Below are 56,920 nucleotides of genomic sequence, written 5' to 3' on the forward strand. Positions count from 1 at the left end.
CGCCGCGAAAAGCGATATCCATTTTGGTGGTCGCCAGAAAGGTATCGCTACCGCACACCAGCTCTCCGGCCGGCACGCCGGTGCCGATATGAATGGCGGTAAAAAAATCCACGTCATCCAGCACGCCCGCTTCCACCATCGATTTTGCGCCGCGCGTGCCTTCTTCGGCCGGCTGGAAAACCAGTTTGACGGTGCCGCACAGCCGCGAGGAAAACTGCTTCAGCACCTGCGCCACGCCCAGCCCAATCGCGGTATGACCGTCATGGCCGCAGGCGTGCATCATGCCTTCGTTGCAGGAAGCGAATCCTTCAGCGAAAGGGCGATGCGCCTGCGCCTGCATTTCCACCACGTCCAGCGCGTCCATATCAACGCGAAAGGCCATCACCGGGCCGGGACGCCCGGTCGCCAGCGTCGCGACGATGCCGCAAAAGCCGCCGGAAAAGTGCGGCAGCCACTGCGGCAGCGCGCCCTGGGCCAATGCCCGCTGCTCCTGCTGCGCCAGCACCTCCGCAGCAGGCACTCCCATGCGCGCCTCCGCTTTAATCACCTCTTTGCCCAGCTGTAGCGACCAGCCCAGGCGGTGCAGCTCTTCGGCCACCAGCGTGGCGGTGCGGAATTCAAGCCAGCCGGACTCGGCGAACTTATGCAAATCGCGACGCCAGTGTTGCAGGCGGGGAGAGATCTCTTTTACAAAATCGGTTACGGCTTGCTCCATTTCTGGTTCCTTTAATAGCAGTACAAAAAATGCTGGTTTATCGACTCTACACAGTGGTTTCGGCGCGCAGAAGATGACAATATCTTTTGACTGATAAACAACGGTTATCACCCACAAGGAGGTTTTATGCCCGCATCGATCAAGCTGCACCAGCTTCGTGCATTTGTGGAAGTGACGCGTCAGGGCAGTATCCGGGCGGCAAGCCGGGTGGCGAAGCTTTCGCAGCCCGCGCTCTCTAAATCGGTGCAGGAACTGGAAGAAGCGCTGGGTGCGCCGCTGTTTATCCGGCAGCGGCAGGGCGTTCAGCTTACGGCGACAGGCAAAGATTTTTTTCGTCACGCCAGCCTGATCCTGGAGGAGCTGCGGGTCGCGCAGGAAGAGGTCCAGCAGCGGCTGGGCCAGGCGGGCGGCTCGGTCAATATCGGCGTGGGCGGCAGCATCGCCCGCACGCTGATGCCAAAGGTGATAACTCAGTTTCATCACCTCTTTCCCGAAGTCAGCGTGCGCATCCTGGAGGGCCAGCTGGTGACCTTGCTGCCGGAGCTGCGTCAGGGCGAACTGGATTTCACCATCAATACCTGGTCTCCCGGCCATCAGGACAACGAGCTGAGCTACGAAACGCTGATGGAGCGCGACTACTGCGTGGTGGTACGCAAAGGCCATCCGCTGGCGAACGCCACCTCGTTGGAAGCGCTGCGCCACTGTAGCTGGACCATGCCTTCGCCCAACGGCAGCTACTATCAGCTGTTGCAGGATCTCTTCGCCGACAGCGGCCCGTTACCCGCTATCACCATCACCTGCGAAACTTTTATGGCCTGCGCCAGCCTGCTGGCCCAGAGCGATTTCGTCAGCATCCTGTCGCAGGATTTTTTTACCGATCCGCTGGTCGGCCATCGGCTGGTGGCGCTAAAGCTGCGGGAAAAAATGCCCAGGGCGACCTTCTGCCTGATCCGACGTAAAGATACCGCGCTGACGCCGATGGGCGCGCAGCTGGCCAGGCTGTTTCGCCAGCAGAGCCAGGCGCTGGTGCTGGCTTAGCTCTGACGGTCAACGGGAAAGAGCAGCAACATGCTAAAGTTAAATTTTTACGCTAAGAGGTTTCTACTATGTCGCACTCGTCCTATACCAGCCGCATCATTACCGCCACGCCAGAACAAATCTGGCCGCTGATTGCCGATTTTAACGGCCTGCCGAAAATCCATCCGGCTATCTCCTCCAGCGAGCTGGAAGATGGCGCTACCGAAAGCAAGGTCGGCGTGGTCAGAAAGCTGACGCTGCCCGATGGCATAGTGCGCGAGCGCCTTGTAAAGCTGGATAAAGCCAATTGGGAGCTGCACTACGCGATTCTGGACGGCATCATGCCGGTCACGGATTACGTGGCGGTGGTGAAGCTGACGCCGAAAAACGACGGCACCACGCTGGCGGAATGGTGGGCGGATTTCAAGGTTGAGGCGGGCCATGATGAACAGGAAGTGGCGCAGAGCATCAGTGAAGGCGTCTTCGCCACCTGTCTGCAAAACGTCGCGCAACAGGCTGGCTGAGTAAGGATCTTCGCCATGACGACGCGATTTATCGTGCAGCGCTACCATCCTCGCTACCAGGCGGGGGTAAAAGATCTGATCCTGCCGATCCAGAATCACGAGTTCGGTATTGCGATTTCGGCAGAGCAGCAGCCGGATCTCAGCGATATCCCGACCTTTTATCAGCAGGGTGCGGGCGATTTCTGGCTGGCGACGGTCGACGATCGGGTTGTTGGCTGTATCGGCCTGAAGGATATCGGCGAGCAGCAGGCCGCGCTGCGGAAAATGTTTGTGGCGGAAGACTGGCGAGGCAGGGAGCACGGCGTGGCCAATAGCCTGCTGCAAACGCTGCTCGCGCACGCTCGCGAGCGGCAGCTCCGTGACGTCTGGCTGGGCACCACCGCGAAATTTCTGGCGGCGCATCGTTTTTACGAGAAGCACGGCTTTAGCGAAGTGGCGCAAGCCGCGCTACCGGCCGCTTTCCCCGTGATGAAGGTGGACACAAAGTTCTACCGGCTGGCGCTGTAGCAGAAAAGCAGCCGGTTTTTGCCGCCAGTCACCAGCTTGACTGCGCCCTGCTGACCGGGCACGGTTTTGTCAACATCCTCAGGGGCGAACGCTTCGCCCCTTTTACTCAGGCCTGCTCGCCTGAGGTGCTCATCTGCATCAGATCTTTATCAACAAAGAACAGCCCTTTACCGCTGGTGCCGACCAGTGCCAGCTTATCCAGCACGGATTTGAACAGCTTCTCTTCTTCATGCTGTTCGGCCACGTACCACTGCAGGAAGTTAAAGGTAGAGTAATCCTGCGACGTCATTGCCGCATGCGCCAGCTCGTTGATTTTTGCGGTAATCAGCTGCTCGTGCTCGTAGGCCTGTTCCAGCACGTTGTTCAGCGAGTCAAAGGTCACCGGCGGCGCGGCGATGCTGCCCAGCACCGGCATGGCGCCGGTATCGCTCAGGTAGTTGAACAGGCGCTGCATATGCTGCATCTCTTCGCGGGAGTGCTCGCGCAGAAAGGCGGCGGCCCCCTCAAACCCTTTGTCGGCGCACCAGGCGCTCATCTGCAAATAGAGGTTGGCGGAAAAGAATTCCAGGTTTAACTGATCGTTCAGGCGAGCGGTCATTTCGGCAGTCAGCATAGCGGCTCCAGATATTAACAGGCAAAATAATTATTTGCCGCATTATGCACGGGAAGCAGAGAAATAAAAACCGCAGAAAAATATATTTTATATTTATCTGCGGCGAAAAATAAGGAGTGATAATTATTATCATCCTTTCTCATGTTGGGGCCTGCTGTAATGGTTTTGATAATTATTCTTGTTAGCTATTCGTTTTAAAAAAGGCGTCCTTTTAAGAGTATGCATAAGCTATACGAATTACTTGTTTACTTAATGATTTGAAAGGGTTTTCTATTGGTTAAATTCGTTTTTTTGGCGGAATAAATATTTAAAAACGCGCTTTTTAGCTGTATAACAGGGAAAGAATAAACGCCGCTTTTTGCAAAAATATAATAGTGGCGGTTGCGTGCGTTATCGCTGCTGTCTGGCGCCCTGCCGACGTGGCTGGACATCGTCAACGGCCGATAACGACGTGAAGCAGATAAATGATATGACGGGCGGCTCAGCCGCGGACAACGGTTTAACTCATAAAAGGGATGCATAATGGAGCTAAAGGACTGGCATACCGCAGACATTATCGCTGCGTTAAAAAAAAGAGGCACAAACTTATCCGCGCTTTCACGGCAGGCGGGACTGGCGTCCTCGACGCTGGCTAACGCGCTGCGCCGTCCGTGGCCGAAAGGCGAGCGGCTGATTGCTGAAGCGCTGGACATCGCTCCCGAGAAAATATGGCCGACACGCTATCAGCATCCGGTGCGGCCACATAAGTAACACAATCAGAACGGCCGGTAAGCCGTCGGCGACGCTCGCTTAAAACGTTTCCCAGTTTCCTTCACCGGCTGCCGGCTGCGTTTTTTTCAGGGCTTTTTCGGCAGGTTTTGCGGCTGGCGCGCGCGCGTGGCCGGTCTGAAACACGGCAACGGCCTGAGCCAGACGGGTCGCCTGGTCCTCCAGCGACGCGGCGGCGGCGGCCGATTGCTGTACCAGCGAAGCGTTCTGCTGCGTGACCCGATCCATCTCCGTGACCGCCTGGCCAATTTGATCGATGCCGCGACTCTGTTCGTCAGAGGCGGAAGCGATCTCTGCCATAATGGCGGTGACGCGTCCCACGGCATCGACGATATCGTGCATGGTTTCTCCGGCGGTGGTGACCTGAAGCGAACCGGCGTCGACGCGGCTGACGGATGCTTCAATCAGCGTCTTGATCTCTTTCGCCGCCTGGGCGCTGCGCTGGGCCAGATTGCGCACTTCGCCCGCGACCACGGCAAAGCCACGGCCCTGTTCGCCCGCGCGGGCAGCTTCCACGGCGGCGTTAAGCGCCAGGATATTGGTCTGGAAAGCGATGCCGTCAATCACGCTGATGATATCGGCGATTTTCTTCGAGCTGCCGGCGATATCGCTCATGGTTTGCACCACGCCGTCCACCACCTTGCCGCCTTTGATTGCGGTTTGCGACGCGCTCGACGCCAGCTGTGAGGCCTGACGCGCGTTTTCTGCGTTCAGCTTCACCGTGGCGGTCAGCTCTTCCATGCTGGCTGCGGTCTGCTCCAGCGAGGCGGCCTGCTGCTCGGTACGGGCGGAGAGATCGTTGTTGCCCATCGAAATTTCGCTCGCGCCGGTGTAGATGGCGTCAGAGCTTTCCCGCACGTGGCTGACGGTAACGGTCAGCGCCTGCTGCATGGCGGAAAGATGGGCGGCCAGCCTGGCTATTTCGCTGCGGCCTTCCACCGTCAGCGTGCGGGTCAGCTCGCCTTCGGCAATGTGCTGAATATGCTCCTCAACCTGCTTCAGCGGCCGCAGCAGCACTTCCTTAATCACTTTCCAGATGACCAGCACCAGCACCAGCAGCAGCAGGATCACTGCCGCCAGCGTCCACATCATATTCGTAAAGCCCTGCTGATTGACCTCAATGCCCGTCGCCAGCAGCTTCGCGTTCTGTTCGCGCCACTGGTTATAGCTGGCTTTCAGGCCGTCCTGCGCCTGCTGCGCATCCAGATTGCCGTAAGCCTCGTAGTTATTCGCGCCGAGAAACTGGACAGACTGCTTCATGGTGTCATGCAGCTGCTGATAGCTGCTGGCCACGCTGGCCGTTATCTCGCTGCTTTGTCCGGGTTGCGCAGGCGCACGCTGATAACGTTCAAAGTGCGCCTGCGCCTCGTTAAGCAGGGCAGTGGCGTTGGTCAGCAGCTTGTCGATGGCCGCCAGCGTGGCCGGATCGGTTTGCTTTTTCAGAATACGGATAGCGGCACGGTTAATGGTGACGCGCGTTTCAAGCAGCGTCTGCCAGGTGTCGCTGAGCTGGTTCTGCTGCTGCGTCAGCACGCTGGCGTGGTTGAAATTCTCTTTGTCCTGGCTAATAGCGTTAAATGAGAGCGCGCTGGAAACCAGCAGCAGCCCGCTGAAAATAACCAACATGATAACGATGCTGGTCACAACTTTAATATTTTTTAGCATACTGCGTACTCGGAAAGGGGAGTCGATAAAGGCTTATCGGTAGTCACGCAGGGAAACTTTATGGCGCGCGGGCGTCAGACGGTGAATAAAATATAAGCTGAATCGATTAGCGTGAGCGCCTGGCAAAAAATTTGCTTTAGGCGCTGTTGCTCAGCCGCCACCAGCGGGCGCAACTGGCGGTCAGCTGTCGATAAGCCTGACGTAGCCGATCGGGCGAGGGCCGGACAAAGCTGAACGGCAGGTTAAGCTGCTGATAGAGCCAGTGAGCGGTAACGTGCTCGCGGTTTTTCGGCACGCTTTCGGGCAGGGCAGGCAGCAATGACAGCCAGCTGGCGGCAAGCGTTTCGGTGGTCTGGCTATCTACCGTTGCCGCCATATCGGCGATAAACCGATCGATATGCCCGAACAGTTCTGCCGTGCTTAAAGCGGGTGATTGCAGCGCAAACAGCAGGCCGGCCTGTCCGGCGGTCTGATGAAAACGGCAGCTGACCACGTAGCCGACGTTGGCCTCGACCCGCAGCCGTTGAAAAAAGCGCGGCTCAAACAGCGTGGCGAGCAGCTGCCAGCTGGCAAAGCAGACCGCGCTGGCCTCGGCGAGCGGGCAGAACACCAGCACCGCCGCATCACGGCTTGCCGTCGGGCAGGAATAGTGCGGCTGCGTGGGGAAAACGTGCGGCGGTGACTGCGCCGGTTCGACCGCGCCCGGCAGCCTGGTCAGCAGCCGCGCCAGGTCTGCTGCGCTGTTGGCCGCGCCGCCGTAAAGCGTGGCCTGCCAGCGTAGCGCCGACAGCGCATCCGCTGACGTGCTGTTCAGCAAATCGGGCAGGTGCGCCAGCAGACAGCGGATGGCGATATCGTCAGCCTGCTGCGCCTGATAAAAAAGCCGTTCGCCAAAAGCCTGGGTGGCGGCTGGCGGATCCGTCAGCGCCTGTATTGCCCGATCCAGCGTAGCGGCCAGTAATGCATCTTGACCGCTGAGCCGCAGCTGCCACAGACCGTGCTGGCGGGAAAAGGCCAGCTCGCCGCCGCCGTGCAGCGCATCGCCCATCGCGGGCTGAAGCGCGGCCTCGATCAGCGCGGCGCTACGTCGATCTGGCAGAAGGCCAGGCTGGACGCTAAGCAGCAGCGTTGGTTCGACCGGCGCGGCAACCAACGCCAGCGTGCTTTTCGCTACCGGTAACGCGGGCGTGACGGGCGTGGAGGCTGGCGAATAGAAATGCAGGGCGGGCGGCGTTTCCGGCTCCGGCTCCGCCTGCGGCCAGTCGATAGCCGCCAGCCGTAGCGTAAAGCCCTGCGCGCGGACGGACGGCGCGCTGACCGCAGGCGATACCCACAGTCGGCTGAGGCTTTGCGGCAGGGGTAGCGGCGTGGTCGACTGCGCAGGCGGAAAACCCAGCGCCAGATCGCGTAGCTGGTCGAGAGGAGAAAGCTGGCTGAAACGCCGCTGCGTGAGGCTGGCATAGTGAGCCCGCTGCTGCTGCGTCAGGCCGGAAAGCTGCGCCAGCCAGCGGCGGAACAGCGTTTCTATACGGGCGCACTGCGCCAGCTGAAGGCCGCTCAGCTGAAAGCGCACGCTGGCTACCGACTGCCGCGCGCTGCGGTAAGGCTCCAGCAGCGAAATATCGTCGCACAGCCCCTGTTCGCGCAGCGTCGCCAGCAAACTACCTGACGCTTTGTCGGTCAGCAGCTCGCGCAGCAGCGTCAGGCTGGCGGGCTGCGGGTCGTTGAGGAGAAAACTCAGCTGGAGATGCTGCGCTGCGGCGCTTTGCAGCGCAAAAGCCCGCTGTGGGGCCAGCCGTAACAGCGGCGGCGCGGCAGGCAAGGTTTCTGCGCGAGCAAAAGCCCTTGGTGCGGTCGGCCGTAACAGCGGCGGCGTGGCAGGCACGGTTTCTGCGCGAGCAAAAGCCCTTGGTGCGGTCGGCCGTAACAGCGGCGGCGCGGCAGGCGCGGTTTCTGCGCGAGCAAAAGCTGCCGCAGCCTCTTCGGCCATGGCTTCCAGCTCCTGCAGCGGCTGCGGGCCGCTCAACCAGAGTTCCAGATTGCCGGTATGGAACCAGCATTGATGCCAGTCCCGCAGCGCCTGCTGGAGCGCGACCGCGTCGTCGCCGAAATGGCGCTGGCTGCCGACGTGAAAATCGTGCAGGGGATGGGGCGCGGCGAAGGCCTGGCTCAGCGCCGCCTCGCACAGCGTCGGGCCATGGCTTTGCAGCATCCGATACTCCGCCTCGATCGCGGCCGCTTCTGTGGTAATCGCCTCGGTAGCCAGCAGCGGGCGCGCCAGCATATCAGACAGCCTGCACAGCGCCTGCCCCAGCCGCTCGGGAGCGATCTCCACAAACCAGGCGGTGAAATGTGCCTGAGTGGTGGCGTTAAGCCGCGCGCCGTGGGCGGGCGCCCAGGCCATCAGCCGCTGCTCCTGCTGATAACCGGCGCTGCCGGCGAACAGCACATGCTCCAGCAGATGCGCCAGGCCCGGCCAGCGTGCGGGTTCGTCAAGGCTACCGGCGGAAAGCCGGAACAGCGCCGCCGCCCGCGCGGCTTCCGGCTCGTGGATCAGCGTGATCCGCAGGCCGTTTGCTACGCGGGAAGAGGAATGACCGTTCACGCTTCGGTTTTAAAGATCAGCTGTGAATTGGTGCGGTTGCGGAACTGCAGCTGGCTGATTTGAATATTGCTGCAGTTGGCCTGCTCACGCGCTTCAAGGATCTGGCCATGATGCGGCGATTTGGCGCAGACGGGATCGGCATTGTCCGCGTTTCCGGTCAGCATAAAGGCCTGGCAGCGGCAGCCGCCGAAATCCTTCTCTTTTTCAGAGCACGAGCGGCAGGGTTCCGGCATCCAGTCGAAGCCGCGATATTTGTTAAAGCCGAACGAGTCGTACCAGATTTCCTGGAGCGTATGCTCCAGCACCGACGGGAAGGCGATCGGCAGCTGGCGCGCGCTGTGGCACGGCAGCGCCATGCCTTCCGGCGTCACGCTCAGGAAAATCGCGCCCCAGCCGCCCATACAGCCTTTCGGCCGCTCTTCATAGTAGTCGGGCGTCACGAACAGCAGGTTAGCGAAGTTGCTGTTGTCCTTCATTTTTTCGCGGTAGCGCTGCACCACGGCTTCGGCGCTGGCGATCTGCTCGCGGGTAGGCAGCAGGCCCTCGCGGTTCAGCTGCGCCCAGCCGTAAAACTGGCAGGTCGCCAGCTCGACGTCGTCGGCCTCCAGCTCGATCGCCAGTTCAATAATGCGATCGATCTGGTCGATGTTATGGCGATGCAGCACAAAGTTCAGCACCATCGGGTAGCCGTGCGCCTTGACCGCTTTCGCCATCGCCAGCTTTTGCTGGAAGGCTTTTTGCGATCCCGCCAGCGCCGCGTTCAGCGTCTCGTCGCTTGCCTGGAAGCTGATCTGGATATGATCGAGACCCGCTTCGGCAAAGGCGTCGATCTTTTTCTCGGTCAGGCCAATGCCGGAGGTGATCAGGTTGGTGTAAAAACCCAGATCCCGCGCGGCACGGATCAGCTCGGGCAGATCTTTACGCACCAGCGGCTCGCCGCCGGAAAAGCCCAGCTGGACGGCGCCCATCTGGCGGGCCTGTTTAAAAACTTCTATCCATTGCGCCGTGGTCAGCTCCTGCTCCTGCCGGGCGAAATCCAGCGGGTTTGAGCAGTAGGGGCACTGCAACGGACAGCGATAGGTCAGCTCCGCCAGCAGCCAGAGCGGCGGATTAGGCTTAAGCGAGTTCACGGAAAATTATCCACTTCTGTTCGACGGCCTGCATAAAGAACGCTTTGACGTCCTCATCCACGCCGCCCGCATCGGGAAAACGAGCGTTCAGTCCGGCAATCAGCGCGGCAAGCGGGCGTTTACCGTCCACCAGCTGCAAAATCGCGGTGGCGCTCTCGTTCAGCTTCGCCATGCCTTCCGGGTACAGGATCACGTGGCAATCCTGCGTCGGCTCCCACTGCAGGCGGTAGCCACGGCGAAACGCAGGTATCTGCTGGTCGTTAAGGGTCATTACAGCAATCTCTCTTTATGCCAGACGGGCTGGTCGGTCACGGTATGGTAAGGCGGACGATGCAGCGCGTAGGCCAGGGTCATAGCGTCCAGCATACTCCACAGAATATCCAGCTTGAACTGCAAAATAGACAGCATACGCTGCTGCTGTTCGGCCGTGGTGAAGTAGTCCAGCGCCAGCGCCAGCCCGTGCTCGACGTCGCGGTTAGCCTGGCTCAGGCGGCCGCGAAAATAGCCGTAGCCTTCGGCTTCGATCCACTTATAGTGCTGTGGCCAGCTGTCCAGGCGCGACTGGTGGATTTCCGGCGCAAACAGCTCGGTCAGCGAGCTACAGGCCGCTTCCTGCCATACCGCGCGGCGGGCGAAGTTAACGTAAGCATCCACGGCGAAACGCACGCCGGGCAGCACCATCTCTTCCGACAGCAGCGTCTCGCGCTTGAGGCCGACCGCTTCGCCCAGGCGCAGCCAGGCTTCAATCCCGCCTTCGCTGCCCTGATGACCGTCGTGATCCAGAATACGCTGTACCCACTTGCGGCGCGTCTGCGGATCCGGGCAGTTCGCCATAATGGCGGCGTCCTTCAGCGGAATACTGGTCTGGTAGTAAAAACGGTTCGCCACCCAACCCTGGATCTGCTCACGCGTCGCCTGGCCGTTGTGCATGGCGATATGGTAAGGATGATGGATATGGTAATAAGCGCCTTTGGCGCGTAGCGCCTGCTCGAACGCTTCGCGCGTCATGGGAGTCTGTTGCATGATTTTCTCACAGGTCGATACGCATACCGTCCCAGCTGACTTCGATGCCGTGCTGCGTCAGCGCCTGACGTTCAGCCGACTCTTCATCCAGGATCGGGTTGGTATTGTTGATATGAATAAGGATTTTGCGCTCGGCGGGCAGCGAAGCCAGCAGCGCTATCAGGCCCTGCTCTTCGGCCAGCGCCAGATGACCCATATCCTTACCGGTATTGCGGCCCACGCCGGTTGTCGCCAGCTCGTTATCCTGCCACAGCGTGCCGTCGATCAGCAGGCAGTCGGCTTTTTGCAACCAGCCCAATAGCTCGCTGTCCGGCTCGCCCAGACCGGGCGCATACATCAGCGTTTTTCCGCTGCGGGTATCTTCAATAAACAGCGCGACATTGTGGCCGGGCAGCGGTCTGCCGCGATACTGCGAATAGGGCGGCGCGTTGCTGAGCAGCGGGATGGCGGTAAACCGCAGCGCCGGACAGACCGCCACGGAGAAAGGTTCGCCGGGCTGAATCGCGTGATGCACCAGGCCGCCGTTCCAGTGCGAAAGCATGGTAAAAATGGGGAAACCGGTGGTGAGATCGTCGTGTACTTCCGGCGTGCACCAGACCTGATGCGGACAGCCCTCGCGCAGGCTCAGCAGGCCGGTGGTGTGATCGATCTGACTGTCGGTCAGGATAATCGAGCCGATAGCGGTGCCGCGCAGGACGTCTTTCTTATTCAGCGCGGGCGTGGCGGCGATCTGATGAGCGATATCCGGCGAGGCGTTGCACAGCACAAAATCGACGCCGTCGTCGCTGATGGCGATGGAAGATTGCGTACGCGCCGAGGTTTTCAGCGTGCCGTTACGCACGCCCTGACAGTTTCGGCAGTTGCAGTTCCACTGGGGAAAACCGCCGCCGGCCGCAGAGCCAAGAACGTTAATTTGCATGTGTAGACCAGAAAAAAAGAGAGGAAATGCCCACCTGAGTGGGCATAAGGGCTTAGCGGTTGGAGATGTACAGCGTCACTTCCAGGCCTAAGCGTAAATCAACAAACGTTGGTTTAGTCCACATAGCGGAGCTCCTCATGGTGTTAAGGGAAAAATCTGCCCGTTAAGTTCGGCAGGTAAACAGCTTATTGTCAAATATCGCCCTGCGGCGGCGCAAATGTTGCACCTGTGTCACAGTGATATCAACCCTGTAAGCCGCAGGGATTAACGGGGGAGCGTTATTCTCCCCAGGTTTTCTTCAGCACGCGTAACCAGTTACGCCAGCAAATCTTATCGATCAGTTCGGGCGAATAGCCCGCCTGCTGCATTAAATCGACCAGTTTCGGCAGTCCGGCCGCATCGCCCAGTTCGTCCGGCACGCTGATGCCGTCAAAGTCAGAACCGAAGCCGACGCGATCTTCGCCCAGCTTTTCCAACAGCGCATCAAGATGCTGCACAATCTGCGCCAGCGGCGTATCGCTGTCGCGCTTGCCGTCGGCGCGCAGAAACGCATTGCCAAAGTTGACGCCGACAAAGCCGTCGCTCTGCGCAATTGCGGCCAGCTGAGCGTCGGTTAAATTACGCGGCTGCGGGCAAAGCGCATGAACGTTGGAATGGGTGGCGACCAGTGGCGCATCGCTGACCTCCGCCACCTGCCAGAAAGATTTCTCATTCATATGCGACAAATCGATCAGCAGCTTTTTCTGATTAAGCACGCGCAGCAGATTGATCCCGACAGGCGTCAGCCCGTCGCCGCTGTCCGGCGAGCCGGGAAAACCGCCGGTCACGCCGGTGCCGAAGCGATTTTGCAGATTCCACAGCGGGCCGACGCTGCGCAACCCGGCGGCAACCCAGCGGTCAAGCTGGCTGCACTCGTCATCCAGCGCCTCTGCGCCCTCGATATGCAGCACCATCGCCAGCACGCCCTGCGCGATACAGCGCTCAATATCCTCCGCGCTGCGGCAGATACGGGCCTGACCGGCGGAGCGATCGGCAATCTGATGCAGCAGGGCGATCTGCGCTTCGGTAATCGCCAGCGGATCGTGATCCTCTTCCTGCCAGCCCGTCTTGCTTTGCTTCACGTACTGCGCCGGCGGCACAAACACCGCAAACAGGCCGCCGGCAAAGCTGCCCCGGCGCATTCGCGGCATATCCAGGTGACCGTGCATCGTGCCGTGCAGAAACTCCGCCACGGCATCGCCTGTTTCCTGCATCCACAGGCGCAGCAGAAGATCGTTATGGCCGTCAAAAACGGGTTGAGCAGAGGTCGATAGCGTCATTGTTATGAATCAGAAGGTACATTGTTAAATAAATGATACCTCAAAGCGCCGTGCCGGGCCTGCTGAAAAGTGCGGTTATGGCGCTAAAACGCATTAAACGGCAGGGAAAAGTGTAAAGAATTGCGGTAAGGGTAAAGAGGATGTTGGAGAGGACAGGGAAGAACAAAGCTGCCGACGAACGCCGCCTACGGTGTTAAAGCTCTTGACGTATAAAGCTCAGCAGTTATTTATTCACTCCCTTCGGGCTTCCGGCGCGCTGATATGCCGCACGATAAGGCGGTGGCGGTTGAGCAAATCCGCCCTTCGCTGACCGGACGCGGCCTGACCCGCTCGCCAAAAGACAGTATGCAGCCGTCGGTTAAAAACCTGGGCGACAGCGTGATGGATAGGGTACGCCTCCTGTTTTTTGTAGTATGCAGGAAGGAGCCGCTTACAGGCCGTCAGGCCTGCTGCTCCGCTCTTCGGCTCTCTTCCGCCCGCAGGGCGCCCGGCGTGGTGCCGGTGGTGCGCTTAAACGCCCGGCTGAAAGCGGCCAGCGAGCCGTAGCCCAGCCGCCAGGCAACGCTCTCTATCGCTTCGCCGTCGCGGCCAATCCACTGCGCCGCCAGCTGCATACGCAAATTGGTCAGATAGCGTACCGGCGTCATGCCGGTGACCGCCAGAAAGCGCTCGGCAAAGACCGAGCGCGAGCTGCCCATCTCCGCCGCCAGCTGCGCCACCGTCCAGTTTTTGCCGGGATCGCGGTGTAGCGCCACCAGCGCTTTGCCTAACTTAGGATCGCGCAGCGCCTCCAGCCAGCCGCCCGCCGCGCCACAGCCCGATTCCACCCAGCCGCGTACGATAAACGCCGCGACCACATCCGCCAGCCGCGCCAGAATGCCCGCATAGCCCGCTCTTTTGCCCAGCGATTCCCGCTCCATCGCTTCCAGCATCGGCTGCACTTCCGGATATTTATGGATCAGCGTATCCGCCAGCAGCACTTCCGGCATCGAGCCGATCAGCATCTGCATACCGCCCAGGTCGAACTCCATACAGCCGCTGAATATCAGCGTGGTTTCTTCGGTGGACGCGCAGTCTTTAATACAGCAGACGTTGCCGCAAACCGGCGTGGTATTGAAGGCGCGAATGTCCTTGCAGGCCACATCGGGCGAGGAGAGCAGCACATGATCGCTGCCGTGCGGCAGCAGCAGCGCATCGCCCGTATTCAGGGTGCGCAGCTGGCCGTTCTGCGTCCGCAGCAGCACCGGGCCGCGGCTGACGAAGTGGAACTGCGCGCGGCCCGGCGCTTTAACAAAGCCAACGCCAAACGGCGCGGCGAGTTCGATACGCCGATACTGTAGCCCCAGCAGGCGCATCCCGTAGAGCAGCTCGCTGGTGAGATCGTGGCCTTCTGTGGTCATGGCAGCGCTTCCCGGACGATTAATCAATAATGACGGATTTTACATCATAGACCATCCGACACCAGCGCTTTAATCTTGCTGCCATCGAACGATTAAAGAGATTTTCTATGACAACACCAATAAAGCCTCAGTGGGGAGCCGTGTTCTCTATGGCGCTGGGCGTATTTGGCCTGGTAACCGCCGAGTTCCTGCCCGCCAGCCTGTTAACGCCGATGGCGGCCAGCCTGGGCGTGACGGAAGGCATGACCGGCCAGGCGGTGACCGTGACGGCCATTTTCGCGTTGGTAACCAGTTTCTTCAGCGCTTCCCTGACCAGCAAGCTGGATCGCCGTGGCGTGATGCTGCTGTTTTCCGTAATGCTGATCGTTTCTAACCTGCTGGTCGCCTTCGCGCCGAACCTGACCTTTATTCTGGCGGGACGAGTGATTTTAGGTATTGCCATCGGCGGCTTCTGGACGCTGGCGGCGGCAACCGCTATGCGGCTGGTGCCGGAAGCGATGATCCCGCGCGCGCTCTCCATTGTTTTTAGCGGCGTGTCGGTTGCTACCATCGTTGCGGCGCCGATGGGCAGCTATTTCGGTCATCTGATCGGCTGGCGTAACGTGTTTGTCGCTGCGGCGGCCATCGGCGTGCTGGCGCTGGGCTGGCAGCTGGCGGCATTGCCAAAAATGCCGCCTAATCCGCTGGCTAAAAACAGCTCGATCCTGTCGTTGATTAAGCGTCCGGGCATGCAGACCGCGCTGCTGGCGATTATTCTGGTTTTCTCCGGCCATTTCGCCTTCTTTACCTATCTGCGACCTTTCCTGGAGAGCGTAACCGGCGTGGACGTCAACGGGCTTTCCGCTATTCTGCTGGGCTTTGGCGTGGCGAACTTCGCCGGTACGCTGCTGGCGGGCCTGCTGCTGGAGCGTAATCTGCATCTGACGCTGATCGGCATGCCGCTGGCGATGGGGCTGATGGGCGTGGCGCTGGTGGGATTAGGTTCCGCGCCGGTGATGGACGCGCTGCTGGTCGCGCTGTGGGGCATGGCGTTTGGCGCCGTGCCGGTTGCCTGGTCAACGTGGATCACCCGCACCATGCCGGAAGAGGCGGAAAGCGGCGGCGGTCTGCTGGTGGCGGCTATTCAGCTGGCTATCACTATCGGCGCAGCGGCCGGCGGTATGATCTTTAACGTTACCGGCGCTAAAGGCGTGTTTATGGGTAGCGCGCTGCTGTTATTGCTGGCGACCATGACCATCTTTATGGCGCTGCGCGTGAAAGCACCCGTGCAGGACAGCGTATAAAACAAGCTGGTGCGGTAGCTGATGCCGATCGGTTAATGATGCTGTAGTGGTGCAGAAATCCGGAAACGTCCTGTTTCCGGATTTTTTTACGTCGTGCTCAGGATTGTTGCCGCTAATCAGGCGGTGGTATTGATGTTGCGACCGACTGCGGGGTTGGCAGGTAACTGAGGGATGGAATCAATGATCCCGGCCGCCACAGACTGCTGATTATCCAGGGCTTTCTTTAGTACGAGCGTGCTTACTTTGTTACCGAGTTCCATGTTATCAAGGCCGGTAGCCAGTGATGCAATTTGTGATACATCCATCTTGCTCTCCTGATTAATATGACTGCCCAAAGGGTAAAAAAGGCTTTCAGAAGCCTGAAAAAGCTATCGGCATTTGAGCGCAAATCTTTAGCGATACCCTGGCGGAGCAGGCATGGCGGCGTGGTGCGGGCGCGTCTTGTTTATAGCGGCCTGAAAGCGTTGCATGGTGAGGTTTTGCTGGTTGTTAAGCCGCAGGCAGCCAGCCGGGTAAATGCCTGGTCGTGCTGTCGAAGCTGGCGTTTGAGGCGTATTGCCGTTCGGCGGCCCCAACCGCCGGGTGCTCAAATGCTGGTATCAGAGCTGAACCAATCGTCCTGGCCACGCAACGGAAAGCCTTTTTTGAAAAGCTGGTGGCGAAATGTGAGATCAAAGAAAGCTATGCTGACACACAGTTCAGAAATGTGACGCGTTAATGGTAAAAAGCCCCTGCGCCAATACACAGGGGCAATAATCAAAACTCGCGCTTGACAATAATATAACCATTAAAATTGACAGAGCACTCGTCATCATTAATTAATAGCGAAGCTAAAGTGACAATGTGTTTATTTTTGTGGTTAATATAATCATACTTTACAATTATATTTTTAGCATTACTTTCCATAAACATTTGTTTTCCTTTATCGAGCGAAAAAAAATGTGTTGATTCTGTACTATAGTTCTTTCTTGCCAGAGTTTCAGCAAGCTCAGGCGTTACATTGTTAGTACTCAGGAGTGACAACTTTGTTTTATCAACTAAAATGTCACTTTCTTTGATATCTAAATCTGCAACAAGAGCATCGGTCATACTTACCCCGACGCTTCTGTTAATATCAAGGCATGATTCAGGTGTTACGCCCGCAGATGCATTAGCACAGATAATAAAGGTAAAAAGAGCGGAGTTTTTTATCATTTCACAATTAACTCCTGATCATGACTTTCAGCAATCTTTTTCCTGTCATATAACCTGGTAACAATACAACCGTTAGATGCTGTCCCTTTACCATTATCACCATGAATAAGGAAACCATCCCGGTCACACATGCTATTCCCTGGATGAGGAGTTAAACGTATGACATGTTTCCCCGCTTTTGGATGCGTGGCTTGCATTCGCCCAATATGGTATTTTCCTCGAGGCAGAGGGCCTTTAAATTTAACGCATTCAAATGCTACATCATCTTTATACCCCCACGCACCAGCGTACATAGCCTTAAACTGGAACTTACCATTCAGGTAAAAAGATTTAGTCATCACTTCATAAACCCATGCCATTGTTACTCTCCTTGTTTACACCAACTGTTGATTTACTCCTGCAACATGCATTTTAAACAGAATTCATTTACTGTTTTCCATAGCAGATAAAGGAAATTGAAGGATCTTATAACAATAATCAAAAGAGGGATTGATTTTGTCCGAAATTGGCATAGTATCTCTCCAAAGTAGGATTTCTGTGCATACGCCACTTATGAATTGCAAACCTCGCCACGGCGGGGTTTTTTGCTGTTAGCCCTGTGGCAAACGCGGCATACAATTATCACTGTGATGCTTCAGCCCACTTTTAATATTACTCTTTTAATTTGTGATGGTGTTCAACCTTTTTTGTTTTTTTATTTAATTGCCGCTCCAAAAAGTTCTTAATTTATTTTTATTAAATATATAACTGCCTGTATATATTGTTTTTTATTGTAGTTTTAGGCAAATGGTTACATAGATTGACGAATCCCTGACAAAAGAGTAAACCTGTTTATGCCTTATCAAAAAGCAAATGGTGGGGCATATATTTAGGTTGATAATTGGAGGAATGATAGCCGGATCATTGGGCGGTTTGGCTGGTATAGCCGTAGGGCTGGCTGGTGGCGTTATCTCTGGTGGATGTTTCAAGAATAGCGGCAACAGCGGAGGCGGTGGTTCCGGTTCAAACAATTCAAATTGTTCTGGCGACTCTTGTTCCTTTTAAGGACGCTTAAAGTGAAAGAGAAATTGATTTACTGCCTCGCTATTTTTTTTGGGGTGCTTCTGGCATCATCGCTATTGAGTGGTGCAAAGGTAATGTTTACTAATTGGTATGCATTCCCTGAAGAAATATCACGCTTCAGTATAATGATGATTTGCTATATTGGTGTGGTTAAATTTATTCATTTTATTTTTTCGATCTTGATTAAGAAATAAACGTAATTTATATAAAAAATTTCACTTTAAATATTATATTATATGGCCGCCAGGTTCGGCCTTTTTAATGCTTGTTAGAATGGCTATTTTTTTATAAAAGGAAAGCTTTCCACGTATATATTGCAGGCTTACTTCGGTGGGCCTTTTTTATTTAAGGTTTTTATATGACAGAACAGTTAAGCACCGGTGCAACCTCCGGATCAGTCGCTGGCTGGGGGCTCATTACTTCCGCGCTGGCAGGTTTTATAACGTCAGTAGATTATTCAATCACATTCGGAGCACTTGCGGACGCGATCTGTTTTGTCGTCACCGGGCTAATCCTTTTTTATGGCAATTTTGCGCTGCTTTGGCTTTTCGGGCATTACAAGGTGTCGGCATGGCAGGCCACAGTCGTGAACCTAAGGAAATGGCGACGCAGTAAATATAAATACTCAATAGATTTACAGCGGCTTTTGCATATTTTGCCCATGAAAGGCCGGGCGCAAAATACGTTGGTAGCGTCAAATATGAAAAACCACACGCTTGCCTGAAAGCAGCTCTACGTCCAGGGCGGTTTTGTGATAAAAGAGGGCGCCTTTTGTAACCGCTTATACGGGGTTATGGTGACAGGCAGTAATATGAGCCGATCCCGGCTGTATTTACTGCTTCCAGGCTAGTCGGGGGAAGCTGCGCCAGGATAAGAATTGCTGTCCTGAGCGCATATTTTAGTGATGTCCGTTGGGAGCCAGAAGCGTTCCTTCGCCATGATTCCGTATATCCTGTCGAACAGCTGTCTGGTATTAACACATGCAGTGAACGTCTGTTTGCGACCACGCAGGTGCGAGCATTGAACGGCACGCTTAGAGTAAAGATGCCGCCCGTTCTGCGGCACCACCAACAATGACGCCTCCGTGCCTTTCAGCGATATGTTGAACAAGGCCCGTGCCTGGTCGAAGGACAGTCGCCCACTGAACAACCTGTTTACTTACCTGCCGACATCGACATCTGTTGGGCGGACTTCAGGTGCTGCTCAACGACCGGCGTATGCGCGTCGGCCAGGGCCTTCACATCCGCATCCTTAATCTGCATGGCGTCACTTTTCAGCTTCGCCAGCACCATCTTGTGGTCTTTAGTGCCGGCGTTTTCCATATACATCTTGTCAAATGCGTTGCCGCTCTGCTTTTCCAGTTTAGCGGCTATGGCCTTGTGGCTGGCGTCCGGCTCAGTCGGCAGCGTCACGCCCTTTTGCTGGGCGACGGCCTGTACTTTGGTCAAGGCGGCGCCGTGATCTTCGACCATCTGCTGAGCGAATGCTTTGACATCGCTGCTTTGGGCCTTGCTCAGCGCGAGCTTGGCAGCGGCGATTTCATTGATATTGGCCTGCGCCATGTCTTTCACCGCTTTTTCGTCGCCGGCACTGAGTTTGGCGCTCGATCCTGCCTGGCCCGCGGCGACATTCTGCGCGGCGCTCGTTGGCGTCTGGGCCTGCACGCCGACAGTGTTGAACATAGCGGCCGCTGCCGATACGGCCAGCAGCATTTTCAGGGTTTTACTCTTTTGCATGTTGTTCTCCTGATGGTCGTGGGTAGGGTGGGTATTTGGGAACTAACCGTGCTCAGATTCGTAGGTAAATTACACCAGCAATGGTCAGTATAGTGGATCATCGGGGCGAGTCAGGGTCTGCAACGAGAACGGCAGCAAATGATGGACGCAAAAAAGCGGGAATGGCACCTGTGTCACGCGCCAGAAGTTGATAGGGGCGTAGGCGGCAGGCCGGAAAATTCTGTGCTGTAAACGTGTACAGAGATAAACGTTTCTGTGGCCCTGCGCCTGTTCATCATTGTTTGACTCATTCTGTTATATAGATCACTTTTTAATAACAGCGTTCGGGCACGGCGCCGTTTTCCGGCAGCGGTAAACCCTTTGTATGCTGCTGCCGGGTACCGGCAGGGCCAGAGGCCGAGAGCATAATAAATTTTTGATAAAAATCAGGGTCGTTTTTCGGAAGAGAAGAGCTGTATCGCCCGATTTTTTGCAGAAAAGCTGTCGGCTTTTGGCCTGAATGATGCGTCCGGGACGAGGAAAAGACGATCCGCTCAATTTTCTGCCTGGGCCTGCTGCGCCCGAAAAACGCAGCTACATTTTGTTATCTGAAACCAAGCGGAGAACTGTATGAATAACAAGCACGTATTGCTGGTCGGTGCAAGCGGCGTAGTTGGCTTTGCCGCTCATGATTCCTTCCATAAAGCGGGCTGGCAAATCACGACTCTTGGGCGTTCGCCGCACAGCCCTCATTCTTCTCCTCATATCAGCGCCGACCTGACCTCTTCAGAGGATCTTAAACAACACCGCGAAGCGTTTGAAACGGTGACGCATATCTTTTACGCGGCGTTGCGCCAGGATCCTAATCCGGGCGTGGAAGCGGATATTAATGCGCTGATGTTTGAAAACCTGATCGGCGCAGTGCGCTCGTCAGGCAATGCGTTGCAGCATATTATCTTTATTCAGGGCGGCAAGGTTTATGGCGCTCATCTGGGCGTTTACCGCACCCCGGCACGGGAAGAGGACAGCCGGCATTTTCCGCCTAACCTCTATTTCCGGCATGAAGACTATGCGAAGAAGATTGGCGAGGAAGGTATCGGCTGGACTGCGCTGCGCCCGGATATTGTTATCGGCCACTCATTCGGATCGCCCATGAACCTGGGAAATCTGATCGGCGTGTACGGGACGATTTGCCGCGAAACGGGAACCGCTCTGCATTTCCCCGGCCCGGATGACGCCTATCGCAATACGCTGGTGAATATCACCGACAGCCGCATTCTGGGGCAAAGCGCTATCTGGGCTGCCGAAAACGCCAAATTCGGCGCGTTCAATATCACCAATGGCGACGTGTTTCGCTGGTGTCATGTCTGGCCAAAACTGGCTGACTGGTTCGGTGTGCCGGTCGGCGAGGCGCAGCCTGTCTCGCTTAGCGAACGTCTCAGCGGGCTTAAGCCTCTCTGGTCATCCATCGCCGATAAGGCGCAGCTGAAGGAGAAGAATATCGATAAGCTGGCGCTGGGCGGATTTGGTGATTTCATCTTCCATGTGCAGAAAGATGCCATATTTGACGTCACCAAAGCGCGCCGGGAAGGATTTGACGCCATGATCAGGCGCTCCGATGACGTGTTGATCGAGCATCTGGAAGCCATGCGCAGCAGTAAACTTATTCCCTGATATGCAAGGCAGCCCGCCGTCTGGCAGGCTGCCGATCCACTCTTGCGGCTGGCTTTGCAACGGCTGAGTTAATGCCCTGATAATCGCTCAGGAAACGATGCTTACAGAAATGCTGAGGTGTCTGAAAAAGTTGTCAGGTATCGCTTTCTCCAGAATCTGCGCCCAATCCATCAACCAGATAATATCAGCCATATCGCGCCACTTTATCGTGACATCTTCCTGCGCCAGACCGCGCATAACACTGAGCACCTTTCCGACTATCTCCGGAGCAAGCGCTGTGGTCTGGTCATCAAACCGCCTTACCGGTAGCTGCATCGCCACGCATTACTGCTGTCCGGCTGCTATCTGCGCCAGATAAGCGTCTAATCTCTGCCAGAAGCAGGCATTGCTTACAAATATATAGCAACCGGCAAAGTACAAATAACTGATGAGCCAAATGGCTAACTAAGTGCGCAGAATTTTTTTGAAAAAGATAAGTACAGGTTGGAATAGAGCGCATAAAAAAGCCCCTTTCGGGGCTCTTTTATGCGCTATACATCCCCTGCTTCTTTGGGCGACCCCCGCCAAAGACTGAGGAACGTTTAACTCGAAGGCTACTATCACTGGATGCCACATAGCGACCATTGACAATTTTAATCTCGCCGGAAGCAAGCTTCTCTCTCACATCTCGACCTGCTGCTGCCTGCAGACGTTTGCCCATTTCAAGAGTAAGGCGTTCCACTGCGGCGTTGTTAAGGCTGGTAACTTTGAGTTGTGACGACATAACTTCTTCGTCCTGCGTCTATATCGGTATATGCGTTCCAACCGATAAACGGGCTGAACAGCCTGCTTGTACGGTGCCCCTGAAGACCGAGTGCTCGCGAATAAATTACTGAAAGATCAGTGCCTCGCTCATGCTCTCTATCTTCCGCGGCGCTGAAAACATATGCACCTGCATCGCAAATATTATAATGGTCATAAATTATACTTGCAACGTTTTGGAGCACACGCCCACCCGCTAATCCGTCAAACTTAACATGCTTAAAGCCTAAAGGTGAGTCTGTTACCGGGTCAATAGTGTCAAATAGTACTGCCCAGACACTATTGTTCTGTGGGAAACGAAACTGTGGGAACGCATGATTCAACTTTATATGTTTTGCTTCTAAATCTGCCAGCGTCGGCAATTCTTGAAAGCCGATCCCGTAGAGTTGCCCGCAATATAAAAACTTGCGATAGACCATCCCTCCCGCCAGAGAGTCATCGAAGGGATCTGGCCACTATATCCGATTGTTCACCTGGCTTCTCCTTGCCGCAAACTGATAACTATTCAACCAAATGGCAGTAAATTAAACAAAATAAAAGTTACCTAACCCCAATTATTCAGATCCAAAGAAATTTGCTCTTTATAATCCTATGTTAACTATGTATGGAATCACAAATCTTCATTAAATGCTTCTAAATGTGCGCTTTTCGCTCGTAGCATACGGGGAGCGCCTGGCGCCTGTCCATTTAGAGCCAGGGCGTTGCTAACCGCGTAGTATAGTAATCTGTAGGAAGCTGGTGCCTGGAGGTTTAAATGCTTTATAGCTGCATGAATGATACAAAATGGAATGAAATCCGTCTGGCAATGGTGAACATGACATCGCCTCCTTTATGGAAAACAACCTCTCTCGATGGCTATGGATCCGCAGTGGATGGCGAATGGTTTTACCATTTCAACGTGGGCGGCTATTCGGATATCCACTATCTTGATATTTTGACAAATTCAGTTGAGCAGCACGCAGAAGTTGGCGTTATTCTTCGCGCTATTCATCTTCCCGGTATTGAAACTTCAACCGGCTACAGGATTTTTGGATACGCGGATCCGGCCAGCTATATAGGGTATCTTTAGTTGGGCAGCATCAATAAGCGGCCAGCGGGATTATTAATGATAAGGTAAAATTTGTGTCCGTTTCTCGCTCAAAACAGTAGCCACACGGTATGTGATTTTCTTATGACGTCCGCTCCCACAAAGCGGACGTCACTTAAACATTCAGGGAACCCGATTACGCCATCTTTTAAATCAAATCGGTGGCGCCAATCGCGCTTTTTTTACGGTCGGCCACTTCCTTCAGCAGGGCGAAAGCAAAGATCACCATCCCCATCAGCGGCAGAACGGCGCCATAGCTGGCGGTCTGCGTCATCGGATAGCCCTGCTGCACCACCCAGGCACCCAGAAACGCACCCAGCGCGTTGGCGATATTAAAGGCGGAGTGATTCAGCGTCGCGGCGAGCGTTTGCGCTTTTCCGGCCACCTGCATCAGACGCACCTGTAGCGGCGCGCACAGCGCCAGATTGGTGCCGATCAGGAAAGCCCCCAGCAGCAGGCCGCTGACGGAAGAGACCATCAGCGGGAACAGGGTCAGCACCAGCACGCTCCAGGCCAGAATACAAAAAATAGAGAGCATGATTTTGCGGTCGGCCAGCTTGCCGCCAGCCAGATTGCCCAACACCATGCCCAGACCAAAAGCGAACAGCACCACCGGCAGCCAGAGCGTAGAGAGGTGCGCGGCCAGCGTCAGGATCGGCGTGATATAGCTGATCACGGCAAACATGCCGCCAAAGCCGATAGCCGCGATGCCCAGCGTCAGCCAGATGCGGCTGTTCGCCAGCCCGCGGATCTCTTTCAGCGGCGAGCTTTGCGCTTCCTCATGCTGCTGTGGGAAAAGTTTAAAAATCAGCAGCGCATCGGCCAGCGACAGCAGCGACACGCAGGCAAAGGCCCAGCGCCAGTCCAGGTGTTCGCCCAGCAGCGTCGCCGCGGGATTCCCCAGCAATGAGGCCAGCGTCAGGCCGAGCATGACTTTGCCCACCGCCTGACCGCGCCGGTTTTCTTCCACCAGCGAAGCGGCCGCCAGCGCCGCCACGCCAAGAAAAGCGCCGTGCGGCAGGCCGCTGAGAAAACGGGAAATCACCAGCGCGTGGGCGCTGTCCGCCAGCATGCTGCTGACGTTGCCGCCTAAAAATAGCGTGATAAAAATCATCAGCTGATGCTTGCGGCTAAGGCGCGCGGTGCTCAGGGAAAACAGCGGCGCGCCGATCACCACGCCCAGCGCGTAGTAGCTGATAAAACGGCTGCCTTCGGCCAGGCTGACGTGCATCGCTGCGCTGACCTGCGGCAGCAGGCCCATGATCACAAATTCGCTCAGGCCGATGGCGAAGGCGCCCAGCGCCAGGGCAAACAGCAGCGGGCCGACGGCGCGCGCCGCAGGGGAAGTTGGGTTTTCAATAGTCATAAAAAGTCTTAATAAGAGAGGCTAAAACCTGTGCACAACGCGTGACGGGGACGATGAGGGCAGGGCAGGCAAGAGTAGTTATTATTGCCGGCTGGCAGCGTGCCGCCGGAAGGCGCTGAGTTTACCGTGTAGCGGCAGGGATAAACAAGCCGGGCCGCGTGGATGGCCCGTCAAAACGTTAGCGCAGGGCGCTTTATTCGGCTGGCTATCTGTCTATATGACCCAAATCCCGCTCGGGAAAACAGTAGTTCCGCACGCGCTGCTTCAGCTCTTTCACTTCCGGAAAGCCGCCATCCACTTTGCGATCCCACAGCAGATGACCGTCAACGGCAATTTGATAGATGCCGCCCGTGCCCGGCACCAGCGTGACCGAAGCTAAATCGGTGCCAAAAGTATGCAGCAGCTCCTGCGCCATCCAGCCCGCGCGCAGCAGCCAGTTGCATTGGGAGCAGTAGTGAATAGTGATGGCAGGCGTTGTCATTAGCGTAGTCCGGCAAAAAAGGGGAGCACCATCTTCTGGTCGGTGAGAGGCGCTGTCAAGCCCGCGACTGCTTGCCTTTTCCCGGATTGTGAATTCTTTATGGAGATTGTTGATAACATAAATCAATATGATTATCATTCGCATTTATTGAGGTCAGGGATCGACTATAACCAGGCGCGGCGGGCGTCAGTACCGCTTTTGGCAGTGATGTGAGTCGATACTAATAAAGAAAAAGGCTTACCAGCATGTACAAGAATCAGTGTTCTCAGGGAATTTTCCATCGATCCGTGCTGTTTACGGCACTGGCGGCGGCCGGTTTATCATCAGGTGCGCAGGCGGCGGACGCGCGTGCCGCAAATGAGCAGCTGACCGTTGCCGACACGCACAGCGAACCACAGATGGTGGTCACCGCGCCCCGACAGGTAAAAGAGGCGGGCAGCCAGACCACCCTCACCGCAGCGGAAATGCAAAAAAAAGGGGCTAACGACTTCGGCTCGGTAATGCGTTATGAACCGTTGATCGGCGCGACCGGTGCCAGCGGTGGATCGGGCGCGGGCAAAAGCGGTTTCGATCGCGGCGGCTATACCGGCTACAACATTCGCGGCCTGGAAAGCAACCGCGTGGGGCTGGAGGTGGACGGCATTCCGCAGCCGGAAGCGGCCGGGCGCAGCTACGCCAGCCGCGCAGGTCTGAACACCTTCGGCATTGGCCGCGATTATATCGATCCTTATCTCTACGGCCTGGTAGAGATCGAATCCGGCGCGACCTCTACGGAAAAAGCCAACAACGCCATTGGCGGCGCGGTCTCCTTCCTGCCGAAATCGGCAGATGACTACCTGTCGCCCTATAAATCGACTTATTTCGGCTATCGGTCCGACTACGACTCCGCCAACCGCAGCTGGCACAACGGCATAACCGCTGCGGCAGGCGATGCCACGCTGCGCGGCGTGTTCGTTTACAGCCGTCGCGACGGCCAGCAAACGCGCAATAACAGCGATACGCTGGCGGCTTATCCGGCCAACTGGCATTCAAACGCGCTGCTGGCTTCCGGCATCTGGCAGCCCAACGACGAGCACAAGCTGACCGGCACCGTCGATTATTATGACAAAACCAACCACACCCATTACGACTCGTGGGACAGCAGCGGCAACACCATCTGGGGAACCGCGCAGCAGCAAAGCAATACCCGCCGCTGGGGCATCAGCCTGAAGGATGAGTGGACGCCGACCAGCGATTTGCTCGACAGCCTGACCTCCCGACTTTATTACCAGCAGACGCAGGCGCACGACAATACCCTGATGCCTGCCAGCGCGACGGCGATGGAGCGGGTTTATTCCGATTACAATGTGGAGATCTGGGGCGTGGAAACCCGGCTGATAAAAACCTTGGGACGCCACGAGCTGAGCGGCGGCCTGAACGCGACCGTCACCGACACGCAGCGGCCGTTCCGCCAGACGCCTGCGCCCAGCCAGTACAGCGTCATCATGCAGCCGCAGGCCGACAGCCGCGGCTATCTGGCGGGCGGTTACCTTCAGGATAAAATCCACTTCGATCTGAACGGTCACGACTTCAGCGCGGTGCCGGGCGTGCGTATCGCTTACCAAAGCATCAGGCCGCAAAACCTGAGCAGCCTGGCCACCGGCAGCACGGCTATTACCGAAGCGGATCTGCAAAAGCTTTACGGGCAGAAAAATAGCGATACGCAGGTGCTGCCATCGCTGAGCCTGAACTACGATCTGACGCCGGATCTGATGACGTATGTGCTCTACAAGCGCGGCGCGCAGTTCCCCAACGCCAGCCAGCTGTACGGCTCCTGGAACCTCGGCTCCAGCTATGCGGGATCCGCGCAGTACGCGCTGATCGGCAACAGCGCGTTAAAAACGGAAACCAGCAATAACCTGGAGTGGGGGCTGAAAGGCGAGGCGGCGAAAGGCGTATCGCTGAATGCCGCCATGTTCTACAACACCTACGACAACTTTATTGCCTATACCCGCTACACGCGCGCCGGCAGTCCGGCGAAGTTCAGCCGGGTGCCGTCGAATATTTACACTATCTATCAGGCAGAAAACCGTGATAAAGCTTTTATCTGGGGCGGCCAGCTTAGCACCAGGCTTGATGTCGGCAGCTGGTTTAGCGAGGTTAACGGCCTGAGCGCCACCTTTGCGCTGGGTTACAGCGAAGGCAAATCAAAATCCAGCTACGCTGGCGACAGCTATGTCGATTTAGACAGCGTGGCGCCGGTCAAAGCGATAGTGGGCGTAGCCTGGGACGATCCGGCAAAAGTCTACGGCGCTGCGGTAACGGCGACCTTTGTTAAGGGCAAGCGGGCGACCGAAACCAGTCGCGAAAGCTACAGCAACAGCGGCGCGGCGCTGGCCGGGTCGGACGAGGAATACAGCCGCGTGCCGGGTTACGGCATGGTGGATATGACCGCCTGGTGGCAGGTGGCGAAAAACGTGCGCGTCAGCGGCGGTATCTATAACCTGACCGATCGTAAATATTGGGACTACCTGAGCAGCCGCAACCTGACGGAAAGCACGCGACAGGATGCCTTTGATAAAGCGCTGGCGGTGATGCCGGGCCGCACCTTCCAGCTGGGCGTCAATGTGGATTTCTGACCGCCTTAACTTTGCCCCGCGCTCGAGGCTTAATGGCGTAGCGGTAATGCCGGTTTCACAGTTAAGGCAACTTTGCCCCGCGCGCGGGGCTTAATGGAGAACAAGCGATGAACCTTTTACAACGTTACAGGCAGCTTAAAGCCGATCACCCGAAAAAATACGCCCGCGACCTGGCCGCGCTGCTGGATGTCAGCGAAGCCGAGCTGACCCATGCCCGCACCGCTTTCGACGCGGCGGCGCTGCGGCCGGATTTCAGTGCGCTGCTGGCCGCGCTGGAAGCGGTGGGCGAAACCAAATCGATTACCCGCAACGCCTTTGCCGTGCATGAACAAATTGGCCGCTACGAGAATTTGCATCTGGGCGGCCACGCCGGGCTGGTTCTGAACCCGCGCGCGCTGGACCAGCGGATCTTTCCGCAGCGCTGGAAAAGCGCCTATGCGTTGCGTGAGGAGACGGCGCGCGGCCAACGTCACAGCATTCAGATTTTTGACGCGCACGGCGACGCGGTACTGAAAATTTACGCCACGCCCAACACCGATATGGTGGCCTGGCAGTCGTTGATCGCCGACTATCGCCTGACGGAAACGCCGGAGCTGGAGGTGATCCCGGTGATGCCCACCAGCATTAGTCCGCAGCCTGACAGCGCGGCTATTGAACAGGAATGGCGGGCGATGACTAACGTGCACCAGTTTTTCGGCCTGCTGAACCGCCACGGCGTTTCGCGCCAGCAGGCTTTCCACGCCGTTCCCGACGATCTGGCGCAGCGGGTGGACAACAGCGCGCCCGGCGAGCTGCTACGGCAGGCCAGCCAGGACGGCAACGAGATCATGATTTTCGTCGGCAATCGCGGCTGCGTGCAGATCTTTACCGGCGTGGTGGAGAAGCCGGTGTGGAGGGAAAACTGGCTGAACATTTTCAATCCCACCTTTACGCTGCATCTGATGGCGGATCGCATAGCGGAAAGCTGGATCACCCGTAAGCCCACGGCTGACGGCTTTGTCACCAGCCTGGAGCTGTTTGCCGCCGACGGCACGCAGATCGCCCAGCTGTTTGGTCAGCGCACCGAGGGCCAGCCGGAACAGGCGCGCTGGCGTGAGCAGATCGCCGGGCTGACGAAGCAAGGAGCGACGGTATGAGGCTGTGGCTGATAGCGCTGCTGGCGCTGCCTTTTGCGCTGATGGCGGAAGAGCGAGTGGTAACGATCGGCGGCGACGTCACTGAGATTGTCTACGCGCTGGACGCCCAGCAAACTTTGGTAGCACGGGACTCCACCAGCCTGCGGCCCGCGCTGGCGACCAAACTGCCGGACATGGGCTATATGCGTCAGCTGAATGCGGAAGGCATCCTGGCGATGCGGCCCACGCTGGTTATCGCCAGCGAGCTGGCTAAACCCTCGCTGGCCTTACAGCAGGTTGAGCAGGCCGGGGTCAGGGTGATCACGGTAACGGGCGAGCCGACGCTACAGGCGATCCATAAAAAAATCGCTACCGTTGCAGGCGCGCTGCATAAAGAAGAGGAGGGCAAAGCGCTGGACGCCAGGCTGGACAGCCAGCTGGCCGCAATGGCGAAAAAACCGCTGCCGGTCAAAGTGCTGTTTATCCTTAATCATAGCGGCATGAAGGCGATGGCGGCGGGAACGGGGACGGCGGCGGACAGCGCCATTCGCAGCGCCGGGCTGATTAACGCCATGGGGCAGGTGCCGCGCTACCAGCCGTTGACCCAGGAAGGTATCGTGGCCAGCGCGCCGCAGCTGGTGGTGATTGGCAAAGACGGCCTGAAGGCGATGGGCGATGAAGAGCGTATCTGGCAGCTGCCGGGACTGGCGCTGACGCCTGCGGGCAAGCAGCGCAACCTGCTGGTGGTGGACGATATGGCGCTGCTGGGCTTTGGTCTGCAAACGCCGGGCGCTATCGGCAAACTGCGTAAAGCGGCGGAAGCGACGCTGCCATGAGGAAAATGACGTCGCGCGGGCTGGGGATCATGCTTGCGCTGACGGTGGCGACGGCGCTTTTTGCCGCCAGCATGGGCGCGATGCGGCTGTCGCTGCCGATGGTCTGGCAGGCGTCCGCCGACAGCCTGGTCTGGCAGATCTGGTGGACTATCCGCCTGCCGCGCGTGCTGCTGGCGGTGCTGGTCGGCAGCGCCCTGGCGGTTTCCGGCGCGACCCTACAGGGGTTGTTTCGCAATCCGCTGGCCGATCCCGGCCTGTTGGGGATCAGCAGCGGCGCGTCGCTGGCGCTGGCGCTGGCCGTAGTGATGCCGCTGACGCTGCCTGCCGTGCTGGCTTTATGGTGGCCGATGCTGGCCGCCTTTGTCGGCAGCCTGGCCGTGACCCTGATGATTTTTTTGCTCAGCCGTCACGGCCGCACCACGCTCTCTCGCCTGCTGCTGGCGGGCATCGCTATCAACGCGCTCTGCTCTGCTGCGGTCGGCTTGCTCTCCTGGATCGGCAACGATCAGCAGCTGCGTCAGCTTTCGCTGTGGGGTATGGGATCGCTGGGACAGGCGCAGTGGTCAACGGTGCTGGCCAGCGCCGCGTTGATCCTGCCGGCGCTGCTGGCGACGCAGTGGCAGGCAAAGCGGCTCAATCTGCTGCAGCTGGGTGATGAAGAGGCGCACTATCTGGGCGTCGATGTGCAACGCACGCAGCGCATCGTACTGGTGCTCAGCGCGCTGATGGTGGCCGCAGCGGTGGCGGTCAGCGGCGTGATCGGTTTTATCGGCCTGGTGGTGCCGCACCTGATCCGGCTGGGCACCGGCGGCGATCATCGCTGGCTGCTGCCCGCTTCGGCGCTGCTCGGCGCCATACTGCTGCTGATAGCCGATACGCTGGCGCGCACGCTGGTGGCGCCTGCCGAAATGCCGGTTGGCCTGCTGACCAGCCTGCTGGGCGCGCCGTGGTTCTTATGGCTGATTTTGCGTCGGCGGGAGGGCGAATATGACTGATGCTTTACAGGCGCTCGATCTTTCCTGCCGCTCAGGGGCGCGGCTGCTGATCGATCGGGTTTCGCTGACGCTGACGCCGGGCGAAATGGTCGCTCTGATTGGCCCGAACGGGGCGGGGAAATCCACGCTGCTGCGGCTGCTGACGGGCTATCTCTCGCCGGATTCAGGTCAGTGCCTGCTGAACGGCCAGGCGCTGGATAGCTGGCCGCGCGATCGGCTGGCGCGCGTCAGGGCGGTGATGAGGCAGCAAAGCCACGTCGAGTTTCCGCTCAGCGTGCGCGAGGTGGTGGCGATGGGACGTGCGCCCTGGCCTGGCCGAGCCAGTGCGTCGATGCTGGACGAAGTGATGCAGCTGACCGGCTGCGACGAGCTGGCCACGCGCGACTATCGACGGCTTTCCGGCGGCGAACAGCAGCGTGTGCAGCTGGCGAGGGCGCTGGCGCAGCTCTGGCACGACGATGGCCCGCGCGGCTGGTTATTTTTAGACGAGCCGACCTCGGCGCTGGATCTCTACCATCAGCAGCATGCGCTGCGTTTGCTGCATCGACTCAGCCGCAAAGGGCAGCTGGCGGTTTGCTGCGTGCTGCACGATCTGAACCTGGCGGCGCTGTGGTCCGACAGCATGCTGCTGCTGCACGAGGGCAGGCGAGTCGCCAGCGGCACGCCAGCGGAAGTGATGACCGAACCGACGCTGACGCGCTGGTATCGGGCCGAGCTACAGGTTTATCATCACGGCCCCACGCCGCAGCTTATGCTGCGGCGCTAGCGGCCGGGCTATTGCGCGGTCAGGTTGCTCTGTGGATCGGCGGTAGGGGCCATCGGTTTAACATCCGGCGGCAGGAAGATGTGGTCGAGAATATTTCTTACCAGCGGCGCGGCCGTGACGCCGTTGATGCCGCCGTTTTCCAGGATCAGCGCTATCGCCACTTTGGGCTTATCGAAAGGCGCAAAGGCGGTATAGAAAATATGGTCGCGCAGGCGGATCGGGATCGTTTTGGCGTTGTAGATCTGATTCTGCTTCAGGCCGAACACCTGCGAGGTGCCGCTTTTCGCCGCAATGCCGTAAGGCGCGGTATGGAAATATTTATAGCCGGTGCCGTTTGGCGCGTTGGCCATGCCGAACATGGCGCGGCGTACGATCCCCCAGTACGGCGAGTCAGGATCGCCGACCTGCTGAGCGGGCAGCGTCGGCTGCCAAAGGCTGACGTTTTTACCCTGTTTTTCCTCATACATCAGGTGAGGCTGGATAACGCGCCCGTTATTAATAAGCGTGGCCATCGCTTTCACCATCTGGATTGGCGTGGCAATCCAGTAGCCCTGGCCGATGCCGACGGAAACGGTATCGCCCTGATACCAGCTCTTTTTATGCACCTTTTGCTTCCATTCGCGGCCTGGCAGCAGGCCGTTGTACTCCTCGTTGAGATCGATGCCGGTGGATTTACCGTAGCCGAACTGGCTGAGCATGGTATGAATGCGATCGATACCCATCATAAAGGCCACCTGATAAAAGAAGGTGTCCGCCGACTCTTCTATCGCGCGGGTTACGTCCAGCATCCCGTGTCCGGTTTTTTTCCAGTCGCGGTATTTGCGCTCGGTGCCCGGCAGCGTCCAGGTCGGCGCGCCGTAGAAGCTGGTTTGCGGCGTAATGACGTGATTCAGCAGTGCCGACATCGCCATATAAGGCTTAACGGTGGAGGCTGGCGGATAAAGCCCCTGGGTTACGCGGTTGATAAGCGGCAGATCTTTATTAGCCAACAGCGACTTGTAGGCTTTATAGCTGATGCCCTTCACAAAAGGGTTGGGATCGTAGCTGGGACTGGACACCATCGCCAGCACCTCGCCGGTTTTGGGATTTTCAATCAGGACGGCGGCCCGCTGGCCTGGCAGCTGCGTCTCCACGTACTGCTGTAAAGGAAGATCCAGCGTCAAATAAATATTTTTACCGGCAACGGGCGGCACCTCTTTCAGCACGCGGATCACCCGGCCGTGGTTATCCACTTCCACTTCCTGATAGCCGGTTTTGCCATGCAGTACCGATTCGTAATAACCTTCAATCCCCTGTTTGCCAATATTATGGTCGGCGGCGTAGTTCTCGCTAATCCCTTCTTTATCCAGCCTTTTATAATCGCTGTCGTTTATTTTAGAGACGTACCCCACCACGTGTGCCAGATCCGGGCCGTAGGGGTACTGGCGATCTTCATAACTGTTGATATCGACGCCGGTATACTTGAATTGATTAACAGAGAAACGGGCCACTTCTTCCGCCGACAGCTCGGTTTTCAACACCACCGGCTTATAGCGGCTGGCGTTGTGCAGATTATGGGTAAACGTCTCGATATCGTCGGCGGAAAGATCGACTATTGGCGTCAGTTCAGCCAGTAACGCCTTCATATCATGCACTTTATAAGGCACAACTTCGATGTCATACCAGGTAACATTTTTTACCAGCGGCGTACCGTTACGGTCGAAAATAATCCCACGCGTGGGCGCGATGGGGATCATCTTGATATCGTTTTGATTGGAGCGCGTTTGATAGTACTGATTTTGCTCAATCTGCAGATGCCAGAGATTGATGCCAAGCGTGACAAAACCCGCCAGCACAACGCCAAAGGCCACCAGTGCCCTGCGAACAAACAGCTTTTCTTCTTCTGCAAAATCTCTGAATTTCATTCACTGCCAATCAGGTAGCCTTTTATTTACCCGCTACATGATAGAGATTACGCAACAAATCACGACCTGAAAGATGCGTCCTGGCCAGGTAAAGTGTGACATTTGTTGAAGTTGTAACAGAATGGCTGCCTTTTTTAAAAGAGTGATGATTATTACCGCTGCCGCTGCTCATAAATAATATTTATTTTTTCCGCCTTCTGGCGAAAATTTATGACCATTAAACGAGAATGCTGTTTCTGCTGATAACGCGCCGTGACTATAAAATTCAAATTATTTTTCCGCTCTGTTTATTATTTTTGGCTATCAGCCATACGCGGCTAATTCGACGTGGGCGTTTTATATTTTTTACGAACAGGCCTCTTTGGAGCAGTCTGAGTCCGTTACCCAAATTTATTGCTGATTTTGCCTGGCCTGCGGAAAGCCGCCTGCGTTAAGCGGAAAAGATCGGCCTGTGACCACGGCTGACGCTGATACCCACCCTGCGTACAGCATCAGCATTAACCGCTTAGTGAAGTTGCCAGCATTGGCGTAATAATCGACCGACATGACGTTGTCATCAGGCAACCTGTTTTACCGCCATCCATTAAGAGGTTTTTATGTCAGGGTTATTTTCCCCTTTTACCTTAAAAGACGTGACGTTACGCAACCGTATCGCCGTACCGCCAATGTGTCAGTACAGCGCTGAAGATGGGCTGAGCAACGAGTGGCACCGCGTTCATTATGCCAGCCTGGCCCGTGGCGGCGCAGGTCTGGTGATTGTCGAGGCGACGGCGGTTGCGCCGGAAGGGCGTATCACGCCCGGCTGCCTCGGTATCTGGAACGACGAGCAGGCTGAGAAACTGGCGATCATCGCCCGTGATATCAAGGCGGCAGGCGCGGTGCCGGGTATTCAGATTGCCCATGCGGGCCGCAAAGCCAGCGCTAACCGTCCGTGGGAAGGCGACGATCATATCGCGAAAACCGACCCGCGCGGCTGGGAAACGCTGTCGCCGTCCGCTACCGCTTTCGGTGCTAACCTGCCGCAGGTGCCGCACGAAATGACGCTGGAAGAGATTGCCCGCGTTCGCGATGATTTTGCCGTGGCGGCACAGCGCGCGCGTGATGCCGGCTTCGAGTGGCTGGAGCTGCATTTCGCACATGGCTATCTGGCACAGAGCTTCTTCTCCGTGCACGCTAACCAGCGTCAGGATCAATATGGCGGCGATTTCGAAGGGCGCAGCCGCTTCCTGCTGGAAACGCTGGCTGCCGTACGTACACAGTGGCCGGATAACCTGCCGCTGACGGCGCGTTTCGGCGTGATTGAATACGACGGTCGTGACGAAGAGACGCTGACAGAGGCGATTACGCTGACGAAAAAATTCCGCGAAGGCGGCCTGGATCTGCTCAGCGTCAGCATCGGCTTCTCCACGCCGGACGCTAATATTCCGTGGGGCCCCGCTTTCCTGGCGCCAGTTGCCGAGCGCGTGCGCCGTGAAGCGGATATTCCGGTGGCTTCCGCGTGGGGTATTGATGCGCCGTTAATTGCTAACGAAGCCGTTGAGAAAGGTCAGCTGGATCTGGTCATGGTTGGTAAAGCACACCTGGCCAACCCTAACTGGTCCTATCAGGCCGCGCGGGCGCTGAAAAAAGAGCAGCCTTCATGGGTGCTGCCAGCGCCTTATGCACACTGGCTGGAGCGCTATCGCGTTAGCGAGTAAAACCCTGGCAGAAGGTCTGGCGACCTTCTGCCGCTTTCTACTGTAGCCGGGAAAGCGACGATGCTGCGCGCCACGATGGCGGATCCCGCAACCCCAGATAGCTCTTGTTGAAGCCGGAATAAAGATTAAGAATTTCTTTATAGCAGACCAGTGCCATATCGTTGATTTTCATCATCCCCAGTTTGCGTACCGCATTCTGCTTATGCGAGCTAATCGTTTTAACCGAAATATTAAGTTTTCGGGAAATAAAGATAGCCGAGTGGCCGGAAGCCAGCTCTTTCAGGATCAGCGTTTCCTTTCGGGAGAGCTGATTGTAGTGTGAAGCTTCATAGTTCGGGATAGCTTTTAATAAAGGAATGTATTTTTTAAAGGTGCTTTTCTTGGAGATAAGCCAGTAAGGATGAAAGCCTTTATGCTCATCCTGTAAAGGAAGGTCGACAATAAAAACAATATTGATACCGAAATAATCAATATTTTTCGCCATGCCCAGTTTGGTATGGCAATTAGTAAAGTTGATATCAATGATTACGGTATCTTCTTTTGTTAACTTACCGGGGCGGAATTGAGTTAGCCAGCCTTCATAGCTAAATCCTTGCATCGCTATGCCATTTGCCGCCAGAAAGTATTTTAGCCCGGCCACAAAGTACATATCGTCGGAAATAACATATATGCACATAAATCCCTCTTTATCCTGTCCCTGTTACGGCTGAAAAAAAACCTCGCTTTTTTCAGTAGTAGTTAATGGTAAATGTAACGGTCGCATCTGCTCTTCCTGCACTTACGGTCGATTCGGTCTGAATATAACGAGCGACAAGCGGCATAGACTGCGTGGTCGCCGCACTGTTTTGCATGCTGTAATCCTTGCTGCTGGAAAAATCTACCAGCAAGGGAGAAGCATCAGATTTATTGCCATAAGCCATCTGAATGCCGACGCCCGTGGCGCTGCTGCTGCCCGTTTTTATGCCAAAAATACCGTTAGCGCTATCGATAATGGCGGTATTAGGTGACAGCGTCAGATTTAAAATGTTGTTGGTGATAGCACCCATGCCGCTGGCGCCGTTGTCGGAAGTCCAGGTATTTCTGCCGTCGTTCAGCGTCCCGTAAAAGCGAGGGCAGTTAACTAAGTTAATGGTGGCATCTTTCCATTCGGTGGTTTTTCCTGTTCCCGTAAAATATTCAGCGATGTCATATTTTCCCATCTCGACGGTGACGTCCGGCGTTTGACAGGTCTGCGAAACGATATTTATCGCCCCGGAAAAGTTCAGGCTCCCTAAATTTATCGCCGAAATACCCGGCGCCTCAAAATCATATTTCACCGTAGGCAGCTGCGATCCGATAAGCGTGCCGGGTGTGATCGCGCCGGTTTTAATCAGCACCACGTCAAATTCAAAGCCGCCCTCCGCGTTCCAAACGTTACTGTCGTGTTGAGTTTCTCGCCGCCATGGCTGATAGCTGAAAGGAACGGTGTAGTAGGTCAGATTATAGGTATAAATAGCTATGCCTATACCCGCTACGCCGGTTTCATACACTTTGCCGGCGCGAAACGAGCTGTCTGACCAGTCAGACTCTTTGTTAGGCGTCGTGTTGCTGTAATACCAGTTAATAGTGGGTTGATAGCTCTGTGTATTATCGCAATAAATATTCGTAGGCCGGGAGGGCTTAAAATACTGGCGATAAATGACGGTGCCGTTACTGACCCCTGGCCCGATGGTCAGATTGCTGCTTTGTAAGGGCAGCGTAAAATTCATAACGCCATAGCCTTCCAGCAGGCGACAACTCAGGGCAAAAGCCTGCTGGCTCCAGACCATGGCGATAGCCAGCAGAGCGAATAACGGGGCGGACCGGCAATATTTTTGTATTAAACGACTCTTCATGTCTTCAATCCGTATTAACTGTGACTTTGACGGGATGACGGCGGCGCCTCTGCCATGGTTCCCTCTGGCTGCGCGGTTTTTTCAATGGCCTCGCAAACGCTTTCAAAACGCGGTATTTCACGCTGGCGGTCGGTTTCCGCCTGCGGCATCAGGATATAGCTCAGGCTGCATTGCATATCCGGCGCGTCTCCCCATTTAACACGCAGCTTGTCCCGCTGCGCCTGGACGCGTGCATAGACTTCGCCGCCCTGGCCGACGGTACCAACATGGTTGCCTTTGCTGTCCAGCACCTCGGCACCGAAGGCCACAGGCTCACCCTGGAAGGTGGCCGCAATCAGCATCGCTGTGCCGCTGCGCGTGCCGTATTTCAGCTTCACTACGGCGCCTGATAACGGCGCTACTTTCAGCGAGGTGGTATCCAGCTCCACATCGCTGGCGGCCCCGCCAGGATCCAGCGTGACTTCGTTCAGCTGATAGGGATCCAGATAAGGCACGGCAGCGTAGCCGTTCCAGTCAACGTGAACGCCAGGATAGGACGAAACGCTGGCGCCCTGGGCGCCTTTGGCCTCGACCAGCGCGAAGGTATCGGAGGTATAAGGCGTTAGCGTCACGCCGCCGGAATGGCCAATAACGGTACCGCTCATCCCGGCAGACGCGCTGTAATAGTTGCTGCCTTTGCCGTACGAAGCGCTCAAAGAAGAAACGGCGCTGCGCCATGAACCGTTAACCGTGCCGCTGCTGCCCGTGCCCTGATTGGCGTTGGCGGCGCTGACGCCGTAAGAAAACTGGCCAAGCTTACCGCCCGTGCCGGATATGGCTGCCTGTTCTGAGGTTCGCCCGTTGCTGTTATGCGCTAAATCAACACGCAGCTGGGGCGTGTAGCTGCTGCTGTTGCCCAGCGGCAGGCTGAAGTTCAGCAGATAGTTGTTCTCGGCCTCGCCGTACAGCGTCCAGGTGCGGTTAACGCTAAGACCCCATGAGAGATTTTTATAGCGATTGTTGTAGCCCAGCTGGTACTGCTTGCTGTTGCCGTCGCGGTTCCAGTAATCCTGTAGCGAGCTGCTGGCGTAAAGGGTTCCCCAGCGTTCCGGCAGCCCTTGACTGACCGTAGCGATAAAACGGTTTTTGGCGCGCCAGATTGCGCTGGTTGACAGCCCGTCGGCAACCGCTTCCCGCGTCTGCATCGCCGTCATAAATCCCATATAGCCGCTGGTGGAAAAACGGTAGGCCGCCAGCGACACTTTGCTGCTGGTAGCGCTGACGGTTTTGCTGTAGCTGAGCTGAAAGCTCTGCCCGCTCATGGATGTCGGCGTATCTTCGGCAGTCCCGCCCAGATGGGTGCGGGCCTGAGTGGCATCCAGCGCAAAAGCGCCGATTTCGGTACCAAGCGCCAGGCCCGATTGCAGCGAATAGTAGTTCTGGCTCGCCTGGAAACCGCCATAGGCGGTAAGCATATTGGTCAGGCCATATTGCAGCGTAGCCTGATAAAGGGCGGGCTTTTCCGACAGCGAGCTGCTGCGCAGCCTGCCGGCGGTAACGGAGTAGCGGCTGTTGCCGGGCCTGAGCAGCTGGGCGACAGAGGAGTAGGGCACTTCAAAATATTGTTCGCTGCCGTCAGACTCGCGTACGGTGACCGCTAAATTACCACCGTAGCCGGTGGGATAGAGGTCGTTAATTAAAAACTCGCCCGGCGGCACGGTGGTTTCGTAAATAACCTGGCTGCCCTGACGTACGGTCACCCTGGCGTTAGTGCGCGCCACGCCGTGGATCTCTGGCGCATAGCCGCGCAGCGAGTTCGGCAGCATTCTTTCATCACTTGCCAGCTGTACGCCGGAAAAAGGCAGCGTTTCAAACAGCAAGCCTGAGGTATTCGCCTGGCCAGCCAGCAGACGGCTTTCCAGGGCGGGAATATCCCGCTGCACATAGGTATTAAGGGCGCTATATTTTTTCTGGCCGTGCTCAACCCAGTTCCAGCTGCCGTTATGGCGCAGATACCAGCTGGCGATATTTAATCCCGCCCGGATGCTGGCATAGACGGATTGATAGCGGGTTCCCCCGCTTTCGCTGGTGTAGGCGCTGGCATTATAAGCCAGTAGCGCTGCCGGAATGCCGCTGTCCCAGCGGTCCTTGCTTATCGCTCCTCGCGCGTTTCGCGCCATATAAATTTGCGGAACGATAATATCAAGCCGCTGTTCGTTACTGTCGTAATTGACGGCGATCTCGGGAATTTTTTTCTTCAGATCGTAACAGCCCCGGCCGCGCTCATCCTGCTCAAAAAAATTTGCGGGTATCCGGCCTGCATCGAAGGCGATTCTTTTTATCAGCTCTTCTTTTAAGCAGGGCAGAACGTTTTTGTTCTTATCGGCGCTGAATTCAATATCGTAATTTCCCAGCAGGTCATTATTAACGTAAACCGCCGTTCGATAGATGCCGGGCAACGCCGCCGCACCGTTAGCGAAGCGGCCGAGATCGATAGCGCTGCCGTCGCTGACGTTAAGAAATGTAGGATCGAACTCAACATTTTTGGCAACTTCCTGCGGTGCAGAAGGGGAAGGTTCGATCGCATAGGCTGAAGAAATAATAGGAAGGAGCAACACCAGCTGCGCTTGCTTCCATCTTTTTCCTTGTGGCGAGGCGTTTTCCATAAAAATCCTTTTTATAAAAAACCTGATTAAGCGTCATTAATCTGTCCCGATGACGTAGAGTAGAATATCTATTAATTGACTTGCGCATCGACGCTGATAGAGGCGCCATAATCATTGATATAATTTACCTTTATTTTGTCCCCAAGGTTTGCTGCAGCAGTAAAGCTGGCTTCAGAAAAAGGCGCGATCGTATCTGCCTCGGTATTTTTATCGTTAATAACTATATTGGTCAGCGAGATATAATAAGGCGTAGGATTATTGGCTATCAGCTGCTGCCCGTTTTTTTTCCAGACAATTTTTTGTGCGGCATCGTTAGCGTTTCCTTTCAAACCGACGGGACGGAAAAAGAATTTAATGCGCGAGCGAAAGGCCATTTGCAGCAGGTTGCTGTCTTTAAGCAACGGGTTTTTAGCCGGAATTTCCAAAACGTTCAGCCAGTAGATGCTTTCCCGATCGGCCGGCAGCGGCTTCCCGGTATAGCTGATACGCAGCGTCTGGCCTTTCTCCGGCTCCACGCGGTTGATGGGCGGCGTCAGGACAAAAGGCACATGGATAGTTTCCGGTTTGGCTTTTACATCGCCGTCATCGATCCAGCTCTGGATCAGCACCGGCTTTTTTCCTTTATTGGCTAATTTTACGCTGACTTCTCTGGCGTCCGAGGGATAAATAACCCGGGTGCCGGTAATCACTACGCTGGCAGAAGCCGTGTAGCTAAACGCCAGCAATAAAGAAGCGTTTAAACCGGACAAAAATAAGCGAGAAAATTTATTCATACTAACCTTCTGTAAAAAGCAGAGAGACGGCGTCTCTCTGCGGGGAGGTTTTATTTATACTGAAGAGCGTAAACCACGCTGCTGCTAACCATACCAGGGGCGGCCTTTGCTCCTGTTATTTCTTGTGCATTGTAGCGAACGGCGTATTCTAATGTTGCGGTTCCATCTGTAGTCACGGGTTTATAAATCGCACTTTCTTTTTGATTATCACTACCAATAAAAATAGATTTATAATTATTGTTATTAGCATCTAACAGCTCCAGCGTGACGTCTGATGTTTCCGTGGCATCGCTCTTGTTTATCAGATGTCCCTTATCATTAACGGTAGTGCCATGCTGGAAGAAAGCCGATACCGTTGTCTTATTATCTGCCAGCGTACAATCCGTCAGTTGCATAATGAAATGCGTATCACCTGCGGTGGCACCCTTCGGCAGAGCAGAAGTTTGAAGCACTGGCAGGTCAACATTACCGTCTGAATTACCTGAACCGTTGACATTTACCTTACAGGTGGAGGAGGTGAGTTGGCCGTTAAAGGTAATGGTGCCCGAAGAGGCCGTAGAAACAGATTCCGCCTGGGCAGTCACGCCGGTAAAGGCGGTTGCCAGCGCAGCAGCAATCAGCAATTTTTTCATTGAACATCCTTATTTTCATCATGTTAAAATAAATCCCATCTTGTCGTTGGGATTGTTATTTTTCCCTGAGGGGAAGTATTTGCAGTGGTTTTATCTACAAATTCTTAGTATCGAAGTAGTAAATAGGCGTGACGCGCTCTTTATTAATGCAGAATCCCCTGACGTGATCCTCTTCTGTCCGGGTGATAAAATCTTCAGCAATACCAAGCGTTGAAAGTTTGTTTCTCAGGCAGTGCATGACCTGCCAGAGCCGCTGTGATGAGGAGCTCAGGCCATACTTGTCCCACACATTGGTTAATATTTCTTCATTGCCGATAACTTTACTGTCGGCATTTTCCAGCAGGTAAATAAAAAGGCGCATCATGGTTTTTCTTAATTTTATTGCGCTGGTGCCCTTTTCGTTTGCCAGTAGTTTGATATTAATGATCCGGCTCTGGTTAATATTGACCTGGATGTCGGGCTCAATCATGTAACCGTAGACTTTTGCGCTTTCCCAATCCATTACCTTTCCTCCATGAAAACCAGACAGACTTTTACAAGGCGTGTCAAACGGGAACTCTTTCCTGAGTGCGGCTATAGTAACTGTTGAGATAAATCTATCTCAACAGTTACTTTATTCTTTTATAAAGAGGGTGTTATTTGTTAATTAAAGGGTAGAATGGCTACTTAAGGTTTTTTTTGTGGTTTTTTATATCAATGCATGCAGGTGTTTAAGGTTTTTGTTTCGTCAAAAGGGGTAAGTCGATCATCAAACGGAAAATCTATTTTATCCTGATATTTTAGAATAAAATATTAGATGATTTCTGCCATTGCTGCTAATGATTCACAATCATAACGTCTTTTTTTAACACTTGTCGATTCCGGTAACTAAAAAAAATTAAATTTTTCCTTAGTTATTGTCATACGTTAGTGTCAGGCTATGGTTAAAAATTAAAAATAACGTTTTTACTAATGGTTCAGGTAAGTGAAGTAATCTGGCCTGCCAGCCAGGATTATTCTCAGGCCTGAATTAATGGTTGATATTTTATAGCTCATAGTTGGTTGGTGTTTTTAATGGGAATAGTCTCATATTTTTTTATTTTTACAATAGGCGAAAAGAATAATTTTCTACCTTCAGTAAAATAGCAAAAAGGAGAAAGGCCGCCTTTCTCCTCCCTTATTTACAGCGCGGCGGCGATAGCGGCGCCCAGATCCGCCGTTTTCCCCGTACCGCCAATGTCCGGGGTTAACCGTATTTTATCTTCACTGCTCAGCACGCGTTCTATGGCTGCTACCACCGCTTCCGCCGCCTTGCTATGGCCCAGATGCTCAAGCATCATCGCGCCGCACCAGATTTGACCTATCGGATTGGCGATGCCTTGACCAGCGATGTCCGGTGCAGAGCCATGTACGGGTTCGAATAAGCTGGGAAAGGTACGTTCAGGATTAATGTTAGCGGAAGGCGCAATACCGATGGTTCCGGTGCAGGCCGGCCCCAAATCGGAAAGAATATCGCCGAACAGATTGCTGGCGACAACCACATCGAACCTGTCCGGATGCAGGACAAAGTGCGCCGTCAGAATATCAATATGGTATTTATCCACCGCCAGGTCGGGATAATGCTCGTGCATCGCCGCTACGCGACTGTCCCACCACGGCATGGTGATGGCAATGCCGTTGGATTTGGTGGCGGAAGTCAGATGGCGGGCCGGACGCTTTTGCGCCAGCTCAAAGGCGAACTTTAAAATGCGGTCCACGCCGGTACGGGTCATTACCGTTTCCTGAATAACAATTTCTCTCTCCGTATTGGGAAACATCGTTCCGCCAACGCTGGAGTATTCACCTTCGGTATTCTCACGCACTACGTAGAAATCGATGTCACCAGGCTGGCGATCGGCCAGCGGGGATTTGATGCCGGCCAGCAGCCTCACCGGACGCAAATTAACATACTGATCGAACTGGCGGCGGAACTGGAGCAGCGAGCCCCACAGCGAGACGTGATCCGGCACGATTTCGGGCCAGCCGACGGCGCCAAAGTAGATAGCGTCAAACGGCTTAAGTAAGGCAAACCAGTCGTCCGGCAGCATTTTACCGTGCTGCTGATAATAGTCCGCGCTGGCAAAATCAAACCAGACCCACTCCAGCACGATGCCGAATTTCTCTGCGGCGGCGCTGATAACCTTTACGCCTTCCGGCATCACCTCTTTGCCGATCCCGTCACCGGGGATCACGGCAATTTTGTAGTTTGCTACGGACATTGCGCTTCTCCTGGAAAGTTAGCTTTTCGCCCTGAGTCTATTGCAGCATTATGGTTAAATAATTAGCCTGGAATTCAATGCAATGTTAACTAAAGGTAAAGAGTTGGCGACAACCAGCGAGGATCTGCGCTTTTTTACCCACGTAGCCAGACTGACCAGCCTGACGGAGGTCGCCCGGGAACTGGGATTAAGCCTGCCGGCCGTCAGTAAACGACTGACGCAGTTGGAAGAGAAGCTGGGCGTACAGCTGGTCAGACGAACTACCCGACGCCTGGAGCTGACGCCGGAAGGCCTGCTTTACGCCGAAGGCGCGGAGCCGATCCTCAGCCAGCTGGCGCAGCTGGAAGAGGAGCTGGGCGGCGAAAGCGCTATGCTACACGGCACCTTACATATCAACGCATCCTTTGGTTTTGGACGTCGTTACGTTGCGCCTCTGGTTTCAGATTTTGCCGCGCAACATCCGGCGTTAACGCTTAATTTACAGCTATCCAGCCAGCCGCTGAACTTCCTTAATGCAGGTATAGATGTGGATATCCGCGTGGGCAGCGTGCCGGATTCCCGTTTGATTGCACGCCGTATAGCGGCTAATTATCGCGTGGTATGCGCCTCGCCGGACTATCTGGCCCGTTATGCTGTACCACAGCACGTTGAAGATCTGGCGCAGCATAACTGTATTGTGCTGCGCCAGCATGAGTCGGATGCCGCTATCTGGCGATTCAGCAAGGCGGGTAAAGAGCATCGGCAGAAAGTACAGGGAAGCCTGACCACAAATGATGGTGAGGTTGCCATGCGCCTGGCGCTGGATGGCCATGGTCTGATCCTGCGCTCGTGGTGGGATGCACGCGAAGCGATCCTGGCCGGCAAGTTGGTTCAGGTGCTCACTTCATATCAGCTGCCTTCAGCGGATATCTATGCGGTTTATGCTCATAGCCGACAGACGCCAAAAAGGATCCGTTGTTTTACCGACTATCTGCATGAGCGTTTCGAAGCGCTATTTACAGACGAGAAGAAATAAAAGGGGTTGCGCGCTCATGATGTTCCTGGCAGCAGAAGTAGCAGGCTTTTACGCGGTTGCCAAACCGGGCTTTGGCCACGGTTAATGCCTGGAGAGGGGCATAGCAGCTGCCGATAAACGCCAGCTTATTTTTCCCGGGCATTTTCTGGCAGCCTCGGCGGTGTAACAGATGAAAATCCATTTGTTCTGGTCGTTGGGTCACATAATAGTATTCAGCTTGCATTTTCCCTTTCACTCTTGGCAGGCGATAGCAGATGACTTTATGATAATTTTAATAAGATTATTTTAACGCGGAACTATCGGAAAAGGTGCCGTCCCGTTGATTTACAGATAAATGCGTATAAGGCAAGTTAAGTGGCGTTAATTAATGGGCGCGGCGGGCACTTTTTTTTCTTATTAATAGCAGGTTCAGAGGTTACATGGTGTGTACAGATTTACAGAAAATCTTAATAAACGTGATTTATATTGGTAGTAAAAATATGCGCGTTTACCGAAACTGTGGGTAGTCGTTCCGCTGCAAAAAAGATGCAAATAAGAAGACACATTGCAGCGCCTTCAGATCCGTAACAAGCTGAGTCGATTGGCTGAATATGTAACAGCGCTCTGTTACCCGTTTGCCCTTACTCCCTGAACGTAGTGAAAGATGCTGTAACAAAGTTAATCCATAACCTGAGTGACAAACGGCCCGTCAGCGGCAGGCCGCCGGCCCTTTAGTCGGTTTTTTTCGGCAGCATGACGCTTAAACAGTCGTCGATGCTTTGGCGAGTTCGGTTTTTATCCTGCTCGCTGAGCTGCCGGTAACGCTGAATTGCGCCCTGTGCCGAATGCTTGTCGAAAGCTACTTTGTCCACCGCGTAGGAAGCGTTTTCGTTGGTAATCACCTCGCGCAATTTGTCAGGGAAATCTGCCGAGTCTGGCGTGTCATGCATATCCTTGATCGCCACGCAGGCGGCGGCATAATAGTGCGGATCCTGCTCCGGAGGGAGGAAGGTCAGATAAAGCCCGCCGACGATAGCCAGCAAAGCTACAATGGCGATAGTTTTGCGTTTCATACAGGTTGTTTTTACTGAAGTGGTGGCGGCGAGCTTAACGTTTCCGGCGCCTTTTCGCCAGGTTAACGCCTTTGCCGTTACAGGCAGACAAAAGAAAGAGGATTGAACGTTTTCCATCAACCCGGCGGCCTGCGAAAATAGCCGGCAGCGGCAAAACTGCTAACATGGTGGTTTAACATCATGAACGAGTTGCTATGAACAACTATCACTACTTTTCCCGCTTTGCGGCGCTGGCTGGTTTTTCCGCGTCGCCGTCTGCTGATTTCGCCACCCTTAGTGCACTACATCAGCGCTGGCCTGCTCTTATTCCCTTCGAAAACATAGAGGTTTTGCTGGGCAGGCCGGTCAGTATCGACGTAGAGAAGATTGCCGACAAGCTGCTGAGCAAACAGCGGGGAGGCTACTGCTTTGAGCATAATCTGCTGTTGCGACAAATCCTTGAAGAAATTGGCTTCAGGGTTACGCCGCACCTTGCACGCGTGCTGTGGGGACAGGATAAGCCGGACGCGACGCCGCAAACGCATATGCTGTTAACCGTGGCGCTCGACGGCGTGCGGTATCTGGCGGATGTCGGTTTTGGCGGCGTCAGCCTGACCGCGCCTTTACGGCTGGAGGCGGGCGAACAGCAGGGTTACCGTCTTGAGCGGTTCAGCCAGGAAGAGTGGCTGCTGTCGATGAAAAGCGGCGGCAGCTGGCGGTTGATGTATCGGTTTGCCGATGGCGCCTGCGAACAGGCGGATATTCTTGTCGCCAGCCACTTTGTTGCCACGTATGACGAGTCGCTGTTTCGCCATAATTTGATGATGGCGAAAATAATAAACGGGCAGCAAACCAATCTGTTCAACCGGCATCTTACCGTCTACGGAGAGGAGAAAAGGCAGCAGGAGGCCGCGTCCTTTACCGACTTTCGCGCGTTAATCCTCTCCTTTTTCACGGCGGACAACGTGTTGAGCGAGACGGAAATACGGGCAATTTACGAAAAAGTTGGCTGAAATCATATAGAGGCATAAAAGCATGAAGGCAGACCGGTGGCCTGCCTTATTCAGATCCTTCACGCAAAACTACGCGGCAGACGAGCTGTCGGCTGGGGTAGTTAATCCGGTCAGGATATTCGACAGGAAGGAAAGCTTCGCATAGGTGCGAGACAATCCTATAGCCTGATGCGTCAGTTTTTTGATGCTCCAGCTATCCGTCGTGGTAGAAATAGCATCAACGGTGGTTTGCAGTTTGGTTGAGACATTTTCCATAGCCGAGTTCAGGCCGGTGATAACGTCAGTCAGACCAGCGCCGCTAACCATTTGTACTTCATTATGGCTGATTTCTCTCATTACTTTCTCCTTGTATATAAGGTTAATACAGCGGAGTTAATATATTTATCTCTGCCGCTTGCGTAAAGGGCGAAAATTCCTGAACAGAATATATTCGCACGAATAGCCTGGATATAAAGGGCGCATCCCTGTCAGTGCTTTCTTATTAATGAATTTAACAGGAGTTTATTGCGCACTACAGGTGGTAAATATTGGAATGATTAATAACGGGGTGAGTTTGAATGGTGAGTATTATTTATTTGTGATTTAAATTATTTATTATCTATATATTTATTCCTTTTAAATAAATTACCGAAAAATGGCCGGAAGTCATTGACCATGCGCTGCCTGTCGCTCTCTTTTACCCTGCACCGGGCGGGCGTTTTTTCAGGCGGAAAAGCTTACCGACACCGATCATTTTGCTAACAGCGGCAGCAGGGCGTGGACGACAGGCATAAAGGTTTCCGTCATTGCTTCCGCCTCTACGCAGGCGTAGCCGAGGATCAGGCCGCGTCTTTTCGCCTCGCCCCTGTAGTAAACCGAAAGCGGGCGAGTCCAGATCCCCTGTTGCTCCAGCACGTAAGCGAGGGCGACGTCGTCAATTTCCGGCGGCAGCGCAAGGATCAGATGCAGGCCGGCATGGCTGTCCTGGCCGATAAATTCCGCGCCCAGTTCCCGGCGGATCGTCCCGACCAGCGCCTCGCGTCGCTGGCCGTAAAGCTGTCGCATACGGCGTACGTGCGCCGCATAGTGGCCTTCACGAATAAATTCCGCCAGCGCCAGCTGGGTCAGGCCGTAGCCGCCCCGGTAAAGTTCGGAATGGGCCACTTTCAGACGGGCCGTCAGCGAGTCGGGCACCACCATATAGCTGGTGCGCAGCCCCGGATAGAGCGTTTTGCTGAAGGTGCCCAGATAGATGACGTTTTCATCCTGCGCCAGCCCCTGTAGCGCCGGTACCGGGCTTTCACCAAAGCGAAACTCGCTGTCGTAATCGTCCTCGATGATAATGCTGCCCCAGGCCTGCGCCTGGCGGAGCAGCGCCTGACGACGCGCCAGGCCCATCACGGCGCCGGTCGGATATTGATGGGAAGGCGTTACGCAAATCAGCCGTGGCGGCGCGACGCCTGCGGGCAGCGTCATGCCTTCGTCGTCTACCGCAATCGGCACTGTTTCCAGGCCGTTGATTTCCAGCACGCTGCGATGGCCCCAGTAGCCCGGCTCTTCTACCCAGACCCGATCGCCGGGATTGCAGAGCATTTTCGCCAGCAGATCCAGCGACTGATGCGTCCCGGAAGCGATCAGGATCTGCTCCGGCGTGCATTTAACCGAACGCGCCACGCGCAGGTAATCCGCCAGCGCATGTTGCAGCGGCGCGTAGCCGCCATGCTGCGAGTAACTCAACGTTTCTACCGGCAGCCGCAGGTTCAGGCGGCGCGTGATTTTATGCCAGGTTTTATGCGGAAAATGCCGTACGTCCGGCACGCCGGGCATAAAGGCTCCCCACTGACGCTGGCTGGCGCCGGCGCGGTTCAGCAGCTGCTCGCCCCGGCGGGAAAGCGCGATCTGCCCTGATGGCACGTCGGCGGAAACGATCCGTTCCACCGCCGAAAGATCGCTTTCCGGCAGACTGGCGCTGACAAAGGTGCCGCTGCCCGCGCGGGTGGTTAGATAGCCTTCCGACTGTAGCTGCTCATAAGCGGCCATCACCGTATTGCGCGATACGCCTAGTTCGGCGGCCAGATCGCGCGAGGCGGGCAGGCGAGTACCGGGCGCAAGCATCCCTTTCTGAATGGATTGCTGTAAGGCGTCGTAAAGACGCTTGCCCAGCGTGCCTGCGGCCGTCTGTCCAAGCCGGCAGGCGACCAGATCACCGACGAGTGTGCGCAAAGTGGCTCCCTAAAATAGTCAAAACTGGCTCTGGATAATAGCACCCCATCAGCGCTAAAAATCAAGGTAATTCAGGTACAACCCGGCTTCCCGTAACGAGGAGTAAAACATGAACGATTCCATCCGTCAGCGCCGTCTGGACGCCACACCGCGCGGTGTGGGCGTAATGTGCGATTTTCTGGTCGAGCAGGCTGAAAACGCCACGCTTATCGATACGCAGGGGCGCGAATACATCGACTTCGCGGCGGGGATCGCCGTGCTGAATACCGGGCACCGTCATCCGAAAGTGATCGCTGCCGTGCAGCAGCAGCTGACCCGTTTTACCCATACGGCTTTCCAGGTTATTCCTTATGAAAATTATATCTCGCTGGCGGAGCGCCTGAACGAACTGGCGCCGATAGCGGGCAAAGCGAAAACCACTTTTTTCACCACGGGCGCGGAGGCGGTGGAAAACGCGGTGAAAATCGCTCGCGCCGCGACCGGGCGTCCCGGCGTCATTACCTTTACCGGCGCGTTTCATGGCCGCACCATGATGACGATGGCGCTGACCGGCAAGGTCGCGCCCTATAAAACCGGCTTTGGCCCTTTTCCCGGCTCGGTGTTCCACGCCCGCTATCCCAACGAGCTGCACGGCGTCAGCGTGGAGGATGCGCTGAAAAGCCTGGACGATATTTTCCATTGCGATATCGCGCCGCAGGAAGTCGCCGCCATTATCTTTGAGCCGATTCAGGGCGAGGGCGGTTTCAACGTCGCGCCGCCGGAATTTGTCAGCGCGCTGCGCCGCCTGTGCGACGAGCATGGCATTCTGCTGGTGGCGGATGAGATCCAGACGGGCTTTGCGCGTACCGGTAAGGTGTTCGCCAGCGAATACTACCCGGATGCGAAACCGGATCTGCTGACAATGGCGAAAAGCCTGGGCGGCGGTTTCCCGATTTCCGGCGTGGTTGGCCGCGCCGAAGTGATGGACGCGCCGGGTCCTGGCGGGCTGGGCGGTACCTACGCCGGCAACCCGGTGGCGGTGGCGGCGGCCCACGCGGTGCTGGATATCATCGAGGAAGAGCGGCTCTGCCAGCGTGCCGACAGGCTCGGCGCGGCCCTGAGCGAAGCCCTCATCGGCACCCGCCATCCAGCCATCGCTCAGGTACGCGGACGCGGCTCGATGATTGCAGTGGAATTCAATCATCCTGAAACCGGCGCGCCGGACAGCGCTTTTGCCCGCGATATTCAGCAGCGAGCGCTGGCGCAGAACCTGATCCTGCTCACCTGCGGCGTGCACGGTAACGTGATCCGTTTCCTTTATCCGCTGACCATTCCGGACGAGCAGTTCAGCCGCTCGCTAACCATTCTGACCTCGATCCTGAAAGCTTAAGACATTCCCGGCTGCGTCACGCGGCCGGGCATATTTCGACAGACCTTTCATCTACTGACGCCCAAAGCGGGCTGCATCACGCGGCCATAAATGTTCTGCCTTATTTCCCGCCCGTTTCCGCTCGCAGCTTGTTAAACTGCGGCGGCGGCTGGCGAAAACGGCGGGTCAGCCAGGCCAGATAAAGCACGCCGAGCACTGCCCAAATCAGCCCCATCGTCAGCGATGTCGCCTCCAGGTTGATCCACAGTACCGCGACCGTGGCGGCGCCCACCATCGGCAACACCAGATAATGCAGCTTCTCCTTCCAGGTGCGATTGCGGCCTTCGCGGCGGTAAAAGTGGTTAAATACGGCGAGATTCACAAAGGTAAAGGCCACCAGCGCGCCGAAATTAATCAGCGCCGTCGCCGTTACCAGGTCGAAATACTGGGCGGAAAGCGCCACGATGCCGACCATAATCACGTTAAGCGCGGGCGTGCGCCATTTGGGATGCACGTAGCCGAACACCCTGGCCGGAAAGACGTTATCCCGACCCATCACGTACAGCAGACGGGAAACGCTGGCATGAGACGCCAGGCCGGAAGCCAGCGTATTGATAAAAGTGGTGCAGAGGAAAATCGACTGAAACAGCTTGCCGCCCACGTAGAGTGCGATTTCCGGCAGCGCCGCGTCGGGATTTTTAAAGCGGCTGATATCGGGGAAAAAGAGCTGCATAAAGAACGAGGCGGCAATAAAAATCAGTCCGCCGTAGAGCGCGGTCAGAAAGATGGCGCGCGGAATGGTTTTCCCGGCGTTGTGCGTCTCTTCGGAGAGCGTGGTAACGGCGTCAAAACCGAGAAACGAAAAGCAGACGATGGTCGCGCCGGTCATAATCGGCAGCAGGTGCGCGTTCTGGCTGATAAAAGGCTGTAGCGACCAGACCGTGCCGACGCCTTCACCGCGATACAGACCGTGGATCACCAGAAAAATAAATACGCTGATAATCGCGACCTGAACCAGCACAAACAGCGTATTGAAGTTCGCCACCAGGCTGACGCTTTTCAGGTTGGCGGCGGTCATGATCGCCACAAAACCCACTACCCATATCCAGGGCGGCACTTCCGGAAACAGGACCGAAAGGTAAATCTTCGCCAGCAGCACGTTGATCATCGGCAGGAACAGATAGTCCAGCAGCGACGACCAGCCGACCAGAAAGCCGACGTGAGGATTGATCGCCTTCTGCGCATAGGTATAGGCGGAACCGGCTTCGGGAAACTGGCGCACCAGCTTGCCGTAGCTGACGGCGGTAAATAATACGCCGGCGAGCGCCAGCAGATAGGAAGCGGGAACGTGGCCGTTGCTGATACCGGAAACGATACCGAAGGTATCGAACACCGTCATCGGCGTCAGGTAGGCCAGCCCCATCATCACAATCTGCCAGAGCTTAAGGGATTTTCTCAGCCCCGGTTTGGCCGGGCTTTCTTCAGTGACGGCAGCCATTAGCAGCCCCCTTGCGGCGGCGCTGAGAGAACAGCCGTGGGCGGCTTAAGGGTATACGGGACGGGCAGATGCACCATTTCCGAACCTCATGATGTAGGGCGTTCCGCCGCCGCTTTTTTTCCTTCGGCGACAGGCGGTACGGGCCGGAAAACCGGCAGAGAGCGCGCTCGTTTCCAGACGGGGCGCATGGGCGAGGCTCTTCCTGAGGCCGGATGCCATCAGGCGTTTTTCAGCATCCAGTCAATTTCCGTATCTGTGATCAACCGCTCAAACTGCGTTAGCTCGTTGCTTTTGCAGGCGTGCCAGACGTGGCTGAAACGTTCGCCGAGCTGAGCACAGAGCGCCTCGTGCTGGGCGAATTCCCACAGCGCATCGCTCTGACGAATAGGGAATGGCAGCCCGTCCTGCTCCAGCCCGTTGCCCTCGACCTTCGGCGGCAGCGGCAAATCGTTATCCAGACCGTGCAGGATCCCGGCAAAAATGGCCGCCATTACCAGATAAGGGTTGGCATCCGCGCCCGCGACCCGATATTCCACGCGATGATTATCGCGATCGCCACAGGGAATGCGCAGGGCGACGGTGCGGTTATTGTGGCCCCAGGAAGCCTGCGTCGGCACATACATGCCTGCCTGAAAACGGCGATAGGAGTTGATATTAGGTGCCAGCAGCGCCATGGAGGCGGGCATCATCTCGATCATCCCGGCCAGCGAGCGTTGCAGAAGGGGGGAATCGTTGCCGTGCCGGTCGGCCAGCACGTTCTCGCCCTGGTCGTTCAGCATACTGATATGAATATGCATGCCGCTGCCGGCGTATTCCTCGTAGGGCTTGGCCATAAACGTGGCGTGCATATGATGTTTTTCCGCCACCAGCCGGATCAGGCGCTTCAGCGCCAGCGCATGGTCGCACGCCTCCAGCGCGTTGCGGGTATGGTGCAGGTTAACTTCGAACTGGCCTGGCGACGCCTCCGCCAGCGCGCCGTCCGCCGGGATCTTTTGCAGCTGCGCCAGCTCGTCGATATCGTTTAACACGTCGGCAAAGTGGTTGAGATTATCCACGGAGTAGACCTGGCTTTGCATATTGCGATCCTGGGTGCCGGGCGCGCAGGGCGGCTGAAGATAGCCTTCGGCGTCACGCTGCCGATCCAGTAAATAGAACTCCAGCTCTACCGCTACCACGGGATGCAGTCCACGCTGCTGTAGCTGCTGCCACAGGCGGTTAAGGACATTTCGCGGCTCAACGTCAAAGGGAGCGCCATCTTCGTCCAGCATCGTCAACAGCAGCTGGCCGATGGTCTGTGGATCGGCGGCGGAGGGCGTCAGCGTCCCGGCGATGGGCACACAGATGCGGTCGGGTTCGCCGGATGCCTGGCCCAGGCCCGCCGCCTCCACCACGTTGCCCAGAATATCCATCGCGAAAACGGAGGCGGGGAAATAGCAGCCTTTCTCCAGCTTACGCAGCGCCGCCACCGGGATGCGCTTGCCCCGGAAACAGCCGTTAAGATCGGTCAGCATCACATCGACGTAATGGGTATCCGGATAGCGGCTCAGATAGGCTTCGACCTCTCTGGCGAAGGCGCTGCTCCGTCTCTCTTCCGGCTGCTTAAAGTTTTCCACTGCTACAAGGTTAGTTTCCATGATTCACCGCTGTTGGCTTGGTAGGGGATAACAGGATCGCATTCATGTTGTTAAATATAATGCACACAAAAACAATCTGGACGGAAACAAATTGTTTGTCAAATGTTGCATTTGATTTAAAAAAGGGTTATCAAAATACCAGTCAGCGGAAATATTGCGCATTTCAGGTAATTTCAGACGCTTTTGTAAAAAATTCAGTCCGAAACAAGAGGTGAAGCATGGTCGATATATTTTACAGGCCGATTGTCGGGGTGGTGATGTGCAGCAACCCCGTCAAAGGCCAACAAAGTCATACCTTGCAAGATAAGTACCTGAATGCGGTTCTGGACGCGGGCGGTTTACCCATCGCCTTGCCGCACGCGCTGGCAGAGCCGGAATTGCTGGCAGGCGTGATGCCGCTGCTGGACGGCGTGTTGCTGCCGGGCAGCCCCAGTAATATGCAGCCGCACCATTATGGTGAAAACGGCGATGAGCCTGCCGCCGATCCCGGGCGAGATCTTCTGAGCATCGCGCTGATTGCGCAGGCGCTCGAAAGGCGCATCCCCATTTTTGCCATCTGTCGCGGTTTGCAGGAGCTGGTGGTCGCAACGGGCGGTACCCTCTACCGTCGCCTCTGCGACCATCCGCAGTTTCTTGAGCATCGTGAGGACCCGGATCTGCCAATAGATCAGCAATATGCGCCCTCGCATGAGATCAAAATCCAGCCGGACGGATTAATTTCGCAATTGATACCCGGAAGCAAAACATTCTGGGTAAACTCGTTGCACGGGCAGGGCGCAAAAACCCTTGGCCCGCGGCTTCGCGTGGAGGCGTACTCCCAGGACGGGCTGCCGGAGGCGGTCAGCGTGCTCGATCATCCCTACGCGCTGGGCGTACAGTGGCACCCGGAATGGAAAAGCAGCGAATATGCGCTGTCGCGCCTGTTGCTTGAAGGCTTTATCACGGCATGTCAGCAGCATCACGCTGAAAAGCAGCAGCTCTGACTCACATTGAAGGAAATGCGTTTATGAACAATGACGGCCTGGCACCAGGCAAGCGTTTGTCCGGGATCCGCCAGCAACTGGGTCTGTCACAGCGCCGGGTTGCCGAACTGTCTGGATTAACACACAGCGCCATCAGCACCATTGAACAGGACAAGGTCAGCCCGGCCATCAGCACGCTGCAAAAGCTGCTAAAAGTTTACGGGCTGTCGCTGTCCGAATTTTTTGCGGAGCCGGAGATCCCGGACGAGCCTCAGGTGGTGATTAATCCTGACGAGCTGATTGAGATCGGCAGTCAGGGCGTCTCCATGAAGCTTATCCATAACGGCGCGCCGAACCGCACGCTGGCGATGATGATTGAAACTTATCAGCCAGGCACCACCACAGGAGAGCGCATCAAGCATCAGGGGGAAGAGATAGGCACCTTGCTGGAAGGGGAAGTCGTGCTGAAATTCAACGGTCAGAGCTATCATCTGGTGGCGCAGCAAAGCTACGCCATTAACACCGGCATTCCGCACAGCTTCAGCAACACCTCGGCAAAAATTTGCCGCATTATCAGCGCCCATACGCCTACCACCTTCTGATGCCTGACGGCCGCTGCCGCGCGGGCCTGTGAACCACGACGGCGCATTCCCGCGCCTTTTGACGCCATACAGAGCGGCAACGGGCGCGGGTCGCGCCGCAAATATTCACCGAACCGATATCCGTCTGGATCTCTCTGGAGCCGTAAGCATGACTGAACATACGCAAAGCTACTATGCCGCCAGCGCCAACGCCTACACGCCGTTTCCGCCGCTGGAGGAGCCGATCTCCTGCGACGTTTGCATCATTGGTGCAGGCTACACCGGGCTGTCTTCGGCGCTGCATCTGGCGGAAAACGGCTACCAGGTCGTGGTGCTGGAAGCGGCGAAGGTCGGTTTCGGTGCCAGCGGGCGCAACGGCGGTCAGGTGGTCAACTCCTACAGCCGCGACGTGGACGTGATTGAAAAAAGCTACGGCAAAGATGCCGCCAGAATGCTGGGCAGCATGATGTTTGAAGGCGGCGATATTATTCGCGAGCGCATTAAACGTTACGGCATCGCCTGCGACTATCAGCAGGGCGGCCTTTTCGTGGCGCTGAACGCCCGTCAGTTCGCCACGCTGGAGGAGCAGAAGCAGAACTGGGAACGCTACGGCAACGACCAGCTGGAGCTGCTGGACGCCGGGCAGATCCGCCAGGAGATCGACAGCGATCGCTACGTCGGCGCGCTGCTGGACAAGCGCGGCGGCCATCTGCATCCGCTAAATCTGGCGATTGGCGAAGCGCAGGCGATAGTCCTGAACGGCGGCCAGATTTTCGAGCAGTCGCCGGTGGTGGAGATTCAGCATGGCAGCCCGGCCGTGGTAAAAACGGCGAAAGGCCAGGTTACGGCGCGCTATGTTATCGTCGCGGGCAACGCCTATCTCGGCAGCAAACTGGAGCCGTCGCTGTCGAAACGCAGTATGCCGTGCGGCACGCAGGTGTTGACCACGGAGCCGCTTGGCGCAGAGCTGGCCGCGTCGCTGCTCGCCTCCAACTACTGCGTGGAGGACTGCAACTACCTGCTGGACTACTTCCGGCTGACGGCCGACCATCGCCTGCTGTACGGCGGCGGCGTGGTCTATGGCGCGCGGGATCCTGAGGATATCGATCGGCTGATCGTGCCGAAGCTGCTGAAAACCTTCCCGCAGCTGAAAGGGGTAAAAATCGACTACCGCTGGACAGGCAACTTCCTGCTTACGCTCTCAAGGATGCCGCAGTTCGGCCGCCTGGAAAACAACATCTACTATATGCAGGGTGATAGCGGGCACGGCGTTACCTGTACCCATCTGGCCGGTCGGCTGATTTCGGAAGTGCTGCGCGGCGACGCCGAACGTTTCGACGCCTTTGCCCGCTTGCCGCACTATCCGTTCCCCGGCGGCCGCAATATGCGTATTCCGCTTACGGCGATGGGCGCGGCTTATTACAGCATCCGCGACAGGCTGGGCGTGTAGAGAGACAGCCATTTTGCAGCGTAATAAACAGGAACGGGCGCCTGGCGGGCATTACTGACGGACGAGGCGGCCCGTGGTCGGCTGCGCTTCAAAATCGCTTCTGAACGGATTGATATCCAGCCCGCCCCGGCGGGTGTAGCGGCCGAACACGCTTAGCTTTTCCGGGCGGCAATAGTGTTTGATATCGTTAAAGATGCGCTCAATGCACTGCTCGTGGAACTCGTTGTGCATCCTGAACGAAATCAGATAGCGCAGCAGTTTTTCCCGCTCGATCCGCTTGCCTTCATAATGGATGACCACGCTGCCCCAGTCGGGCTGATTGGTCACCAGACAGTTAGACTTAAGCAGGTTTGAGGAGAGCGTTTCGGCCACAAAATCGCCGGAGGCGGCATCCTGCAGATGCTGCGGAGAAAAATCGTAGTCCTCCACGGCGATATCAAGATGGTCAATGCATTCGCCGGGCAGCGCTGCGGTAAAAGCGGCGTAGCCGTTTAAATCGGGATAGAGCTTGACCTTCACGCTGCCGTCGGCCGCCCGCGACAGATCGTTTTCCAGCGTGGTGGCGACCTCTTCCGGCGCGGCGAAGCGCGTCTGATTAAAGCTGTTCAGGTAAAGCTTAAAAGATTTTGATTCGATCAGATGCTGGCTGGTGGCCGGGATCCAGAATTCGGCGATAGCCACCACGGGTTTGCCCTTAGCGTTGAGCCAGGAAAGCTCGAAGCCCGTCCACAGGTCGAAGCCGGAAAAGGGCAGCTCCGCCGACGTCAGGCCGATTTCCTGGCGACCGCGCGACCGCGGCAGCGCCTCCAGCAGCTCCGGCGCATAATGCTGAACATAGCCGGTGCTTTTGCCCAGCAGCGTAATTTCCTCTGTTTTCATACTACTTCCTCTGCACGATTAACCTGTTTTTCTTTATTGATATAGCGTCTGAACAGTTCACGGGTAGCGTAAATAGGGCCAACGCCCAGCAGCGCATAGCCCAGCTTGATAATGAACTGCGAAATAATCATGGTTTTAATCGTCGCCATGCTGAGCACGTTGTGAAAAGCCAGCGTACAGAAAATCACGCTATCAAGAGCCGAAGCGATAACGTTGCTGGTCAGCACGCGCACAAAAAGAAAGCGCGAATTGGTCAGCTCTTTTATTTTGCACAGGATCAGCGAGTTAATATTTTCCGACACCAGATACGCGGCCGAAGAGGCAAACAGTACGGAGACAATGCTGTT

54 protein-coding genes (2 of these 54 only partly in view) are annotated in these 56,920 nt (G+C 56.0%); 20 read left to right on the forward strand and 34 right to left on the reverse strand.

Annotation, left to right across the window (positions count from 1 at the left end; all coding sequences use genetic code 11):
- Positions 1-715 carry the 5' portion of a M20 family metallo-hydrolase gene (locus ACA373_RS13160; protein WP_370734626.1) on the reverse strand. 599 nt of this gene lie to the left of the window's left edge, so only the first 715 of its 1,314 coding nucleotides appear in the window; the start codon lies at positions 713-715; the stop codon falls past the left edge of the window.
- 126 nt (positions 716-841) lie between these two features.
- Here ACA373_RS13160 and ACA373_RS13165 point away from each other — a divergent pair, with 126 nt between their 5' ends.
- From ACA373_RS13165 to ACA373_RS13175, 3 genes are all read left to right on the forward strand, one after another.
- Positions 842-1,753, forward strand: coding sequence for a LysR family transcriptional regulator (locus tag ACA373_RS13165; RefSeq protein WP_253458331.1), 912 nt, complete (start codon positions 842-844; stop codon positions 1,751-1,753).
- 68 nt (positions 1,754-1,821) lie between these two features.
- Positions 1,822-2,256, forward strand: coding sequence for an SRPBCC family protein (locus tag ACA373_RS13170; RefSeq protein WP_253458333.1), 435 nt, complete (start codon positions 1,822-1,824; stop codon positions 2,254-2,256).
- Between the two features lie 15 nt (positions 2,257-2,271).
- The gene (locus ACA373_RS13175; protein ID WP_253458336.1) at positions 2,272-2,763 is read left to right on the forward strand and encodes a GNAT family N-acetyltransferase; all 492 of its coding nucleotides are present in this window, start codon (positions 2,272-2,274) and stop codon (positions 2,761-2,763) included.
- Between the two features lie 106 nt (positions 2,764-2,869).
- Here ACA373_RS13175 and ftnA read toward each other — a convergent pair whose 3' ends face one another.
- Entirely contained in the window at positions 2,870-3,376 is a 507-nt protein-coding gene (gene ftnA / locus ACA373_RS13180) for a non-heme ferritin (RefSeq protein WP_253458339.1), read from the reverse strand.
- A gap of 522 nt (positions 3,377-3,898) precedes the next feature.
- On the opposite strand from ftnA, the gene ACA373_RS13185 reads away from it, so the two are divergent.
- Complete coding sequence (locus ACA373_RS13185) at positions 3,899-4,126, forward strand: helix-turn-helix domain-containing protein (protein WP_370734627.1); 228 nt, start codon at positions 3,899-3,901, stop codon at positions 4,124-4,126.
- A 39-nt stretch (positions 4,127-4,165) separates the two neighbouring features.
- On the opposite strand, the gene ACA373_RS13190 is transcribed toward ACA373_RS13185, so the two are convergent.
- The 9 genes from ACA373_RS13190 to ACA373_RS13230 form a co-directional block, all read right to left on the reverse strand.
- Positions 4,166-5,809 (reverse strand): methyl-accepting chemotaxis protein, encoded by a 1,644-nt coding sequence (locus tag ACA373_RS13190; RefSeq protein WP_253458345.1) that lies wholly within the window; start codon positions 5,807-5,809, stop codon positions 4,166-4,168.
- A 136-nt stretch (positions 5,810-5,945) separates the two neighbouring features.
- The gene (locus ACA373_RS13195; protein ID WP_370734628.1) at positions 5,946-8,414 is read right to left on the reverse strand and encodes an insulinase family protein; all 2,469 of its coding nucleotides are present in this window, start codon (positions 8,412-8,414) and stop codon (positions 5,946-5,948) included.
- Positions 8,411-9,544: a pyrroloquinoline quinone biosynthesis protein PqqE gene (gene pqqE / locus ACA373_RS13200; protein WP_253458351.1), complete on the reverse strand. Its 1,134-nt coding sequence runs from the start codon at positions 9,542-9,544 to the stop codon at positions 8,411-8,413. The genes ACA373_RS13195 and pqqE overlap by 4 nt, the downstream gene beginning before the upstream one ends.
- Complete coding sequence (pqqD, locus tag ACA373_RS13205; protein WP_370734629.1) at positions 9,531-9,815, reverse strand: pyrroloquinoline quinone biosynthesis peptide chaperone PqqD; 285 nt, start codon at positions 9,813-9,815, stop codon at positions 9,531-9,533. Before pqqD ends, pqqE begins: the two co-directional genes overlap by 14 nt.
- Entirely contained in the window at positions 9,815-10,567 is a 753-nt protein-coding gene (pqqC, locus tag ACA373_RS13210) for a pyrroloquinoline-quinone synthase PqqC (protein WP_253458354.1), read from the reverse strand. The genes pqqD and pqqC overlap by 1 nt, the downstream gene beginning before the upstream one ends.
- Positions 10,568-10,574: 7 nt before the next feature.
- Complete coding sequence (gene pqqB / locus ACA373_RS13215) at positions 10,575-11,486, reverse strand: pyrroloquinoline quinone biosynthesis protein PqqB (RefSeq protein WP_301250614.1); 912 nt, start codon at positions 11,484-11,486, stop codon at positions 10,575-10,577.
- Positions 11,487-11,538: 52 nt separating this feature from the next.
- Entirely contained in the window at positions 11,539-11,610 is a 72-nt protein-coding gene (gene pqqA, locus ACA373_RS13220; RefSeq protein WP_071789594.1) for a pyrroloquinoline quinone precursor peptide PqqA, read from the reverse strand.
- Between the two features lie 154 nt (positions 11,611-11,764).
- Positions 11,765-12,805, reverse strand: a complete 1,041-nt coding sequence (locus tag ACA373_RS13225; protein ID WP_370734630.1) for a dipeptidase — start codon at positions 12,803-12,805, stop codon at positions 11,765-11,767.
- A 440-nt stretch (positions 12,806-13,245) separates the two neighbouring features.
- Positions 13,246-14,205 (reverse strand): AraC family transcriptional regulator, encoded by a 960-nt coding sequence (locus ACA373_RS13230; RefSeq protein WP_301250612.1) that lies wholly within the window; start codon positions 14,203-14,205, stop codon positions 13,246-13,248.
- Positions 14,206-14,312: 107 nt separating this feature from the next.
- On the opposite strand from ACA373_RS13230, the gene ACA373_RS13235 reads away from it, so the two are divergent.
- Positions 14,313-15,488 carry an MFS transporter gene (locus ACA373_RS13235; RefSeq protein WP_125287261.1) on the forward strand — a complete coding sequence of 392 codons (1,176 nt, stop codon included), beginning with the start codon at positions 14,313-14,315 and terminating at the stop codon, positions 15,486-15,488.
- 116 nt (positions 15,489-15,604) lie between these two features.
- Here ACA373_RS13235 and ACA373_RS13240 read toward each other — a convergent pair whose 3' ends face one another.
- The 3 genes from ACA373_RS13240 to ACA373_RS13250 form a co-directional block, all read right to left on the reverse strand.
- Positions 15,605-15,793, reverse strand: coding sequence for a YjfB family protein (locus ACA373_RS13240; RefSeq protein ID WP_253458365.1), 189 nt, complete (start codon positions 15,791-15,793; stop codon positions 15,605-15,607).
- Between the two features lie 451 nt (positions 15,794-16,244).
- The gene (locus tag ACA373_RS13245) at positions 16,245-16,682 is read right to left on the reverse strand and encodes a Shiga toxin A subunit (RefSeq protein ID WP_253458367.1); all 438 of its coding nucleotides are present in this window, start codon (positions 16,680-16,682) and stop codon (positions 16,245-16,247) included.
- Positions 16,679-17,041 carry a tlde1 domain-containing protein gene (locus ACA373_RS13250; protein ID WP_370734631.1) on the reverse strand — a complete coding sequence of 121 codons (363 nt, stop codon included), beginning with the start codon at positions 17,039-17,041 and terminating at the stop codon, positions 16,679-16,681. The genes ACA373_RS13245 and ACA373_RS13250 overlap by 4 nt, the downstream gene beginning before the upstream one ends.
- A gap of 1,061 nt (positions 17,042-18,102) precedes the next feature.
- On the opposite strand from ACA373_RS13250, the gene ACA373_RS13255 reads away from it, so the two are divergent.
- Positions 18,103-18,468: a hypothetical protein gene (locus ACA373_RS13255; RefSeq protein ID WP_369896246.1), complete on the forward strand. Its 366-nt coding sequence runs from the start codon at positions 18,103-18,105 to the stop codon at positions 18,466-18,468.
- Positions 18,469-18,898: 430 nt separating this feature from the next.
- On the opposite strand, the gene ACA373_RS13260 is transcribed toward ACA373_RS13255, so the two are convergent.
- A complete protein-coding gene (locus ACA373_RS13260) occupies positions 18,899-19,480 on the reverse strand; it encodes a DUF4142 domain-containing protein (RefSeq protein WP_253458373.1) in 582 nt (193 codons plus the stop codon).
- Positions 19,481-20,089: 609 nt separating this feature from the next.
- Here ACA373_RS13260 and ACA373_RS13265 point away from each other — a divergent pair.
- Positions 20,090-21,133 (forward strand): NAD-dependent epimerase/dehydratase family protein, encoded by a 1,044-nt coding sequence (locus ACA373_RS13265; protein ID WP_253458375.1) that lies wholly within the window; start codon positions 20,090-20,092, stop codon positions 21,131-21,133.
- Positions 21,134-21,220: 87 nt separating this feature from the next.
- Here ACA373_RS13265 and ACA373_RS13270 read toward each other — a convergent pair whose 3' ends face one another.
- Entirely contained in the window at positions 21,221-21,454 is a 234-nt protein-coding gene (locus ACA373_RS13270) for a hypothetical protein (protein WP_301730025.1), read from the reverse strand.
- Positions 21,455-21,864: 410 nt separating this feature from the next.
- Positions 21,865-22,353, reverse strand: a complete 489-nt coding sequence (locus tag ACA373_RS13275; RefSeq protein ID WP_370734632.1) for a hypothetical protein — start codon at positions 22,351-22,353, stop codon at positions 21,865-21,867.
- 335 nt (positions 22,354-22,688) lie between these two features.
- Between ACA373_RS13275 and ACA373_RS13280 the strand changes: the two genes are divergently transcribed.
- Positions 22,689-23,003, forward strand: a complete 315-nt coding sequence (locus ACA373_RS13280) for a DUF6678 family protein (protein WP_301730027.1) — start codon at positions 22,689-22,691, stop codon at positions 23,001-23,003.
- A gap of 166 nt (positions 23,004-23,169) precedes the next feature.
- Here ACA373_RS13280 and ACA373_RS13285 read toward each other — a convergent pair whose 3' ends face one another.
- Together ACA373_RS13285 and ACA373_RS13290 are read right to left on the reverse strand one after the other, a co-directional pair.
- Positions 23,170-24,387, reverse strand: a complete 1,218-nt coding sequence (locus tag ACA373_RS13285) for an MFS transporter (protein ID WP_253458388.1) — start codon at positions 24,385-24,387, stop codon at positions 23,170-23,172.
- A gap of 205 nt (positions 24,388-24,592) precedes the next feature.
- The gene (locus ACA373_RS13290; protein WP_253458390.1) at positions 24,593-24,868 is read right to left on the reverse strand and encodes a SelT/SelW/SelH family protein; all 276 of its coding nucleotides are present in this window, start codon (positions 24,866-24,868) and stop codon (positions 24,593-24,595) included.
- A gap of 245 nt (positions 24,869-25,113) precedes the next feature.
- Here ACA373_RS13290 and ACA373_RS13295 point away from each other — a divergent pair, with 245 nt between their 5' ends.
- The 5 genes from ACA373_RS13295 to ACA373_RS13315 all read left to right on the forward strand — a co-directional run bounded on the left by ACA373_RS13295 (position 25,114) and on the right by ACA373_RS13315 (position 31,198).
- A complete protein-coding gene (locus ACA373_RS13295; protein WP_370734633.1) occupies positions 25,114-27,486 on the forward strand; it encodes a TonB-dependent receptor domain-containing protein in 2,373 nt (790 codons plus the stop codon).
- A gap of 107 nt (positions 27,487-27,593) precedes the next feature.
- Positions 27,594-28,622, forward strand: a complete 1,029-nt coding sequence (locus ACA373_RS13300; RefSeq protein ID WP_370734634.1) for a hemin-degrading factor — start codon at positions 27,594-27,596, stop codon at positions 28,620-28,622.
- Positions 28,619-29,437, forward strand: coding sequence for a hemin ABC transporter substrate-binding protein (locus tag ACA373_RS13305; RefSeq protein WP_370734635.1), 819 nt, complete (start codon positions 28,619-28,621; stop codon positions 29,435-29,437). The genes ACA373_RS13300 and ACA373_RS13305 overlap by 4 nt, the downstream gene beginning before the upstream one ends.
- Complete coding sequence (locus ACA373_RS13310) at positions 29,434-30,432, forward strand: FecCD family ABC transporter permease (protein WP_370734636.1); 999 nt, start codon at positions 29,434-29,436, stop codon at positions 30,430-30,432. Before ACA373_RS13305 ends, ACA373_RS13310 begins: the two co-directional genes overlap by 4 nt.
- Entirely contained in the window at positions 30,425-31,198 is a 774-nt protein-coding gene (locus ACA373_RS13315) for a heme ABC transporter ATP-binding protein (RefSeq protein ID WP_301250605.1), read from the forward strand. Before ACA373_RS13310 ends, ACA373_RS13315 begins: the two co-directional genes overlap by 8 nt.
- A gap of 8 nt (positions 31,199-31,206) precedes the next feature.
- Here ACA373_RS13315 and mrdA read toward each other — a convergent pair whose 3' ends face one another.
- Positions 31,207-33,102, reverse strand: coding sequence for a penicillin-binding protein 2 (mrdA, locus tag ACA373_RS13320; protein ID WP_253458402.1), 1,896 nt, complete (start codon positions 33,100-33,102; stop codon positions 31,207-31,209).
- Positions 33,103-33,698: 596 nt separating this feature from the next.
- Here mrdA and ACA373_RS13325 point away from each other — a divergent pair.
- Positions 33,699-34,799: an NADH:flavin oxidoreductase/NADH oxidase gene (locus ACA373_RS13325; protein WP_253458406.1), complete on the forward strand. Its 1,101-nt coding sequence runs from the start codon at positions 33,699-33,701 to the stop codon at positions 34,797-34,799.
- 37 nt (positions 34,800-34,836) lie between these two features.
- Here the strand turns inward: ACA373_RS13325 and ACA373_RS13330 are convergent, their stop codons facing one another.
- From ACA373_RS13330 to ACA373_RS13360, 7 genes are all read right to left on the reverse strand, one after another.
- The gene (locus ACA373_RS13330; RefSeq protein WP_253458409.1) at positions 34,837-35,475 is read right to left on the reverse strand and encodes a helix-turn-helix transcriptional regulator; all 639 of its coding nucleotides are present in this window, start codon (positions 35,473-35,475) and stop codon (positions 34,837-34,839) included.
- Positions 35,476-35,527: 52 nt separating this feature from the next.
- Positions 35,528-36,673: a fimbrial protein gene (locus tag ACA373_RS13335; RefSeq protein WP_370734637.1), complete on the reverse strand. Its 1,146-nt coding sequence runs from the start codon at positions 36,671-36,673 to the stop codon at positions 35,528-35,530.
- Positions 36,674-36,687: 14 nt separating this feature from the next.
- On the reverse strand, positions 36,688-39,318 hold the full coding sequence (locus ACA373_RS13340) for a fimbria/pilus outer membrane usher protein (RefSeq protein ID WP_370734638.1): 2,631 nt from the start codon (positions 39,316-39,318) through the stop codon (positions 36,688-36,690).
- A 71-nt stretch (positions 39,319-39,389) separates the two neighbouring features.
- Positions 39,390-40,091, reverse strand: a complete 702-nt coding sequence (locus tag ACA373_RS13345; protein ID WP_370734639.1) for a molecular chaperone — start codon at positions 40,089-40,091, stop codon at positions 39,390-39,392.
- Positions 40,092-40,141: 50 nt separating this feature from the next.
- Positions 40,142-40,723: a fimbrial protein gene (locus tag ACA373_RS13350; RefSeq protein ID WP_370734640.1), complete on the reverse strand. Its 582-nt coding sequence runs from the start codon at positions 40,721-40,723 to the stop codon at positions 40,142-40,144.
- Positions 40,724-40,817: 94 nt separating this feature from the next.
- Complete coding sequence (locus ACA373_RS13355; RefSeq protein WP_253458423.1) at positions 40,818-41,225, reverse strand: helix-turn-helix domain-containing protein; 408 nt, start codon at positions 41,223-41,225, stop codon at positions 40,818-40,820.
- A 658-nt stretch (positions 41,226-41,883) separates the two neighbouring features.
- Positions 41,884-42,960, reverse strand: a complete 1,077-nt coding sequence (locus ACA373_RS13360; RefSeq protein ID WP_370734641.1) for a tartrate dehydrogenase — start codon at positions 42,958-42,960, stop codon at positions 41,884-41,886.
- 82 nt (positions 42,961-43,042) lie between these two features.
- Here ACA373_RS13360 and ACA373_RS13365 point away from each other — a divergent pair, with 82 nt between their 5' ends.
- On the forward strand, positions 43,043-43,975 hold the full coding sequence (locus tag ACA373_RS13365) for a LysR family transcriptional regulator (protein ID WP_370734642.1): 933 nt from the start codon (positions 43,043-43,045) through the stop codon (positions 43,973-43,975).
- Between the two features lie 710 nt (positions 43,976-44,685).
- On the opposite strand, the gene ACA373_RS13370 is transcribed toward ACA373_RS13365, so the two are convergent.
- Positions 44,686-45,027, reverse strand: coding sequence for a hypothetical protein (locus ACA373_RS13370; protein WP_253458434.1), 342 nt, complete (start codon positions 45,025-45,027; stop codon positions 44,686-44,688).
- A gap of 194 nt (positions 45,028-45,221) precedes the next feature.
- On the opposite strand from ACA373_RS13370, the gene ACA373_RS13375 reads away from it, so the two are divergent.
- Positions 45,222-46,019 carry an arylamine N-acetyltransferase gene (locus ACA373_RS13375; RefSeq protein ID WP_253458438.1) on the forward strand — a complete coding sequence of 266 codons (798 nt, stop codon included), beginning with the start codon at positions 45,222-45,224 and terminating at the stop codon, positions 46,017-46,019.
- Between the two features lie 69 nt (positions 46,020-46,088).
- Here the strand turns inward: ACA373_RS13375 and ACA373_RS13380 are convergent, their stop codons facing one another.
- Positions 46,089-46,355 carry a hypothetical protein gene (locus ACA373_RS13380; RefSeq protein ID WP_253458441.1) on the reverse strand — a complete coding sequence of 89 codons (267 nt, stop codon included), beginning with the start codon at positions 46,353-46,355 and terminating at the stop codon, positions 46,089-46,091.
- 393 nt (positions 46,356-46,748) lie between these two features.
- Positions 46,749-48,221: a PLP-dependent aminotransferase family protein gene (locus ACA373_RS13385; protein WP_301250596.1), complete on the reverse strand. Its 1,473-nt coding sequence runs from the start codon at positions 48,219-48,221 to the stop codon at positions 46,749-46,751.
- 109 nt (positions 48,222-48,330) lie between these two features.
- Here ACA373_RS13385 and ACA373_RS13390 point away from each other — a divergent pair, with 109 nt between their 5' ends.
- Positions 48,331-49,590 (forward strand): 4-aminobutyrate--2-oxoglutarate transaminase, encoded by a 1,260-nt coding sequence (locus ACA373_RS13390; protein WP_370734643.1) that lies wholly within the window; start codon positions 48,331-48,333, stop codon positions 49,588-49,590.
- Positions 49,591-49,690: 100 nt separating this feature from the next.
- Here the strand turns inward: ACA373_RS13390 and ACA373_RS13395 are convergent, their stop codons facing one another.
- Positions 49,691-51,067: an APC family permease gene (locus tag ACA373_RS13395; protein WP_370734644.1), complete on the reverse strand. Its 1,377-nt coding sequence runs from the start codon at positions 51,065-51,067 to the stop codon at positions 49,691-49,693.
- A gap of 218 nt (positions 51,068-51,285) precedes the next feature.
- Positions 51,286-52,701: a glutamine synthetase family protein gene (locus ACA373_RS13400; RefSeq protein ID WP_253458453.1), complete on the reverse strand. Its 1,416-nt coding sequence runs from the start codon at positions 52,699-52,701 to the stop codon at positions 51,286-51,288.
- 218 nt (positions 52,702-52,919) lie between these two features.
- On the opposite strand from ACA373_RS13400, the gene puuD reads away from it, so the two are divergent.
- The 3 genes from puuD to ACA373_RS13415 all read left to right on the forward strand — a co-directional run bounded on the left by puuD (position 52,920) and on the right by ACA373_RS13415 (position 55,694).
- Entirely contained in the window at positions 52,920-53,684 is a 765-nt protein-coding gene (gene puuD, locus ACA373_RS13405; protein WP_301250593.1) for a gamma-glutamyl-gamma-aminobutyrate hydrolase, read from the forward strand.
- A 23-nt stretch (positions 53,685-53,707) separates the two neighbouring features.
- Positions 53,708-54,265 carry an HTH-type transcriptional regulator PuuR gene (puuR, locus tag ACA373_RS13410; RefSeq protein ID WP_253458460.1) on the forward strand — a complete coding sequence of 186 codons (558 nt, stop codon included), beginning with the start codon at positions 53,708-53,710 and terminating at the stop codon, positions 54,263-54,265.
- Positions 54,266-54,413: 148 nt separating this feature from the next.
- On the forward strand, positions 54,414-55,694 hold the full coding sequence (locus ACA373_RS13415; RefSeq protein ID WP_301730043.1) for an FAD-binding oxidoreductase: 1,281 nt from the start codon (positions 54,414-54,416) through the stop codon (positions 55,692-55,694).
- 51 nt (positions 55,695-55,745) lie between these two features.
- On the opposite strand, the gene queF is transcribed toward ACA373_RS13415, so the two are convergent.
- Positions 55,746-56,573 carry an NADPH-dependent 7-cyano-7-deazaguanine reductase QueF gene (gene queF, locus ACA373_RS13420; RefSeq protein WP_301250592.1) on the reverse strand — a complete coding sequence of 276 codons (828 nt, stop codon included), beginning with the start codon at positions 56,571-56,573 and terminating at the stop codon, positions 55,746-55,748.
- On the reverse strand, positions 56,570-56,920 hold the 3' end of the coding sequence (locus tag ACA373_RS13425) for a queuosine precursor transporter (protein WP_253458470.1). It continues 537 nt past the right edge of the window; 351 of the gene's 888 nt are visible here — the last part of the coding sequence; its start codon lies beyond the right edge, outside the window; its stop codon occupies positions 56,570-56,572. The genes queF and ACA373_RS13425 overlap by 4 nt, the downstream gene beginning before the upstream one ends.

This window comes from Erwinia sp. STN24 (genome assembly GCF_041320675.1).
In the GTDB taxonomy this organism is placed as follows: Bacteria; Pseudomonadota; Gammaproteobacteria; order Enterobacterales; family Enterobacteriaceae; genus Erwinia; species Erwinia aeris.

Coding starts and splice junctions, on each gene's coding strand:
- ACA373_RS13165 (WP_253458331.1), top strand. CDS start 842: ATGCCCGCATCGATCAAGCTGCACCAGCTTCGTGCATTTGTGGAAGTG.
- ACA373_RS13170 (WP_253458333.1), top strand. CDS start 1,822: ATGTCGCACTCGTCCTATACCAGCCGCATCATTACCGCCACGCCAGAA.
- ACA373_RS13175 (WP_253458336.1), top strand. CDS start 2,272: ATGACGACGCGATTTATCGTGCAGCGCTACCATCCTCGCTACCAGGCG.
- ftnA (WP_253458339.1), bottom strand. CDS start 3,376: ATGCTGACTGCCGAAATGACCGCTCGCCTGAACGATCAGTTAAACCTG.
- ACA373_RS13185 (WP_370734627.1), top strand. CDS start 3,899: ATGGAGCTAAAGGACTGGCATACCGCAGACATTATCGCTGCGTTAAAA.
- ACA373_RS13190 (WP_253458345.1), bottom strand. CDS start 5,809: ATGCTAAAAAATATTAAAGTTGTGACCAGCATCGTTATCATGTTGGTT.
- pqqD (WP_370734629.1), bottom strand. CDS start 9,815: ATGACCCTTAACGACCAGCAGATACCTGCGTTTCGCCGTGGCTACCGC.
- pqqC (WP_253458354.1), bottom strand. CDS start 10,567: ATGCAACAGACTCCCATGACGCGCGAAGCGTTCGAGCAGGCGCTACGC.
- pqqB (WP_301250614.1), bottom strand. CDS start 11,486: ATGCAAATTAACGTTCTTGGCTCTGCGGCCGGCGGCGGTTTTCCCCAG.
- ACA373_RS13225 (WP_370734630.1), bottom strand. CDS start 12,805: ATGACGCTATCGACCTCTGCTCAACCCGTTTTTGACGGCCATAACGAT.
- ACA373_RS13230 (WP_301250612.1), bottom strand. CDS start 14,205: ATGACCACAGAAGGCCACGATCTCACCAGCGAGCTGCTCTACGGGATG.
- ACA373_RS13235 (WP_125287261.1), top strand. CDS start 14,313: ATGACAACACCAATAAAGCCTCAGTGGGGAGCCGTGTTCTCTATGGCG.
- ACA373_RS13240 (WP_253458365.1), bottom strand. CDS start 15,793: ATGGATGTATCACAAATTGCATCACTGGCTACCGGCCTTGATAACATG.
- ACA373_RS13245 (WP_253458367.1), bottom strand. CDS start 16,682: ATGATAAAAAACTCCGCTCTTTTTACCTTTATTATCTGTGCTAATGCA.
- ACA373_RS13250 (WP_370734631.1), bottom strand. CDS start 17,041: ATGGCATGGGTTTATGAAGTGATGACTAAATCTTTTTACCTGAATGGT.
- ACA373_RS13255 (WP_369896246.1), top strand. CDS start 18,103: ATGACAGAACAGTTAAGCACCGGTGCAACCTCCGGATCAGTCGCTGGC.
- ACA373_RS13260 (WP_253458373.1), bottom strand. CDS start 19,480: ATGCAAAAGAGTAAAACCCTGAAAATGCTGCTGGCCGTATCGGCAGCG.
- ACA373_RS13265 (WP_253458375.1), top strand. CDS start 20,090: ATGAATAACAAGCACGTATTGCTGGTCGGTGCAAGCGGCGTAGTTGGC.
- ACA373_RS13275 (WP_370734632.1), bottom strand. CDS start 22,353: ATGGTCTATCGCAAGTTTTTATATTGCGGGCAACTCTACGGGATCGGC.
- ACA373_RS13280 (WP_301730027.1), top strand. CDS start 22,689: ATGCTTTATAGCTGCATGAATGATACAAAATGGAATGAAATCCGTCTG.
- ACA373_RS13285 (WP_253458388.1), bottom strand. CDS start 24,387: ATGACTATTGAAAACCCAACTTCCCCTGCGGCGCGCGCCGTCGGCCCG.
- ACA373_RS13290 (WP_253458390.1), bottom strand. CDS start 24,868: ATGACAACGCCTGCCATCACTATTCACTACTGCTCCCAATGCAACTGG.
- ACA373_RS13295 (WP_370734633.1), top strand. CDS start 25,114: ATGTACAAGAATCAGTGTTCTCAGGGAATTTTCCATCGATCCGTGCTG.
- ACA373_RS13300 (WP_370734634.1), top strand. CDS start 27,594: ATGAACCTTTTACAACGTTACAGGCAGCTTAAAGCCGATCACCCGAAA.
- ACA373_RS13305 (WP_370734635.1), top strand. CDS start 28,619: ATGAGGCTGTGGCTGATAGCGCTGCTGGCGCTGCCTTTTGCGCTGATG.
- ACA373_RS13310 (WP_370734636.1), top strand. CDS start 29,434: ATGAGGAAAATGACGTCGCGCGGGCTGGGGATCATGCTTGCGCTGACG.
- ACA373_RS13315 (WP_301250605.1), top strand. CDS start 30,425: ATGACTGATGCTTTACAGGCGCTCGATCTTTCCTGCCGCTCAGGGGCG.
- mrdA (WP_253458402.1), bottom strand. CDS start 33,102: ATGAAATTCAGAGATTTTGCAGAAGAAGAAAAGCTGTTTGTTCGCAGG.
- ACA373_RS13325 (WP_253458406.1), top strand. CDS start 33,699: ATGTCAGGGTTATTTTCCCCTTTTACCTTAAAAGACGTGACGTTACGC.
- ACA373_RS13330 (WP_253458409.1), bottom strand. CDS start 35,475: ATGTGCATATATGTTATTTCCGACGATATGTACTTTGTGGCCGGGCTA.
- ACA373_RS13335 (WP_370734637.1), bottom strand. CDS start 36,673: ATGAAGAGTCGTTTAATACAAAAATATTGCCGGTCCGCCCCGTTATTC.
- ACA373_RS13340 (WP_370734638.1), bottom strand. CDS start 39,318: ATGGAAAACGCCTCGCCACAAGGAAAAAGATGGAAGCAAGCGCAGCTG.
- ACA373_RS13345 (WP_370734639.1), bottom strand. CDS start 40,091: ATGAATAAATTTTCTCGCTTATTTTTGTCCGGTTTAAACGCTTCTTTA.
- ACA373_RS13350 (WP_370734640.1), bottom strand. CDS start 40,723: ATGAAAAAATTGCTGATTGCTGCTGCGCTGGCAACCGCCTTTACCGGC.
- ACA373_RS13355 (WP_253458423.1), bottom strand. CDS start 41,225: ATGGATTGGGAAAGCGCAAAAGTCTACGGTTACATGATTGAGCCCGAC.
- ACA373_RS13360 (WP_370734641.1), bottom strand. CDS start 42,960: ATGTCCGTAGCAAACTACAAAATTGCCGTGATCCCCGGTGACGGGATC.
- ACA373_RS13365 (WP_370734642.1), top strand. CDS start 43,043: ATGTTAACTAAAGGTAAAGAGTTGGCGACAACCAGCGAGGATCTGCGC.
- ACA373_RS13370 (WP_253458434.1), bottom strand. CDS start 45,027: ATGAAACGCAAAACTATCGCCATTGTAGCTTTGCTGGCTATCGTCGGC.
- ACA373_RS13375 (WP_253458438.1), top strand. CDS start 45,222: ATGAACAACTATCACTACTTTTCCCGCTTTGCGGCGCTGGCTGGTTTT.
- ACA373_RS13380 (WP_253458441.1), bottom strand. CDS start 46,355: ATGAGAGAAATCAGCCATAATGAAGTACAAATGGTTAGCGGCGCTGGT.
- ACA373_RS13390 (WP_370734643.1), top strand. CDS start 48,331: ATGAACGATTCCATCCGTCAGCGCCGTCTGGACGCCACACCGCGCGGT.
- ACA373_RS13395 (WP_370734644.1), bottom strand. CDS start 51,067: ATGGCTGCCGTCACTGAAGAAAGCCCGGCCAAACCGGGGCTGAGAAAA.
- ACA373_RS13400 (WP_253458453.1), bottom strand. CDS start 52,701: ATGGAAACTAACCTTGTAGCAGTGGAAAACTTTAAGCAGCCGGAAGAG.
- puuD (WP_301250593.1), top strand. CDS start 52,920: ATGGTCGATATATTTTACAGGCCGATTGTCGGGGTGGTGATGTGCAGC.
- puuR (WP_253458460.1), top strand. CDS start 53,708: ATGAACAATGACGGCCTGGCACCAGGCAAGCGTTTGTCCGGGATCCGC.
- ACA373_RS13415 (WP_301730043.1), top strand. CDS start 54,414: ATGACTGAACATACGCAAAGCTACTATGCCGCCAGCGCCAACGCCTAC.
- queF (WP_301250592.1), bottom strand. CDS start 56,573: ATGAAAACAGAGGAAATTACGCTGCTGGGCAAAAGCACCGGCTATGTT.